The following is a 57,671-nucleotide window of genomic DNA, read 5'->3' as shown; positions in this document are numbered from 1 at the left end:
TCACCACTCGTATCCGGCATCGATCAACGCAGTCGCGCTATCGCTCTTCAGATTGCGTTGCCCGTACACCTGCTCGGTTATCTTCACGTCCGAATGTCGTAAGTTGTCGAATCCTGCGAGACGCCGCACGCCCTTGGAATCGCAACGAATTCTGATGGTTTTCTCATACGCGTATTCTCATACGTGGGGAAACGGATCTGTCAATGATCGTTAATGACAAGCGTAGATGCTCTCTCTTTGGACAACGCCTGTGTAACCTCGTCCTGTCTGCCTGATCTTTCCAACTAGTCCGGCATGGCATGATCATCGGATGGGCGCGTCGTTTGCATATGGTCTGTGCTTGCGCTCTATTCCCGCCATCGTGAACAGAGCGGAATTTCCGAATGAAGGAAAACAAATAAAACAAGTAAAAAGAACGCCGGACCGTGAATGCGCCTGTCGGCGCAAGGGCCGCTCGCAGCGGCAAAAAATGGAGCCCGGGGCAATGCACGACCCGACGCGGCTACCACTGTACGGCATTTTTCCCGGTCCGCCAAACCGATACCACCGACGTGGGCGTGTTCGGCTGCCCCGCACCGCGCGCGTCAAACAAACATCGTACCTGTCACACAAGATGCCCATCCGTCGCCTGTATGCGTCAAACAAGCACCAGAGCTGCCGTGAGGTGCTTCTTGGCCGCGTGTGTGCGTCAAACAAGCACCGGGGGTTGGCCAGGGTGTTTATCTGCCACATGCGTACATCGAATGAGCATTGAGGCTGTCGCCAAGTACTTATCCGTTGCATGGGTGCGTCGGACAAGCACCAGAGCTGTCGCAAGAGGCCCATCCATCACAGACGTGCGTCGAATATGCGCCGGACCGATCTCTCCGCAACGGAATGTCGGTCAGTTGCGGCGCGCCGTCCGCTAACCTCGCGGCTCACCCTCAGCCTCGGCCCAGGCCGATGTTCCCGCTCACAGCAACCCTACTCCAGCCGCCCCTCGCGCCAGAGCCGCGCTCCGGCCTTGAAATCCTTGGACGTGGAGTGCAGCGAGCGCGCGGTCTTCAGCAGATGCGCCGCTCCCGAGCTGGCGATCCGGTTCGGCCCGGCCAGCTCCGCTTCACGCTCCTGGCGTCGGCGTGCCTCGGCCACGAGCCCAGCCGAGATCACGGCGCAGAACGCGCTCGCCCGTTCCATGGCCACGGCGAAATCACCGACAAACGCGCCGGAAAGAATGGAATCCGCCGTGCGCGCGATATCCTCGGCCGTCGGCGCCTGATCCACACCCGCGATCGCCGACGACGCTCCCGCCACCGGCTCGCCGATGCGCCACAGCCGCGAGATCGACTCCCGGTTGCGACGCATCCACGTGCGCAGCATGTACAGTCGCCACAGCACGCCGGGCAGCGAATCCGGGTCGCCGCCGCTCCACAGTTCCGCCACCAGATCCACGCCCTCATGTTCCACGAGCGTGAGCACGCGTGTCACGGTCTGCGGATCCTGCGTGTGATGCACGCGGTCGAGCAGCGAAGCGGCCGTGGTGTGGCTGATTTCACTGAGCTGCTGCGGGTCCACGCCGCCGGAGAGATGCTCCATAAGCGCCGGATCGAGCTGCGCGGGTCGGGTGAACCGCCCGGAAGCCGCGAATCCCGAGCCCGCCGCGCGGATGGAGGAGGAACCGTATGAGGAGGAGCTAGTAGACAATGGGGCTTACCTTCTGAATATCGATGATTGCCGGACCGTTGTCCGTGTTGACGATATTAAAGGCTATCGCATGCCCGGTCGCCATGTACGGCGTTTTCGCAGGTAGCTGTTTGGCCAGCGACTTGCGTTCGCACAGTCCGCGCATGTGTTCGAACACGCCGCCGATCACGGGTCGGTGCATGCACACGGCGGTGATCTGTCCGGTCCGCAGTGTGATCTCCATTTCGTGCCGCAGACATTCCCATGCGGAGTCGGGCTGCGATGCGTAGGCGTCTTCGGTCAGATCGTCGGCCATGTTGACGGGCAATCCGGTCTGCCATGCGAACGTCTGGATGGTGCCGACGCAGCGTCGCCATGGCGAGGTGACGAGTCGGTTCACGCCGAAGCATGCGATTTCGCGGGTGAGCGCGTACGCCGCGGCCGATCCGAGCGGCGTGATCGGTCGATCGGCGTCGGTGCCGCCCCAGAATTTGCGTCCTTCCGCCTTGCCGTGGCGAATGAGCAGAAACATCTTCGACCACAGGATTCCGCTTTTGACCTTGCGCACGAATTCGGCGAGGATGTCAAGATCGAGTACATGGGTGAGCTTATGGCGTGCGTCGGCGGGGGACATCCACTGCACGTTGTCGACTTCGAGCCTGTCGGCGTTGATCGGGCCGAACGCGTATCGACGCTTCATTGCGGTTTCATCATCAATGATCGATGCGATCCAGTAGCGGATATGTTTGCTGGGTTTGCGAGGATCGTTACGTCGTTTGCCGCGTTTCCCCTCGTCTTCGAGAGGGTATTCGATCTCGCCGATGTAGGCGCCGAGCGCGACCGCCAGTCCGGTTTCCTCGCCGATCTCGCGCACCGCGGCGTGCCGATGTGATTCGTTGATGTCGAGTTTGCCTTTCGGCCAGCTCCAGTCGTTGTACTTGGGTCTGTGTACTACGCAGACCTCCAGATTTTCCAGTATCAGATCCGAGTCGTGCTGGGCTGCGCCCAATAGCTCGACTCCATCGCGCCAACGGTACACGATGCCGCCGGCTGCCTCGACGACTGTGCTCATAGTGCTTCCTTTGTGTTCGGAGCTGTTCGTTACGGCTCCATTATCGCGCTATGTGGGGTGGGATGTCGGCGATGGGCTGAATTGCCTGTGGGCGTACGTCCGTCGTTGGGCGTTGCCGGATGGGGTTTTCGTTGGCGGCAGACCGTGTTGGCGGCTATGACTGTTTGTGAACGAATGTGCGTGATTATGGACAAATGATGCAACATCGAAGCAAGTGATGCCGATAGCAGAATGGGCATCCTGTTGCAGGATGCCCATTCCGACTAATGCGAACGTCGATCAATGACCAGTTGATTACCGATCACTGATCAAGCTCAGCCAGATCAGATCAGCTGTTGCGCGGACGACGCGTGTGCTTCTTGATCAGCGCCTCCTGGCAGTCGACGAGCGGGTTGCCTTCGGCGTCGCGGGAGTGACGCACGTAGGTGCCGTCCGGCTGCATGTGCCAGGAGCTGGTGGTGTCGGCCATCTGCAGGTCGACGTACTTGATGAGCGCTTCGATCTGCTCGGGGGCGGTGATGCGGATTAACGCCTCGACACGACGGTCAAGGTTGCGGTGCATCAGATCGGCCGAACCGATCCACACCTCCGGACCGGAGGCGGGGCCTTCGCCGATCTGCGGGCCCTGCGAATTCGCGAAGGCGTAGATGCGGCTGTGCTCCAGGAAGCGACCGAGGATGGAACGCACGCGGATGTTCTCGCTCATGCCGGGGACGCCGGGCTTGAGCGAGCAGATGCCGCGCTCCACGATGTCGATCTTCACGCCGGCCTGCGAGGCGCGGTACAGCGCGTCGATCGTCTTCTCGTCGACGATGGAGTTGACCTTGATCTTGATCCAGGCTTCCTTGCCGGCGCGTGCGGCGTCCTCCTCGCGGCGAATGCGCTCGATCAGACCGGAGCGGATGCCGCGCGGAGCCACCAGCAGACGGTGGAACGTGGACTTGGGCGCGTAGCCGGAGAGCTGGTTGAACAGGCGGGTGAGGTCCTGTCCGACCACCGGGTCGCAGGTGAGCAGACCGAGATCGGTGTAGATGCGGGCGGTCTTCGGGTTGTAGTTACCCGTGCCCACGTGGCAGTAGCGACGAAGGCCGTCGGCCTCCTGACGGACCACAAGCGAAAGCTTGCAGTGCGTCTTCAGTCCGACGATGCCGTACACCACGTGCACGCCGGCACGTTCGAGCTTGCGGGCCCAGGCGATGTTCGCGTCCTCGTCGAAGCGGGCCTTGATCTCCACCAGGGCGAGCACCTGCTTGCCGGCCTGCGCGGCGTCGACCAGAGCGTCGATGATCGGCGAGTTGCTGGACGTACGGTACAGGGTCTGCTTGATGGCCAGCACCTTCGGGTCGGCGGCGGCCTGAGCCAGGAACGCCTGCACGGAGGTGGAGAAGGAGTCGTAGGGGTGGTGCAGCAGGATGTCGCGCTCGCGGATGGCGGCGAAGATGTCCTGCGCACGGCTGGATTCGACCTCGGCGATCTGGCGGTTGGTCGTGGGGATGAACTTGGGGAACTTGAGGTCCGGACGGTCCACGCCGCCAAGCTCGAACAGCACGGTGAAGTCGAGCGGTGCGGGCAGACGGTACACTTCCTCGTCGTTCACGCCCAGCTGGTCGGCCAGCAGGTGCGAGAGGAACGGGGAGGTGGTGTCGGACAGCTCCAGACGGATCGGCGGTCCGAAACGACGGCGGAGAAGCTCCTTCTCCATGGCGTTGAGCAGGTTCTCGGCATCGTCCTCTTCGACGTCGATGTCCTCGTTACGGGTGACGCGGAACGAACGGGCTTCCTTGATGATCATGCCAGGGAACAGCGATTCCAGATGGGCGATGATCAGGTTCTCCATGGTGATGAAGCCGTAGCGCACGTCGCCGGACTCGTCTTCGGTCATGTCGTCGACCGGCACCAGACGGGACAGGTTGTCAGGAATCTTCACACGGGCGAAGTGCGACTTGCCGGACGTCGGGTTCTCGACGATCACGGCGAGGTTCAGCGAGTTGCCGGAGATGTACGGGAACGGGTGGGCGGGATCCACGGCCAGCGGGGTGAGCACGGGGAACACCTGCATGCGGAAGAACTTGCTCAGACGCTCCTGCTCGGCGATGGTCAGCTGGCTCCACTTGAGGAGGACGATGTTCTCCTTGGCCAGATCGGGAAGGATGTGGTCGACCACGTAGTGCGCGTGCTCGTCCTGCAGGCGGTGGGCCTGATCGGCGATGGCGCGTAGGGTCTGACGCGGGCTCAGACCGCTCGCCGACGTGACGGCCAGACCGGTGTCGATACGACGCTTGAGGCCGGCCACGCGGACCATGAAGAACTCGTCGAGGTTCGAGGCGAAGATCGCGGCGAAGTTGGCGCGCTCAATCACCGGGAGGGAGTCGTCCTCGGCCAGTTCCAGCACTCGCTTGTTGAACTTCAGCCAGCTGAGTTCGCGATCGAAGAACCGGTCCTTCGGCAACGGCTCGTAGAGGGAGGCGTTGGGGTTTTCGCGGTTGTCCTTGGGAGTCTCCGCGATATGCTCGGCGATCTGGCTTTTCAGGATCGCCTTTGAGGGTTCATTGAATATCTGGGCCATAGCTACCACTTTATTTCGTTATGCGTGTTTTTGTGGTTCGAAACGGGAGAATTCAACGGCAATTCATATTCCCCCTATCTTTTCGGTGAATCCCGGATGAATTAGGCCGCTTGTTTCATACTGTCGGTGATGCGGCTGCCGTGGGCGATGCCGAAGACATGCCATACTGAAGGCATGCAATCGGAAACCTTGGAAACCACGAAACCCGTTGCCCGAACCGTTCCGGCAGTCCAGCCGGCACCCGTCCAGGTTGCGGACATCAGCCCCGTCGGAGCCCGACGCACGCCGACGATTCCGCGAGGCACGGTAGTGCTCGCCGCCACACCGATCGGCAACACCTTCGACGCGTCCGCCCGTCTGGCGGCGCTCATGGAACAGGCCGACATCGTGGCCGCGGAGGACACCCGCCGGCTCTACGATCTGGCCCGTCGTCTCGGAGTGCACGTCAACGGCCGTGTGGTGGCGTTCCATGATCACAACGAACGTTCCAAGTCCGACGGTCTGCTCGACGAAGTGGAAACCGGCGCATGCGTGCTCGTCGTTTCCGACGCCGGCATGCCCACGATCAACGATCCGGGACTGTCGATCGTGCGCCGCGCCATCGAACGCGGACTGCCCGTCACCTGCGCGCCCGGCCCATCCGCCGTACTCGACGCGCTCGCCCTGTCCGGTCTGCCCACCGACCGTTTCTGCTACGAGGGATTCCTGCCGCGCAAGCACGCCGAACGCGTGCAGCGGCTGCGTTCCCTGCAGTCCGAACGTCGCACGATCGTGTTCTACGAGACCCCTCACCGCATCGCCGATTCGATGGACGACCTGCTGTCCGCATTCGGCCCCGACCGCCCCATGGCGTTGGCGCGCGAACTGACCAAGGATTTCGAGGAGGTCCGTCGCGGTGGCATCGGCGAGATCCGCCAGAGCGTGATCGATGACCCGCCGCGCGGCGAGATCGTGCTGGTGATCGGCGGCGCGTCCGAGGACGAGGCGCTCGAGGCGTCGTCGTCCGTGCTGAGCGTGGACGAACTGGCCGTGCTCGCCATCGATCGCGCGCTCGAGGACGGGCTACGCATCAAGGATGCGATCGCCGAGGTGATCGAGGAGCATCCGCTGCCCGACGGCTCGCTCGCCAACCGCAAGCAGGTCTACGCCGCCGTGCTCAAGATCAAGCAGTAGGCCAACGCCAAGCGGCAGATACGAGACGCCGAGACGCGTTGCAGGCGGCAGATCTCGGAGGCGGATCATCATCCGGTGACTCCATCCTCCATCGCGCCGAACAGTACCTCGAATCCCCGGGCCACGCCCGGTCCGCCGCACTGCGCCACATATTCGAGCAGTTCGGCGCTCGCCGACGGATTGGCGATCAACCACATGCGCAACTCCGGCGCACGCTCGGCGATCGTCCACAGCACATCGTCGGTGGTGGTCGGATCACACGCCACCTGCGCGGTCAGACGGATCGGTGGTTCCGGAGGCTTCGGACCGCGTTCGTTCGGCGAGGCCGTCCGTTTCACGCCGATCCGGCGGAGCGTGTGGAGACGCCGGTCCGCCTTGCGGGACCGTAATCGCCGACCGGACGTCCGTTGGCCGGCCGAACGTTGTGCGCGTCGCCCCGTTCCGCGCCGCGACCGACGGGTGACGGTCGTGCCGTCGTCGTGTTCGTCACTACGCCGATCATGCCCGCTGTGGCGTCCGTCGCGGTTCGTCTTCCCGAACCGGAGCCTGAGCCGGAATCCGAATCCGGCCCCTCGCCCTGTCGCGCGTACGAAACGTCCCATGACTCCCTCCGATTCTTCAACGCCATGAACGTGGTGATGCCAAGACTGTGTCGCGGCCAGCGCTGGTTGCACCACAATGTGTCCAGACACTGATCCGGATCGATCGAATACCGTTGCATCAGTTCGATGATCATCCGGTTCACATCACAACCCTGCCGTTCGGCCGGTGCCATGCATGCCAGATCGCAGGCCGTGCGTATGGGCGACGTGATCTTCAGCTCGGCCAGACGCATCACCTGATTCGTCATCATCCGACGATTGTGCACATGCACGTCGCGGCCATGCACACGTGCGCGATAGTGCGACGTCGACACCAAATCAAAACAGGTGGGGAACCGGCCGCCGACCCACACCCACAGCGCCAGCTTGCCGGCCGCCGTGGCACCATACGGAATCATCGGCTCCACAATCATCGCGCGACCGATCAACGTGTTCGCATAATCGTTGCGATATCCGCAGGTATTGTCCAATCGGGTCAGCACGCCCATACGGATCAGCCGGTTCAGTGCCATGCATCCGGTCACGTCCTTGCTCCGGACCAGCGATGGCCCCTCGCGTGTTGCGATCCCCATGTTCCTATAGCGGTTTTGTCGTGCTGTGTTCGCTCGTCTGCTTTGACGAACGACTGTGTCATATGAAATGTCGTTCATGTCTCCCGACGTTAGGGCGGGATATGCGATCATGTGGGTCCGACGACGAAAAATGTGGAAAAGTGGATAACCCACGCTTAAAACGACACCCCTGTGGACAACTCCGCGGATTATCCACATTTCAACGTACTGAAACGTCAATGCCCGTACGGATAATCGGGATTTATGAGTCATATTCTTGTTAACGTCGCCTGGCCGTATGCGAACGGCCCCCGCCATATCGGCCATGTCGCCGGTTTCGGCGTCCCCTCCGATGTCTACGCGCGATACGAGCGCATGAAGGGCAACGACGTGCTCATGGTCTCCGGCACCGACGAGCACGGCACCCCGATCCTGGTCGAGGCCGAAAAGGAGGGCCTGACCGCCCAGGAGCTCGCCAACCGCTACAACCGAGTGATCGCCAAGGATCTGTGCGATCTCGGCCTGAGCTACGATCTGTTCACCCGCACCACCACCGGCAACCACGAGCATGTGGTGCAGGAGCTGTTCAAGCAGTGCCTGCAGAACGGCTACATCTACAAGGGCACCCAGCAGGTGGCCATCAGCCCGTCCACCGGACGCACCCTTCCCGACCGTTACATCGAAGGCGAATGCCCGATCTGCCACACCGACGGCGCGCGTGGCGATCAGTGCGATGCCTGCGGCAACGAGCTCGATCCGATCGACCTGATCAACCCCGTTTCCAAGATCAACGGAGAAACCCCGCGCTTCGAGGAGACCGAGCACTACTTCCTCGATCTGCCCGCGCTCGCCGAGGCGAACCTCGCATGGCTCAAGACCCGTGAGGACTGGCGTACCAACGTCATCAACTTCTCCATCGGCCTGTTCAAGGAAGTCAAGCCGCGCGCCATTACCCGCGACATCGACTGGGGCATCCCCGTGCCGGTGGACGGCTGGATCGACAACCCGAACAAGAAGCTCTACGTGTGGTTCGACGCTGTGATCGGCTACCTGTCGGCATCCATTGAATGGGCCCGTCGCAAGGGCGACCCCGAGGCGTGGCGCGCATGGTGGAACGATCCGTCCACTCCCGCCTACTACTTCATGGGCAAGGACAACATCACCTTCCATTCGCAGATCTGGCCCTCCGAGATGCTCGCCTACAACGGTCAGGGCTCCAAGGGCGGCGAGACCGGTGAACTCGGACCGCTGAACATGCCCGAGCAGGTGGTGGCCAGCGAGTTCATGACCATGGAGGGCAAGAAGTTCTCCTCGTCCCGCGGCATCGTGATCTACGTCAAGGACATCCTCGCCCGCTACCCCGTGGACGCCGTGCGCTACTACATCTCCGTGGCCGGTCCGGAAAGCTCCGACTCCGACTTCACCTGGGCTGAGTTCGTGCGCCACAACAACGAGGAGCTGGCCGCCGCGTGGGGCAATCTGGTGAACCGCGTGGCCAACCTGATCGCCAAGAACTTCGGTTCCATCCCGGCCATCGACGAGTCCAAGATGACCGATCAGGAGCGTGCGCTGCTCGAGCAGACCAACGCCGCGTTCGACACTGTGGGCAACTTCCTGGAGAAGCACCACCAGAAGGCCGCACTGGCCGAGGCGATGCGCATCGTCGGCGAGATCAACAAGTACATCTCCGCCGTGGAGCCTTGGAAGATCAAGGACGACGAGGCCCGTCTGGGTACCGTGCTGCACGTGGCCGCCCAGGCCGTGTCCGACGCCAACCACCTGCTGGCTCCGTTCCTGCCCCACTCCGCGCAGAAGGTGTGGGAGGCTCTGGGTGGCACGGGCGTGTTCTCGCCGCTGCCGCACATCGAGGAGGTCGAGGATCTCGACAAGCCCGGCTTCTCCTACCCGATCATCACCGGCGACTACAAGCTGGGCGTGAACGTGCACCCGTGGAAGAGCGAGCCGATCGAGGTGGGTGCTTCCGTGCCGAAGCCGAAGCCGATCTTCGCCAAGATCCCGAAGGAGGCCGTGGCCGAGGAGCTCGAGCGCTTCCAGGCCGAGCTCGACGCCCGCCGCGCCAAGGAGGCCGAGCGTCTCGCCGCCGAGAAGGCCAAGCTCGCCTGAGTCTTGCTTGAGTCTTGCTCGAGTTCGGTGGTTTTCTGGCTTGGCTGAGTTGGCTTGGCTGACTCGACTTGGTTGGTCTGAGTTGATGTGTCTTGACTGAGCCGGACTTGACTTGGCCGGGCTGAGCTGAGTTGAACTGAACTGAGTTGGGCTGAACTGAGTTGAGTTGAGTTGAACTGGGCTGGGTTCCCGGAGGATCTCCTTCGGAAACCCAGCCTTTGGATTATAGGGGCTATAGGAGCTTTCATAGTGCTTGTAATCGGTGTCTGGCTGTATGCCGCGGGTTAAGGGTCAGCACGTGGGTCTTATTCGCGTGTGCCGTTGGTGCGCCGCTGGCTAGTGCGAGTGTCCTGCCCAGCCTTTCCTGTGTAAATCTTTTCCACGCTTTTCCGTGAGGGAAGGTGCGGGATCTCTTTGGGGCCGTGGTTCGCAGACGGGCTCTGCGTTGTTGTGACAGGGGGCTGCGTTGTTATGACTGGATTGCGTTGTCGTGACTGGTTTTGCGACGAGAGAGTCGGTGCCGTCTTCTCCCGGTCTGCGGTCCAGTTTCGGGTTATGAGCCAGGAAAACGGTGCTACCGTGAAACCGGCGATATCCGACTAATGTGAGCTCTCACAGAATCCCTCGTACTTTTTCAGGAAAGACTCAGGTTCCCGCATCATCTTTCCAAGGAATCGCTGGTTATATTTGAGTCGTCAGCGGTTGAACCTGCTGATGAGATTCCAATCGAATCTGATAACTGAACCCTTCTTCTCTCTTCTCTCTCTAGCCCGGCGGTCTTCTCTCCCGCCGGGTTTCTTCTTTTCCGTCCTTTCCCGATTCCCGCTCTGGGTATTACCGGACAGGAATTTGGGTATTACCGGACTCTCATTCTGGGTATTGCCGGACGTCTGGGTGTAACCGGGTAGGTTGGCGGTGCAAAAGAGGGTGTTCGTGACATGGTTATACCCAGAGTCGGTGCTCATGACCCGGTTTGACCCAGATCCGTGTCCGGTTGTACCCAGACTTGTGACCGGTTTGGCCCAGACCTGTGTCCTGTTCGACCCAGCCTCGGTCTGGTGTAACCTACGTCCCTGTCTGGTTTGACCCAGAACGGATCGGGGTTTGATGGTGGAGATCATGTCGGTGGCGGGGCGGTCTTGCCGGTGGTGAGAGCGCTCGATGATCGTAAGCGATGCGGAAACCCACGCGAGGCGTAAGCCATCAGGGCCTGCAACTCCAGCGATTTGGCATTCCGCCAAGTTGATACTCCTCTCGGCCACCAGATCACGATGCCTCTCCGCCAGCGGATCGGCATTCGCAGACTGGCACTTCTCGCAGTCCAGAAAGGTCTGGGACCATGGCCTGCACCAGAAATCGCCGACGCGGCACTCCTCGCAGCCCAGACAGGCCGGCATCAAAGGCCAGAGCCCCCCAAAAAAAGATCGGAGCCACTGACCGACCGACAAACCCTCTAGCCAAGCCCACACTTTTAGGTAACTCCAAGGTTATTGCATCGTTGTGTCCAGAAAGCAGGAGTTATATAAGAGATGTCAGCGGATGATACCGCGGATGCGGTTCCACGGATGGCCCGGCGATGTCGAGTCAGTCGGTAAGCGAATCGGATAACTGAACCCTTCTTCTCTCTTCCTTTCTCTGATTACCCGGCGGCCAGTCCCCGCCGGGTTTTTCTTTTCCGCCACATTCTGGCCTATAACCCCACATTCTCCACATTCCCAACATTCCCCACACCGCTTCCCGCCGTCCTTGCCGCCATCGCCGGATCGACTGTGGCCAGACTCATGTGCATACTGGAGCGTATGGCCAAACATCATCGCGACAGAAGCTGGGCTCCGGCACCCAAACCACTTGCCGAGTGGACGATCGACAACCATACGCACGTCAGGTCCGTGGTCCCGTTCTCGCAGGCCATGAGCCACGAGGCCGCCGTCAAGGGCCAGCCTCCCGTGCCCGTGTATTCCGAAGGCGAACTGCTGGACATGGCCGCCGCAGTCGGCATCCGTAAGATCGTCGACGTCGGCTGTGAATACCCGAATCTGTCCCGCGCCGTCAGCCTGGCCGAGGAATTCCCCGATTGTGTACGCGCCGCACTGGCGATCCACCCCAACGAGGCCGTGCTGCACGGTCATCGTGGAGCGCAGGGCCCGGACGGACTTGAAATCAAATACAAGCCGTGGCATGACATCGACTTTGACGACGCCATCGCCGAAGTGCATCGTCTGGCGGTCGCTCATGCGGATCTCGTGGTCGCGATCGGCGAGACCGGACTTGATTTCTTCCGCACTGGTGACGCCGCCCGTGAGCATCAGCGCGAGGCGTTCCGCGCACATATCGCTCTTGCCAAGGAACTGAACCTGCCCATGCAGATCCACGATCGCGACGCACACGCCGACTGCATCGACATCCTGCTCAAGGATGGTTCCCCCGACCGTACCGTATTCCACTCCTACTCGGGCGACGCCGAAATGGGCCGTATCGCGCGCGACAATGGCTGGTATCTGAGCTTCTCCGGCACGGTGAGTTACAAGGGCAACGACGGCATCCGCGAGGCGCTCGCGCTGACGCCGCGCGACCATATCCTCGTGGAGACCGATGCGCCGTATCTGACGTCCATGCCGTACCGCGGTCGTACGAACGCGCCGTACATGATTCCGTACACGCTCGCCGCGATGGCCGACGTGCTTGACCTGACGATCGACGAAACGGCCGCGCTTACGCGTGAGAACACCCGTCGGGTGTACGGAATCTGACGGCTGAAAGACTGTCGACACATCCGACATCTATGGTCTGACATCATAATAATGGCGGTCCAATATGTGACGAGAATCTTGGAAAATCACCGTAGATCATCGTCAAAAAACCGTATCGAAATCGTTAGATGAACGTTAGTTGTATGCTTCCCCACATTCCTTCCAACTGATTTATCAAATGCTTTCGGCGGTGGTATTGTGTGTATCTTGACTTGAAGGTCACGAGATATTCACAAGGTTTTGCGTGTCCTCGGATGCGCGGAATTGTTGGAGGTTCCAGGTGGCGGAAGAGCTCAGGGACACCGGCGCCAAGCCGGCGGACAAGGGAAGGGAACAGGGAGAATCGCGAACGCGAACCCCTAACATATCCGATACATCTACATCCGGTCAGACGATTCGATCCAGTCAGACGCAGACGGCGTCGGCATCCGCCGGTGAAACCGGTTCGACATCGTCGGACGAGTCGACGGAGTCGTCGGATTCCGGTCCCGACAAGCATAAACAGGCGGATCAGGATCGGGTAGAAGCATCCGCAAAGCCGGCGGCATCGTCCGCGAGAACGGTGACGACGTCGGCGGCAAAAACGTCAGCAAAGAGCACGACGAAACCGGCGTTGACAGCGAAGGCCGTGGCAAAAACGCCGTCGGCAAAGGCCGAGACAAAGGCGGCTGCGAAACCAGCAGCGAAATCGGCGGCGAAGGCCGCGGCAAAGACCACGACAAAATCGGCTGCATCGGCACCGGCTGCATCGACGGCAAAGCCCACATCGGCAAAGTCCCCGTCAACGAAATCTTCGACAACGGCTCCCAAGGATCCAATGACCGCCGAGGACAGCGGATCCCTCATTCCGCCGGTCAGCATCACCAAGGCTCCCAAGACTTCGCATCGCATCGTGACGCCCGAGGAGCGCGAAGAGGCCGAGCGCGCCAAGAAGGCCGCCGCCAAGGCCGCCCGTAAGACGTCACGCGAACCGCGAACCCGCATCGGACGCTGGTGGCGCCGCGTGCAGTCCAGCCCGGACCGCGTGAGCTTCGCCATGTGCATCGTGGCGCTCGGCGTGGTCTACGGCGACATCGGTACCTCGCCGCTGTATATGGCCCAGTCGTTCCTCGCCGGACAGGGCGGCATCCAGTACGCCGACCGTGGGTCTGTGCTCGGCATGCTGTCCCTGCTGTTCTGGTCGATCACGCTGATCACCACCATCAAGTACGTGTTCATCGCCATGCGCATCGACAACAAGGGCGAAGGCGGTATCTTCGCGCTCTACAGCATGGTCCGCCGCTACGGCAAGTGGCTCGCGTGGCCGGCCATGATCGGCGGCGCCGCGTTCCTCGCCGATTCCGTGCTTACACCGGCCGTGTCGATCTCGTCCGCAGTCGAAGGTCTGCAGACCATTCCGCAGCTCGCACCCGTATTCGACGCCAACGAGAACCTCACGCTCATGATCACCGTGGTGATCATCCTCGGTCTGTTCAGCATCCAGTCGCGCGGCACCGAACGCATCGGCAAGGTGTTCGGCACGATCGTGATGATCTGGTTCTCGTTCCTCGCCGTGGTGGGCGTGTTCTCGATCGGTACCGACTGGAGCGTGTTCGAGGCGCTCAACCCGGTCATCGGCATCGACTTCCTGCTGTTCGATCCGAACAACAAGGCCGGACTGGCGATCATGGGCACCGTGTTCCTCGCCACCACCGGTGCCGAGGCGCTCTACTCCGACATGGGCCATGTGGGTCGTGGCAACATCTACACCACCTGGCCGTTCATCAAGATCGCGCTCGTGCTCAACTACTTCGGCCAGGGTGCGTGGATTCTGCGCAACCAGAACAACGAGAGCCTGTACGACATCAAGAGCCTCAACCCGTTCTTCCAGATGATGACGCCGAACCTGCGTTCGGTGGCCGTGGTGCTGTCCGTCGCGGCCGGCGTGATCGCCTCGCAGGCGCTGATCACCGGCGCGTTCACCATGGTTTCGGAGGCCACCGGCCTCAACTGGATGCCGCATCTGCAAGTGCGTTATCCGGCCCGAACCCGCGGTCAGCTGTACATTCCGTCGATCAATCTGGTGCTGTGCGTGGCCACGCTGAGCGTGCTTGCCCTGTTCCGTGATTCCGAGCACATCACCGCCGCATACGGTCTGGCGCTCACCATCACCATGATCACCACCACGATCCTGCTCGCCGCCTACATCTGGAACGGCTGGAAGCGCCGCGTGTTCGCGATCGTGTTCGCGATCATCTTCCTTGCCATCCAGACGCTGTTCTTCCTCGCATCCATGTCGAAGTTCCTGCACGGCGGTTGGTTCACCATGCTGCTCACGCTGGCGATCCTCGGCATCATGGTCGTGTGGGATCAGGGCACCAAGGTGGAGCGCTCGCAGCGTCGTCACATGTGGCCCAAGGAGTTTCTGCCCGCGCTCGATGCGCTGCATCGCGACTTCAAGCTGCCGTACTACGCCGACAATCTGGTCTACCTGACGTCCGATCCGGAACTGCGTCGACTCGACACCGACATCTTCTACTCGATCTTCGGCAATCATCCGAAGCGTGCCCGCGCCTGGTGGGCGGTCTCCGTGCAGGTGACCGACGATCCGTTCACGCGCGAGTACTCCGTGGAGAACTTCGGCACGAGCTTCATGTTCCGTGTGCGTATCCGCCTGGGATTCAAGGTGTCGCAGAACGTGGCCACGTACCTGCATCAGATCATGCACGATCTGATCAACGACGGCACGCTGCCCAAGCAGTCGAGCATCTATCCGAAGCTCGACGAGGACCCGCAGATCGGCACGATCCAGTACGTGCTCGTGCACAAGGCGCTGATGCCCGAGTCGAAGATCACCGAACGCGGTTCCACGCTGCTGCGTGTGAAGTACGCGATCCGTCATCTCGCGGGCAGCCCCGCGCAGTGGTTCGGCCTGTCCGCCTACAACCCGGTGGTGGAGGTGCAGCCGCTGTTCCTCTCCACACATAAGGTGCCGGCGCTCAAGCGTGTGGCGTTGCGCAAGTCGAAGCGTCCGATCACGTTGCAGCAGATCCAGGCCGAGCAGCGCGAGGAGGCGGAGAACGCACGCGCCGCAAGGATGGCGGCCGACGATACGCGCCAGTTCGCGGGTGCTCTCGTACCGCCGTCGGCATCGGGTGCGGTGTCGTCCTCGTCTCCGACACCGACACCGTCCGGCGAGAGCAATCCGGATGCCGTAGGATTGCGTCCGGCCGGTCGTGAGGACGATCCCGTGCACGATGTGCACCGGTATCGGTCCAAGCCCAACTTCGATCTGCGGCCGGCATCCAGCGTGTGATCCGGCACGTGAATGACGTGGGCGGTCCAGCCACGGATGTCTCAGGACATCTCGCGGCGGGGCCGCCCACGATCGTTTGGCTGCCGCAATCGTTTGGCTGCCGCAATCGTCCGTCGTCAATTCTGCCGTCGTCGTCGATCGTTCGCCGACGGTTCCCGATCGTTATAGCCATGTTCTATAACACCGTGGGCAAGTTGACACGGGAAGCCGGTATGGTGGAAGACTATGTGCAGACTGTTGGGATACGCTACTTCAGGTGATAATCAGAGCCTTGACGACGTGCTGACGTCTTCGCAGCTGGAAACGTTCCAGCAGATGGCGATCATTCACAACGACGGCTGGGGTGCCGCGCTCATCACCGATCCGTACGAGCCCGCCGGCACCAAGGACGGCGGGGCGCCGTCGCCGTCCGCGAATGTGAGCGTGTACAAATCCACGTCGTCCGCCTACGCCGATCCAGTATTCCGTTCGATCGAGTGTCAGGGCGCTCGCGGCGCGCTCTATCATCTGCGTCTCGCATCGTCCGGTCTGCCGCTGATCATGGAGAATCAGCAGCCGTTCTTCGCCGACGGTGTCTCGTTCATTCACAACGGCGATATCAGCGATCTCAATCAGCGCAACATCGTGCGCGCTCCAAAGAAGCCCGTCTCCGAACTCGACATGCTGCGTACCGGTGGCAAGAGCGACTCTGCCGTGTACTTCGCCCTCGTTCTCGCCTACCATCACAAGGGACTGGCCCTGCATGACGCCGTGCGCGAGACGATCCGCGATCTGCGTGCGCAGTATCCGCGGTCGTCGTACAACTGCATGATTCAGACCGGCGACACCTACATCTGCGTGCACGCGGTCGGCAGTCTCAAGCCGGAGAAGGAGATCGAGGAGCTGTACGCGCGCTACGGTCAGGTGGAGCATGCGGCCGACTATCGTCGCATCCGGTATCGCGAACTGAAGAACGGCGGTGTGGTGGCCGCCAGTTCCGGATTCGAGCAGCGTGAGCGTGACGGTTGGAAGACCCTGCCGAACAATCACATGATCATCGCGTCCAACCAGACGGGCGAATACGCAATCGAGGAGCTGTAATCCACTAATCCCCACCGTTAGTGTGATCACACTAACTGGTGCAAACATCCCCAAGCCCTACTCCCACTTAGACTCCCGACTCTTAGTGTGATCACACTAAGCGTGAAGGACGAAGTCGGGGAGGCCGGGAAGCGGGGGGTGTTGCGCGATCTATCGATTATTCGTATAGCGTCCGGCACATGTCGGGGGAGCGGGTTGCAGTACGCTCGAGGCATGACGATACGAGCCTTCGATTTTGCCCACCAGGGCACCAAGCCGAATCCCAAGCATGTGCAGAGCCTGCTGAAGTTCTTCGAATCCGGCATCAAAAGCCCCGACAACTACGGTTTCGGTGTGGAGATCGAGCATCTGCCCATCCGCAAATCCACCGGCAAGGCGGTGACATACGCCGAACCGCACGGCATCCGCAACGTGCTGCAGGCGCTCGCCTCACATTACGATCCCACGCGCGAATACTATGAGGACGGCCATCTGCTCGGCCTCGGCAAGCCCGGCATCGCCGTGTCCCTCGAACCGGGCGGACAGATCGAATGTTCGCTGGGCGTGCTCCGTCACGCCGACGATCTTGATGCACTGTACGCGCAGTTCCGTCGCGATCTCGACCCGATCCTCGACCGTTTCGACATCCGACTGATCAACTACGGATACCAGCCCGACACCTCCTACAAGGAGATCGAGATCATCCCCAAGCACCGCTACTACGCGATGCAGAAATACTTCGCCCGCATCGCCCGCTACGGCTACTGCATGATGCGCGCGTCCGCATCCACGCAGGTGAGCATCGACTACTTCAGCGAGAAGGATTCGATCGACAAGCTGCGCATCGGCACGGCCATCGGCCCGATCCTCGCGTGGTTCTTCCGCAACACCCCGTTCTTCGAAAAGGAGCCGAATCCGTTCCCGCTGCTGCGTCAGGAGATGTGGGATTGGATCGATCCGCAGCGCACGAACCAGCTGTGGGGTCTGTACGACGACAACTACGATTGGGAGCATTACGCGACCGACGTGCTGACCACGCCCGTGTTCATCGCCGACCTATCGCATACGCCCGAGTACACGGGCGATCGACCGGTGTTCTCCGCGCCGTACGACGATGCGGCCGCGATCTACCCGGATCGTGAGCTCAATCAGGCGGAGATCAACCATCTGATCTCCACGCATTTCAACGATGTGCGACTGAAGAACTTCGTCGAGCTGCGTCACTGGGATTCGCTGCCGGTGGCGCGTGCGCAACGTCTGACGGAGATCGTGTCGAACCTGTTCTACTCGCCGGAGGAGTTCTCGGGACTGCTGTCGTACTTCGACGGTCTGACCTCGCTCGACGTGCGTGAGGCCAAGGCCGATCTGCAGGCGCACGGTGCCGACGCGCATCCGTACGGTCAGAGTCTTGAGTTCTGGCGCGAGTTCCTGCATGCCGAAGGCACGCTTGACACCGAACCGGGCGATCCGCAGCGTCCGGACGTGTTCCAGAGCTGAGGGCTTGCGAGCCGCGTTGACGACTGGTTGAGCGGGTGGATGCAGATTCGACGGAACAAGGTTCCTTCAAACGAGGTTCCTTTTTTCCCACGAATCCGTGTCCACCCGCTTTCGTGTATCCGTGTATCATCCTTCGCCGTCGTTCGCCATGGCTCCTCGCTCGGCGCACAATACGCGGATATGCCCCATCGAAATACTCAACGGGATACAGTGTGGGGTATGACAGACGTGAAACAGGACGTGAAGAACGGTACCGGGCACTCACACGGGCATTCGCACTCGCATGGTGGCGATCCCGGTGATCCGGGGCACGCCCGTCGGCTGATCGCCACGCTCAGTCTCACCGGCACGGTGTTCCTCGCCGAGGTGATCGGCGCGGTCATCACGGGCAGCCTCGCCCTGATGGTCGACGCGGGCCATATGCTCACCGACATCTCGGTGCTGGCCGCGTCCACCATCACCGCCATCCTGATGCGACGCAAACCCAATTCGGAACGCACATGGGGCTGGGCGCGACTCGAGGTGATCACCGCCGCTGGAGGCGCGCTCGCCCTGATGGCCGTTGGTCTGTACGCGCTCATCGAAGCGGTCATGCGATTGTTCGGCAACGGCGAGGAAGTGCAGGACCCGTTCCTGCTGCTCATCTTCGGCATCATCGGTCTGGCGGCGAATCTGGGATCGCTGGTCATTCTGATCGGCGACCGCAAGGCGAACATGAACATGAAGGCCGCGTTCCTGGAGGTGGCCAACGATGCGCTCGGTTCGGTGGCGGTTGTCGTGTCCGCCGTGCTCGTCATGACCACCGGATGGGGGAATTTCGATTCGATCGCCGGTGCGATCATCGCGTTGCTGATGATTCCGCGTGCCGGCAAGCTGCTGCACTCCAGCATGAAGGTGCTGCTTGAGGAGACCCCGGAGGGATTGGATCTGGAAGAGGTACGCACGCATCTGAGCAATGTGGAGCATGTGGTGAACGTGCACGATCTGCACGCCAACACCGTGGCCACCGGCATGCCGACGCTCAGCGCGCATGTGGTGGTAGACGCCGACACGATCGGCGACTACGAGGCGATCCTCACCTCGCTGCAGTGTTGCGTGCGTGATCATTTCCCCGTTTCGGTGGAGCACTCCACGTTCCAGATCGAACCGGAGGGATACACCAACATCCGCGACGGCGTCTTTCATGATTAGATTGCCGCCGGTACCGGTGGTACCGGTTGCGTCTCGTTCTTTTTCTTAGTGTGATCACACTAAGGGCGAGCGAGGTATGGGTGAGGGGGTACAGTTCGGTGAATGAACCATACCCCTCACCCATACATGGTGGAAAGTTCTGTCGTATGGTGGGAAATGGTGAAACCATGGCAAAAGGTTTCCGTCTGTACCAGAGAATTTTTGCTAGAAATTCCTTTCGGCTTTCTGTAGTAAAAACCTCTGATTTCTAGGCGGTGTTTTGATGGAGGATTGCTTTAATTATTTACAACGGGATCCATCTTGTGGCTAGCGGATGCCAGCGAAGGTTGGGATTTTCCTTTACTGCTCGTGCCACATAGGTTTGGAGTGGCTCATTGTGCCTATTTCTGGATTTTTGGCTGATATTAGGGACGAACCTAATTTCGCCAGTTTCTAAGAAAATACGTCCTGCACTTGTGATCATGAGAGCGTGGCTCATCTTCCCACTATTTGACCAATCAACATAAATGAGACTTCCGGTGTCCATGCGTATGTCATCAAAGATGTTATATGCATTTTTCTTCATGTACTGGTAGCTTGCTTCGGCATTGTGCCAAGTATAACCATTGCGAAACATGATGGTTGGCTTCCAATTTAATGAATTATAGGGATCATAATCGTAGAGTTGATATTGTAGTCCCCCTGCATGAACTGCTTGAGAAAGAAAATTTGTACAATCATGTAGTTCCCCATTGTATGGATAATCTGAATTGTAATCTTCTCTCTCATCCCCATCATATGGGGGAGCGGTCCATTTAAGAGCATAGTCAGCGGATAATTGAGGTTCCACCACGGGCTTTGCTCCTGCGTATGGGTGAGGTGGCAAAGACATATCGGTAGAGTTAAGCTGGGTAAGTACTTGCTCTGATGTAAGGCCGGGATCAGAGGAAATATCCAATGGCGCAGAAGATGAAGGTGACGATGCTACGTCGGTTTCTTCCTCGGGAACTAGAGTATCGGACGTGATCGTGTATGTATGGCCCGTTATTTTCTTCAGAATGATATTGTGTATATCGGTACTTGAGGAATAGTCGGTATGTTGTCCGTCCTCTGCACGATATTCATATGTGATTACGGTAGTCATTTCAGTGGCTATTTTCATATCGGATCCGTCGCGCGAAGCTGTGAGAACCTTGGTATCTATTTCAGCATTTTGAATGTGCATGCCTGAATTTATGTAGGTATCTCTCAGATAACCTACTTGATCTTCTGCCAATGAGTTGATGTTAGATTCTCTATCGCTGTTATTGTCAGACTCGTAAACCATTTCGAGCTGTTTTATGTAGTCGGTAAGAGACTTCTGGGCGGCGGTATCACTGTCGAACGCTGTAGTATCAGTACTTTGCGAGTCCAATTGTGACGCATTTGTCGCGGCGATGGTCAATGGAAAACTAAAAAAAATTGCGATGATGAATGACGCTAAGAGCGACATTGTTTTTTGGGTATACCCTCTCATAGGGTCGGTTCCCTTCTATTATAGATAGACAAGAATACTTCAGTTGTGTTGTTTGGAGTTCGCGGAACCCTAGGCCTGTCTATGCGCTGAATTAAGAATCGGGAGAATGCGGATAGTTTATTGGGAGCTAGCGCCCTGTTAAAGTGCTAGTTTTATCGAAAGGAGCGAATACAACTACGTATTCATAAATATATTTACAGTATGACAGGGGACATCGACAAGAAGGTGCCCGTGGGATATGCCGCGTTCTGCGTCCGTTCCTGCATCGGTAATGAGAACTCGTTTTTGACCTGCCGCTGGATATGGGTGAGGGGTGCAGTCCGGTGAATGAACCGCACCCCTCACCCATGCATGGTGGAAGGCTCCTGTCTGTTGTCTGTGACCTCTGCGCGTAATTGCCTACAATTGTTTACAGCGTGTATGTGTAGTCGCAGGACTTGGCGAGATCGCGGTCCTCGGTCACGATCACCACGCAGTGATCATCCTTGCGAGTGAGGGAGCGCAGCAGCTTCAGCACCTCGTCCCGTCCATCGTCGCCCAGCTGACCGGTCGGCTCATCCGTCAGGATCACCGCCGGCTCGCAGGCCAGCGCGCGGGCGATGGCCGCCTTGCGACGGTCCACCTCGAGCAGATCGGTCACGCGAACGTCATTCTTCTCGTCAGGAAAGCCGACGTTTTCGAGCAGTTCCGCGGCGAGGATCGGCTTGGCCTTGAGGAAGTTGCGGCCCGACGCCTCCATAGCCATCACGATGTTCTCCACCGCGCTCAGATACGGCAGCAGCGCGTACTTCTGCGAGACGATGCCCACAAAATGACCGCGGTACTCCTGCGGCATGAGCTCCAGCAGATCCTGACTCTTGAACATCACCTTGCCGTCGGTCGGGCGCATCAGACCGGACAGCAGTCCCATCACGGCCGCGTGTTCGGATTCGGCATCGACCAGCACCGCATGCGTCTTGCGGGCGTAGAACTCCATGCTCACATCATGCAGCACATCGCCGCCCTTGCGGTCCGGCGCGTAGGAGGCGTGCTTGAGCGCCAGCACCGGATACGCCTTGAACTTGAACGCGTCCTTGTGACGGATCTCATGATCGATGTGCTTCGCGGTGGATTCCGCCTCCACCACTTCGACGGATTCGACCGGGAGCGTCTTAACGGCCGACGTGGTTGCTGCGCCGTCTGCCTTATCGGCCTTATCGGTCTTGTCTGCGTCGGAATCGTCGACGTCGGACTCGGCTTCGGTGTTGTCGGCGTCGGATTCGCTAGACGTTTCGGATGCATCGGCATCCGCGTCGACCAAGGATGCCGCCGTATCGTCGCCGTCATCCGTACCGGTCGTACCGGCCGTACCGGAATCGGCATCATCCGCGCCATCCACATCATCGAACACGATGTCGAACTTGGTGATCACATCGTCATTGGCGTTTGTCGCAGTGGTATCCGCAACGTTATCCACCGTCTTGTCAGTCGTCTCGTCGATCTTCTTGTCGTCGCTCATCGGGTCTCCTCCATTCGCGATCCCAGCATCGTCGCCGCCTTGGTCAGATTCGCACGCACCAGGCAGATCACCATCGTCACGGCCAGCGTGCCCAGTCCGATCCACACCATCGTCCAGATGGTACCGGCGTTCACGGCCGCATCCGTACCCGCCGCCAGCGCGTTCGACAGCGGTTTGGCGGCGAAGAATCCGCCGACCGTGCCCGCGATCCAGCCGATCAGGATCGGCAGCAGGTTCTCCAGCGAGAACTGCCATCCAATACGTCCGCGCGTCACGCCGACCATGGTCAGGAAACTCACCTCGCCGGTGCGCGCACGGCCGATGCCCCACACGATCAGCAGCAGCGCGATCACACCGCCGGCCACGAACAGCGCGATCATGCCCATACGCACCTTGCCGGCACCGCTCTTCAACGGATCGATCTTCTCGTTGTACTTGTCGATCGTGGGCGATGAGATCATGTAATCCGTGCTCAGGCCGGCCTTACGCACGGCCGTTTCGAACTTCGAATAATCGGCCGGACTCTGCAACACCATCGCGATGTCAAGCAGATTATTGGTGGCGGTGGTGTCCACGCCGGTCAGGCCCGCGGACATGGTGACCGCCGTGCTTGCGAGCAGCGTATTGTCCTGATCGATGCCGGTCTGCGCCTCGGATGCCGCGGACTTGGTCTTGTAGATGCCCGCGATCTTGACCTCCAGTGGCTGGCTTGCATCAGTCGGATTGGCGAGCTTGATCGTGTCGCCCACCTTCAGATTGTTCTTGGTGGCCAGCGCCTGCGGAACCAGCACGCTGCTGGCTGCGTTCTCGTCGTTGTTGGAATCGTAGCTGAGATCCTTGCCCTGGACCACGGTGTACGAACCGTTGAGGCTGTCGGCCACGGCATCGGCGTCGGAGAAACCGGTGATCGCCAGCTGGGCGCCGTCCTTCGTGGCGGACAGGCCGTCGATGCTCACCTTCGCCGTCTCGCCGGAATGCGCGTTCGCCAGCTGCACGCCGGCGTTCGTCGCCTTCTCCACGTACTCCGAATACTTCTCCCAGGACAGGTTGTACTTCGTCCAATCCACCTTGCTGGCGTCACCGCCCTCCTTGGCGATGATGCGATTGCGATCGACACGGAACACGACCGACGGCGTCAGCGCGTTGTAGGTGGTCGTAGTCGCCGTGTTCGCGGCGTCGAGTATGGACAGACTCACGATCGAGCCGAACGATACGGCCACGGCGGTCAGGACCAGCAGTATGGTTTGCGCCTTGTGGCGCCCCATCGCTGCCCATGTGTTCTTCAGGACGAACATGTACTTCTCCAGTTCCGTTTACAGTGTCGGCCGATCGTTCATGCCGCTGCGCTCGCGATTGTTGCGGATATCCGATGCGGATGCTCGGATGCGCGAATGCGAATGCCAGCGTGCGTCAAGGCAGAATCCGGCCCTTGTTCACTATGGGCACAGTATGTGTGCGTTCACTGTTCCCTTTCTAGGCTACTCCTGTGGAAAAACTGGGAGATTTCTGATGGGGCGGGTGATTGCGGGTGGCCATGGGGTGCATCAGGCCGGTTAGTGTGATCACACTAAGGTGGAAGGTCTTTCTGGGCTTACAGGGACTTCTCCACTCGGTTAGTGTGATCACACTAACAACGCGGGGATGAGCCGGCCGAGACCCGGGCCCTCGGTTGGTTCTAAGATGGGCGATATGATTCCAAACTTTGATGAAATCGATGATCTGCACCGCAAGTACGCGCCCTCGCAGGAAGCCTACGAGCTGGTGTACCGCCACTGCATGATCGTGGCGAACATGGTGCGTGAGATCTGCCGCTTCCGCAACCGTCTGTACGTGCAGGCCGACGTGCTGGGCAAGGACCTGATCCAGCAGTACACGACCAAGGCCCCCACCCGTCTGCTCGACACCGACAAGGCCGTCGTCGGCGCACTGCTGCACGACATCGGCACCTACGAGGTCATCGACAACGACGGTACCAACGGAGAGCCTGTCTCGTTCAACCGCGACCGCTACATCCTGCACGGTCTGGCCGGCTACGACATCCTCAAGGCCGAGGGCGTGGACGAGGAGATCGCCCAGTTCTGCCGCAACCACACCGGCGTGGGCATCACCAAGGAGATGGTGGAGCAGCAGCATCTGCCGCTGCCTGTTGCCGACTACGTGCCGCGCACTACCGAGCAGGAGATCGTGATGTACGCCGACAACTTCAACAGCAAGTCCGCGCCGCCGCGTTTCGTGACCGCCGCCAAGGCGATCCAGCGTTGCGCCAAGTTCGGTAAGGCGAACGAACAGCGCATGCGCGATCTGGTCGGCATCTACGGCGAGCCGAAGGGCCTCAAGGAGATGGCCGAGCAGTATCACATGGTGCTCATCGACGCCAAGTGACCGCAGCGATCGCCGAGTAATCATTGCCGCGGATGATCGTCGGATATCGATAGGCGACAGCGATTCGTCGTTGCCGATGACTGCCGATATCTGCTGTTATCTGGCACCGGATCTGGGCTTTCAGGCCTTTTCGAGGCTCGAGAGCCCAGATTTTTTGCGTTCTGAATACCCATCCCGCCGCGTTGTTGACTATGCTAGTGATTCGGCCAAAACGTATGTGGCGCGGATCGCTATGAATCTACTATGTGGTATCACGCATCGCCTCGTATTATTTGGCGCATATATTTGACGATTTGACATATAGAGAACGACCAGAGAGAACACCATGACAACCAGTCAATCTGGCGAAGCGGCCACCGGCGAATCGACCGCGACCGTTGCGGACGGAACCGGCGAGGAAACCCCGAAGGGCCCGCATACGCACGCCATTCACACCAGTCTTAAGCGCGGCATGGAAGCCCGCCATCTGCAGATGATCTCGCTTGGCGGCGTGATCGGCACAGGTCTGTTCCTGAGCTCCGGATATACGATCCATCAGGCCGGTCCGATCGGCACGATCCTTGCGTATGCGATCGGCGCGGTGATCGTCTATCTGGTCATGCTTACGCTCGGCGAGCTGTCGGTGGCCATGCCGGTCACCGGATCATTCCACGTCTACGCGGACAAGTTCATCGGACCCGCCACGGGCTTCGTGGTCGCGATCCAATACTGGCTTACTTGGACGGTGGCGCTCGGATCGGAGTTCACTGCCGCCGGACTGCTCATGCAGCGATGGTTCCCCGGCACGCCCACGTGGATATGGAGTGCGGCGTGCATTGTGCTGATCTTCGTGTCGAACGCGCTGTCTGTGCGGTTCTTCGCGGAGACCGAGTTCTGGTTCGCGTCGATCAAAGTGGTGGCCATCTGCGCGTTCATCCTGATCGGCGGTCTGGCGATCTTTGGTGCGCTGCCGGTGCATGGCTACGATCATGCGCCGCTGTTCCACAATCTGGTGAAGGACGGCGCGTTCCCGAACGGATTCATGCCGGTGTTCGCCACGATCCTGACGGTGAACTTCGCGTTCTCCGGCACCGAGCTGATCGGCGTGACCGCGGGTGAGACGCGCAACCCTGAGGTGGCCGTGCCCAAGGCGATCCACACTACGCTGTGGCGTCTGGTGCTGTTCTTCATCGGTTCGATCGTGGTCATGTCGGCGCTGATCCCGTGGCAGGATGCCGGCGTGGATGAAAGCCCGTTCGTGCTCGTGTTCAACAGCATTGGTCTGCCGTTCGCCGGCGACATCATGAACTTTGTGGTGCTCACCGCGGTGCTGTCCGCGGCGAACTCCGGTCTGTATGCCACCACGCGCATGGTGTGGTCGCTGGGTCACGAGCGCATGATCCCCGTGTGGTTCGCCAAGACGAACCGTCGAGGCGTGCCGATGCTTGCCCTGTGCGCGTCCATGGCCGGTGGCCTGCTGGCGTTGCTGTCGTCCGTGGTGGCGGCGAGCACGGTGTATCTGGTGCTTGTGGGCATTTCCGGTCTGTCCGCCGTGGTGGTGTGGATCGCGATCGCCTACTGCCAGATCGTGTTCCGCAAGCGTTGGATCGCCGAAGGACACAGCGTGGATGAGCTCAAGTACCGTACGCCCGGTTATCCGTGGACGTCGTGGGGCGCGTTCATCCTGTGCACGGTGTCGTTCTTCCTGGTGTTCTTCGACGTGGAGCAGCGGTTCGCGCTGATCGCCGAGCTGATCTTCCTGGTGGCCTGTTACGGCATCTACTTCCTCAAACAGCGGTTCGCCAAGCCGAGCAAAGTGGTGGATGTGCCCGATGACAAGCCTTGGATGGTCAAGGACTGAATTGTTGTTGATTCGTTGAGGTTGATCGGGTAGCCGGGGTTCCAGAGCTGGGCCTTGGCTGCTTGACCGTGACTGGTTGCCCTCTGTGGGACGTTCCTATGGAATCGTTATGGGTCGTTCCGGCAGAGGGCTTTCTCATGCCTCAATCATGCAGGCCGATACTGCGATGATTCGATGATTCAGGCACCTATCTCCGAGTTCTGTGCGTTTTTCGTTGTTTGCAGACACCTATCGTTGAGTTCTGTGCGTGTTTGGCGGCAGATTCCGAGTATGGGTGTTGCAATTTCAACGGTCATACTTTGCATTCTCGTCTGGGACCGCACAGAACTCGGAGATTGGTGTCTGCAAGACCCCGCAATCCGCACAGAACTCGAGGATTGTCCCTTGCGGACTCCAAATTTCGATGTTGAGCCCATCAAAGGGCCGGGCCAGCCGTTGGCTGAGTTGACTTAGTTACCGCAGGCGAAGCGATAGAGCGCCCAGCCTTTGGCATGGTCGCCGTAGTTGCCGTAGTCGTCGACCTTGATCAGCGTGCCATCGTTCACGTATCGCGCGATCAGATCCTCGTTGTGGAACGGATCATACTGCTGCTTGAACGTGAACAATTGCAGGCTGGCCGCCTGCGGGCCCATCGCCAGGAAATACGCGCCAGCGTCGCCTCCCACCGGGCATACCGTATCCAGCACGCGACGGCTGTCGCTGGATGCGAACGCATCTTCAACCTCGCCGAAAATCGCGCCGTTCTTGGTGTGCTGCGGGTTGTACACGGGGTAGAGCATGTTCGCGTCGAACAGCGTGCTCGCGTACATCGAGCCGTTCATCGGGTCGGAGATCACCACGGCCCGCGTACCGGTCGTCGCCACCATACGGCGCAGCGCATCGTACTTGTCCGCGGTGAGCTGCTCGTACTGATCGGGCTTGTCGTAGCTGGCGTTCCGTGTGATCTCCTCGCTCATCGTGGCGCGAATGGGGTTGCTGTTTTGCGCGAGAACCATGGCTGTGGTCATCGACACGACCAGTACGATCGCAACGACGGCGGAGACGATGGGGGACAGGCTGCTGGGGATGCGCGGGTCATCAGTGCCGTTGCCGCGCACGTGCTGGGCGTTGCGGATATCGGGAATGCTGAGGGCATCGCGCGTTGGTGACGTCTTGACCAGTGCGAATTCGGTCACGGCGCGTTCCACGCAGGACAGGCCGAACGCCAGCAGCGGCAGCAGCACGAACGGGAACATCGTTACTGTGCGGGCGTCCGAGCGGTACCAGGGAGCGGCGAGAATATTCGGAATCGCGCCGGTGAGCGACGCGCTGCACACATACACAATGATCACGAACGCGTAGCCCAACGTCAGGGCGATACCATCGCGCAGACGATTGCCGGCGAATCCGAGCGCGGCGATAACGGCGGCGATCAGGGCAAGGAACATGAACGCGCCGGCCATGGGATTGCCGCCGATCGTGCCGCCGGACAGGGATGACAGGTGGTCGCTGAACGCGGTCCACAAGGCCTCCGGCACGGTTTTGGTGGGGGCGAATGTGTGGAACCATGCGCCGGGATCCGCATACCGGTTCGACGGGTAGAAGTTGATCATGAACGCGAGGAACGCACCAGCGCCGACGATCATCAGCACGAACACGGCCAGAATGAACTTCCACGGCAGGCGGGTGAGGATGAACGGCAGAATGAGCAGCGCATAGGTGAAGACAACGCGGGGGTGAGCCGCCACGCACAGCAGCCCGGTTGCCGCGGTGCTCAGCGCGGTCAGGAACAGTGGGCGAAGGGTTATTGCGCTGAGGTGGTGGCCGCGTGGCGCGTGGATCAGCGTGGTGAGGGCGTCGAGGAAGCGCAGGGAGCAGTAGAGGAGGAATGGGAGCAGCGTGCTTGCCAGACCGAACGCGATCAGCGGGCCGGAGTAGAGCATGTGGAACGGGTGCGAGGCCGAGGCCACGGCCAGTAGGGGGATTAACAGGTTCGCGCCCATGCGAGTGATCGGGGTGGCGGTGCGCAGGAAGTATGAGCAAAGCAGCAGCATGCCCGCCGGCCACAGCAGACCGGAGGAGGCGATCCACACCACGTCGAGCGCGGTGAACACGCTGAGATGTACGCCGAACAGGGCGGTCAGCTTGACTGTGGCGGCCGCGAGCAGATGGAACAGTGGGGGATAGTAGCCGCCGTTCGGCAGTAGTGACAGCGCCTTGGCCGGCCCCTGTTCCAGTAGCTCCCGGATGAAGTAGTAATGGGCTGGGGCGTCGATGCCTTGGATCGGACTGTTCCAAATGCCGCGGGGGAACCATGCCAGCACGATGAGAAACGCGAGCGCAACGCCTACGATCCCCGCGATGCGGGCGGCAAGGGTGATCTTGGGCGCGAGCGTGTCTGAGGCAGGGGTTTGGGGTTGCGTGGTTGCGCGGCCATCGCGGGGCCTGGGCGCGGTTTCGGGAGCAGCCTCGGTTGGGGTGGGGGTGGTGGCTTCTTCCGGGACGGGGGCGATGCTCTTCGAGGTGTTGGGGTTGGTGCCGGCTGCGGTGACAGCCTTCGGTGCGGTGGTCGGTGCCGCGTTCGGAGCATCCGAGGGTTCAGGGGTTTTGGGGGCCTGCGTCGAAGTCATACGCCCACCCTATCGTGCCCGCCGAATCGGGGTTGCTGTGTCTGGGGTCGTGCCGGTTTTCACTGTAGCTTTGGTTCCGGCGGTTCATTGCCGAGGCCTGCATCCGTTGGTTTCGGGAGGTGAGATATCTTGTCTGCGGCAATGCGCCATGCCTGCCGGTATGCTTGTGCTGTTCGAGTTGAGGGTTGGTGAAAACGCCGAAACGGAGACACGGGAGAACGATGGCACGGGACTTCAGAACGCGCAAGGAAACCGAGTACACCGGTCCGCTGTTCGCATGGGACAGGCAACCCGTTGTCGAAGCCGAAGAAGCACTCGATGCCGGTATGGGAGTCGGTGCCGGTGCCGGTGTTGGCACCGGGACGTCCGCCACTCGCTCAGCGCCTGTGTCGCGTGCCGAAGGCGTTCACGACAGCATTCATGCCGCGGAAACCGAGGTCATTGATCTCGCCGCCGAATTCATCGATCTTGACTCGTTCTCGGTCACCAATCAGGCAGGTCGTGCCAATCAGGCAGGTCGTGCCAATCAGGCAGGTCGTGCCAGCAAGACCGACTCTTCCGTGTCTAAGGCCGGCACATCCGCCCGCCGGTCTCGCCGGTCGTCGTTTTCGTCGTCCTCCGAGTCCGCCCAGTCACCCGCACGAAAGCCGTCCCGTCGCCCCCGTACCGCAAAGCAGCGTCGTGGCAAGCGAGTCGCTGTCGTCGTCACCCTCATCGTGATCCTCGCGCTGGCGCTTGCCGCAGTCGGATCGCTGTCCGGCTACCGGTATTATCGCCTCGCCATCGCCGACTGCCAGCACTATCAGTACGCCTACCAACAGAATCGCGCGCATCTGGAGGCGGTCGCCGCCGAAGTCGACAACGCAGGCGATATCACCGTGAGCGAGCCGTCCGGCATATACGACGACGCGGCCTGTGACGCCAAACAACTGCCCACCGCGCTCGCGGGCAAGGCACACAAGTTCAAGACCGCATGGCAGCAGGTGGAAACCGAGGTCGCCGATCTGCGCAAGAAAGCGGCCACAAACGCGGCCACAAACGCGACCGCATCCGCACTCCTGCCCATGGACCGCGACCTCTCCGGCAGCACCACGGCCTTCGCCAACGCGATCGCCAATGCCCAATGGGTGCTCGACAACTCCAAGGATGCGGTGGCCGACTCGTCCACCCGTATCAAACTCCTCCGGGCCATCGAATCCGCGCTCGCCGACACTACGGCTCTGCAGGGAATGACGGGAACGGGAACGCAGGGTGCAGCGCTGTCCGTCGACACCGATCTGGCAACACAAGCCGCCGCTGCCGATGCCACGAATCCTGCGTTCGACGCGCAAACCGCGTCCAAATCCGCCGACACCGCGGCCGACGCCCTGCACATGCAATCTGATGTCGATGCCGCGCAGGCCCGCGCCGGTCACGTGCACGCGCTGAACGCGGCAGTGAACGCTGTGGTCAAATCGCAGAACCGCAAGACCGGCATCGATTGCAGCGTGCAGAAATGCGTGGCGCTTACGTTCGACGACGGTCCGAATGCCGTGAGCCCGCAGGTGGTGCAGACGTTGGAAAATGAGGGCGTGCAGGCCACGTTCTTCGCCGTGGGACAGACCGTCGGCGCGGTGGATGCGGAAGGTGCCGAAGGTGCCTCCGCCGGTGCCAGTTCGACGGGGTCGGAGGCGTCGATCTCCCCGCTTGTCAGAGCGCTGTCGTCCGGCAGTGTGATCGGCGACCATACGTGGAGCCATACGGATCTGCCGTCGATGAAGTCCGCCGATCGTGCACAGCAGCTGGTCGACACGAACCGTGCCGTGCAGTCCGTCACCGGTCAGCCGGTACGTCTGTTGCGACCGCCGCATGGGGCGTACGACGAGGCGTCACGTCGTACGGCCGTGGCGCTGAACCTCGGCTTGGTCGATTACGACGTGGACTCGTACGACTGGAAGAGTCTCAACGCGTTGAAGACGAGGGAGAAGATTCTGGCGCAGGTGCGGCCCGGCTCGATCGTGCTTATGCATGACATCCACCAGAGAACGGCCGACGCGCTGCCCGATGTGATCCACGATCTGCGTCGCTTGGGGTTCACGCTTGTCACCGTTCCGCAGCTGCTCGACGGCTACCCCGCCCCCGGCGAAGTGGTCTATTCCCGCGACATGCGCGCCCAGTGGTAGTGGTTGGCGGCACCCGGCGGTAGTGTGTGCCGGTGCCGGCCAGGCGGGCGCTGATGCCGGCCAGGCGGGCGTGCCGGTCCAGTGGGCACCGCGCATGTGACTACGTGCCGTATGTGTGCGCATGGGGTTAAGGTTATAGGCCAGAATGCGTGCGCATACGCCTGCGGCAATAACAAAAAAGGGATTCCGGCGAACCGAAATCCCTGATGGCGGAGAATACGAGATTCGAACTCGTGAGGGCTATTCACCCAACACGCTTTCCAAGCGTGCGCCATAGACCACTAGGCGAATTCTCCAACGTCACCATCCTGAGCTCGTGAGATTTGCTCAGTCAGGCAACTTGAAAAGAATAACACGGTTTTTGAGGAATGCAAAAAATGGCGTCATTGCAAGGCGTTATCGGCGTGTCGCGAGCGTGAGAGGTGGCGTGTGGCGTGTGGGGCTTGGGGCGGCAAGCTGCACTCCACGTGCACGCGCACTGTACCGTTGCGTGTGCTGCACCGTTGCGTGTACTGCGTGTGCACGCGGAGTGTCATGTGCCGGCGCATCCGGTGCGCGACAGTGCGCAACAGTACGAGGCCGGCACGCATCAGTTAATGACAGTACGGATACGCGAACAGTCCGTCGGCCAGAACCAAACAAATCAGGCTAGTGTCCGTCTGGTGTCGATACGAATACCCGTTCCGCGGCTCCTCGTATTTGCCGCACTTATCGCGCTTGCGTCCAAGCTTCGCATCTGTCACATTTCGTTACCCGCGTTCCGCTCGCCGTCTGCGCGCGCCTACCCGCGCTCCGCCTCCATCCGCTCGGCGATCAGCATCTTCGCCTCCGAAAGCGTGGGGCAGCTCGGTTCGCCGGTAACCGAATCGGCCCGAGACACCGCGATCGACGAAGCCGCATTGGCCACTTCCACTGCGTCCTCGAGATCGGCTCCGCGTGCCAGCATCGCACACAGCACGCCGGTGTGGCATCCGCCGGCCGACTGCGTGTGCGTGGCCTTGGTGACGTAGGCGGGCACGTGCGTGATCATGCCTTCGGAGCTGCCGATTTCATCCGGCTCCCACAGCCACGCGCCGCTGGCTCCGGTGCGGATGATCACCGGCGATTTCAGCACTTCGCCCAGCCCCTCGATCAGCTCCGGCATGGTCGCTTCGGTGCTGCCGTTGACCATCACTGGCTCTGGATCCGTGATCGGAATGCCAAGTCGGAGCGCCACCGCGCGGGCCTCGCGTTTGTTACAGGTCCAGATCGGACGATCGAGCACCAGCGTTTCGATAAGCTGCTCGTTCACATGCCCGATCACCGCGCCCGACGGGTTGATCACGATCTGATATCGATGCCCGTGCGGATTCCCGTTCTCGTCAAAACCGCCGTAGTCGCTCCAATGCTCGTCCTCGCGTCGCATGAACGCGAACACTGCGCTTGCGGTGCGGTTGGTGAGCGTGTTGCCGCTGATGTGCAGTACGTCGTTGCTTTCCGGGCGGATCTCGTCAAACGAGTCGAACGAGCCATGCGCCTCGGCGCCGAATTTGGCGATGAGCGTCTTGCGCGGGCTGCCGTCGCTGAGCAGTACGCGCAGACCGGAGTCCTCGTCCAGACGATCCTGGCCCGTGTGCGCGATGCCCTCCGCGTCGAACGCCTGACGGATCATGGTCGCCCACGGTCCGTTGCCGATGATGCCGGCATGTTCGGTTCGCGCCCCCATGCGCGCCGCGGCCTGCAGCGTGGCAAAGCTGCCGCCGATGCTGGTGCCGGCGTTCTCCGAGTATGCGAATCCGCCGGGCAGTGGAATGGTGTTGACACCCATGGTCAGATTGACCGCCACTTCGCCCAGTGAGATGACCTTGCCGTGTGCGTTTTGTGCGCCATCCGAAGGCGTTGCTGAGCTGGGTGCTGTGGGGTTGGTCGTTCCCGACTCGACGTTTTCGTTTTCGTTTTCATTACTGTGCGCAGACATTGGCGGACCTCCTTAAAAACATGGTGCCCCTGTCCCTTAAGGCGTCAGCATCATCGCTGATCTGTTTTCATTCTAACTGCGGGGGTATTCGGGGACAATCAACATTGCGAACGATTGTGGCGTGTTTTGCGTGACGTGGATGCGCTGCTGTATGTCTGCATAACTACGCGATAGGTGCGATGCTCGGGCTGGTGCTCGGGCTATGTGGATACGATCGCGGGCCGGTCGCGACGACGTTCGGGATTCGGGGCGGAAATTACGGGCTGAAAAAGACGATTCCTGCGATTCGTAGTAGTGTGCGGACGTTTCAAGGCCCGGAAACGTCCGTAAAGCACTACGAATTGCGAAAACCGTCTTTTTCAGCCCGTATTGTTGTCGACTGCCGCCCGGACTCTTCGTTGCCAGGGGTGACGTAGGCTGACTCGGGATCTGGTGAACGCCGTCGCTTTGGATTTCGGACTGCGGTGCACGTCGCACTGTTGGTCGTGGGGTCCGTGGGCTCTTGCCGCTGGGCATCGGATTGCGATGCGTCGGGTTGTGTTGCTGTATTCCGCCAAGTTGGTGTTTTGATTCTGTCGCTGATTATTCGGGCTTCGACTGTAGTCGTCTCGTTCGTATCTATTCTGGGTATTACCGGACGTCTGGGCATAACCGGGTAAATTTGAGGACGATAAGGGGATGCTCGTGACGTGGCTTTACCCAGAGCCGGCCGTCGTGCAGTAGGGCAATGGTGTTGCGCATCGCGCGGGAACGCTGTCTTCCTGTACTGGCTGATCGCAGCGTAAGAAGAGGTGTCGTACTTGCCGATGTCTTGGTAACCATATCGTAAGTGTGATCACACTTTCTTCAAACCGTTGTAATTTCAAGGAAAGATGAGTGCTTCGTGCGACACGCCGACAAAACGGCACAATACCAACCACTTGGTAGGTTTCTTTGCGCCAGCGCTTGCGCAAATTGCGCAGGTGCTCTATCGTTATTCATGTCAGCCAAACAGGGCGGACGGAAATAGAAAAGGAACAGCAATGAACATCAAGAACAGCATGATGCGCGGTCTGGCTATGTACGGCGCCTCCGTGATGGCCGGTTCCTGCAGCAAGATGAACCGGACGGTCATCGACCTGGCTCGCGAGGCAGAGGCCCGCTGAGCACACAAACCCTGATCGACCGCGGATAGCCGCAGATCACAGGGCGTTCAAGACTTACAACTGAATAAACAATCACATACTTCAACAACAAGGAGAACATCATGAACATCAAGAAGAGCATTCTGCGCGGTATGGCCCTCTACGGCGCTTCCACTCTGGCTGCCAACCCGGTCGCCGGCAAGGCCATCGCCGACACCCTGCGTGACCTGCAGGACGACGCTCGCTGAATCAACTAGCGGCGCGGCGATAACTCGTAACCCATAACTCATAACTGAACTTCGAACTGGGATCCCGTTTCTTTCGCGATACGGAAACGGAATCTCGGCGACGGCCAAGGCCGCTGAATCACCGCGAGTGGATCGTTTCGATCGTTTCGACGGTGCCCAGTCAAGTCCGGCCCCATAGTTTCACCTGAAAATCCCCCACGGCTCAGCCGCTGGGGGATTTTCGTTTTTCCGCCGATCGTTATCTGCTGAGCGCCGTTGCTGCGTCGGACAATGCTGCCCGAACCGGATTGGTGGTATATGCCGAGGTGTCGGGGTGTCGGAAGCGTTATGCGGCGAAGCGGATATAAGTTCGATCGTCGAACGATCGTAATTCCGGCGTGAATCCCTTGGTCGTGCGGAATTCATTGACCAGATGCGGATCCGCGCGGCGCAATCGTTCCAGTTCCTGTTCCGACTCCGCCAGTGTGGGGCGCATGATCGGATATCCGTCGCTCGCGAGAACCACGTCGTCGCCCGGCCGTACCGAAACCACGCCGATTGCCCCGGACGTTGATGACTGTGCCGACAGCCATATCGAAGACTGCGATGGCTGTGGAGACGATTCCGACGACTGCAGCAACGTCGCCGATGAATCCGCCTTCGCTCTCGTCGCCTGTTCCGTTGATCCCGTCGTTGATCCTGCTGGCGATCTTGGTGATTCCTTTAACGTCCAATCCAACGATCGAGTCGGCGGTTCAGATTCTCCGCGAGCGACGTTGATAACCTGAATCGGATACTCCGGGTCTGTAAAGCCATCGAATACGAAGTATCCGTATTCGCCGCGCCGATTCGCGAACTGGGATTGCAATCGCAGGAACGGCATGATCATGTCTCGTGCCTGATCGTGCGAATCGCAAGAGCCCTGCCAGTCGTCCGATAGACTTTGCCGATCCTGTGGGCCCTGCAACCGCATCGCGTGCCATGCAAAGCTGCGCAGCTCGCCGAGCAGTACATCCACGCGTTTGGTGGTGGGGATCGCGTGTCCGTTGACCATCGCCTGACAATCCCCGAACAGCCAGATCTCATGCCGCGCCGCCGAATAGATCACGGCATTGGCCTGAAGCCGATCGTTGGGATGATTGCGCACGTGGTCGAGCAGAGACCCGCCTGTGCACGTGCCGTTTTCGTTGTTTCCTTCCACACACGTGTCGGTCCCGCACGCGTTGATACCCGCAGCCGCCATATCAGAGCGGTACTTCTCCCGCAGAGCACCGTCGATCAGCCGTTGCATGCCGCGCAGATCGGTCTCGGGGTGAGCCCTCCGCAATGCGGCGAGAATCGTATCCTTCGCCACGACCCCGGGTGTCGGATTCCAGATGTTCGCGGTGCTTTTACTGGTCACCCCATCCACCACGGCGATGAATCCGTTGCCGCAGTCGTTGGCGTAGATGCCGTCCTCGTTGAGTCGTGCATTCTCGCGCTTGCCCAAGGTCTGTTGTTCCGCAATATCGATCCGCATATCCGCTCCCGCCGAAAACCCACGCCCATTGTATGTATGCGGCCTCGGAAGATAGCGTGGCGCCCGCGGGGCTGGGCTCGGTGGCTATCTGTGCTTCGCTAGGCAGATTCCAGGGTCTGTATAGGTCTATGTACGCTTCGCTAGGTTGTTGGATTTTACTAGTCCTCAACAGAATGATGGGGAATTGAGCTCTCTGGGGGCTGCTGCCGGTTGGTCTATTTTGCGAAAGACCTAGCGAACGGTGGTTATATCTTGGGGATTTGCCGCATCTGCCTAGTGAACGGGGGATAGGTCAGAGGTGAGCGGTTGCAGATTCCACACGGGCATCAAATGCGGCTTCGTGGATAGGCCGGGAGCAGACAGCTTTCACGACGGTTTCCATTAGGTATTAGGCCACTGCTTGGCGGATGGATGGTCGGTCATGGCGACGATGTTGGAGCAGGTGCACTGGTGTTAGTCGTGGCGATGTCAAAGCGGTTGCCTGATGAACAGGGTGCGATGACGCCGGAAGCCGCCGGACGGATCGGGTAGGTAGGGTCGGGTAGGTTGGAGCATACGTGTGTTGTCCGAGAAGGAAGCGAGCGGATATGAGTGCATGGACTCGTGTGATGAAGGCCGTGGTCGGGGGAGTGGCTGCAGCGGCGATGCTGATGCCGATGGGCGCTGCCGTGGCTGCCCCGTCCACATCCGGTTCGGATACGAATGTTGCCCCGACTGGTGTTTCCAACGTGACTTCTTCGGCGGCTTCAACATCGACAGCACCCTCGACGTCCTCGACGGTGGCGGACGCCTCGGCGGACGGCCCGACCAAGGTGGAGAAGACGCATACGCCGAAGACCGCTGAAGAGTCGTTTATGTCCGCGTCGGACGTGTCCACGTACGGGTTGGATGCCCAGAATGACGACGGCGAGAGTGGCTCCGACGGTTTGACCGACGGCACCGCGCATGGCACGCTTGTTGCCGCGGCTGACCTCGATGGCCTGGCCACGGTGGGCGTGACGTGGAAGCAGCAGGATATGACCGACATGGCCAAGGCACCGAAGCTCGAACTCCGGTATTTCAAGGACAACGCGTGGAGCGAATGGCAGACGCTTCCGTCCGTTGACGATGATCTTGGCGAGATGGGCTCCAGTCCTGCCTATTACGTGGGTCTTGCCACCGAGGCCGAGGCGCGCCTGACCCCAGTGGATGGCCAGACGATTACCGAGGCGAAGTTCATCACCGTCGATCCGGGCTATTCCGCCGTCGGCAATGCGAAGACCAGCGCAGACGTTACGGCTCGTTCCGATACGAGTGACGTGCAGTCTGCCGCGGCGGCGCAGTCCGATACGTCCCACTCCGACGCGCAGGCCACGAATACGGATGCTGCAGATGTGGATAACGCGAACAAGTCAGTGGATTCCGGCGTAGCCGCTTCGACTGCCGTGAATACCGTGGATAACCGGGAAAACTCTGTGGATTCCGTATCTGCGACCGCGTCCGCAACCTCCACCCCATCCATCCGTACCGCCGCCGACGCCATCACCTCCGCCGGCCGCATCCACACCCGCGAGGAATGGTGGAAGTCCGGCAACCCGGCCCGCGCCTGGAAGCCCGACAACAGCGGCCACTGGCAGGGTGCCGTGGTCCACCACACCTACCAGCCGGCCAACAACTACACGCAGGCCGAAGTCCCCGCACTCATCAATGGCATCTACGTGTATCACAACACGTCCAACGGCTGGGGCGACATCGGCTACAACCTGCTCGTCGACAAGTACGGCGGCATCTGGGAGGGCCGCGACGAAGGCGTGGACAATCAGGTCGTGCCCGCAAGCAACGCCGTCGGCGCTCACGCCCGTGGCTTCAACACCGCCACGTTCGGCGTGGTCGTGCTCGGCGACTTCACCAGCCAGGCCCCATCCGAGGCCGCGATCAACTCGGTCTCCGCCGCCATCGCCTGGGAATTCAACGCCCTCGGCATCACCAACGCCAAGGACACGTTCGAATACAAGGGCACCCAGCCGCGCATCACCGGCCACGGCGACAAGGCCCACTGGGTCGACAGCGCGAACAACACCGCCTGCCCCGGTCAGAAGATGTGGGACCGCATGGACGACATCCGCACCAAGGTGCAGTCGCTGCTTGATCCTGCTGGTCAGAGTCTGGACAGTCTCGGTAAGAAGACGTCGGTGAAAGATGGCGAGTATTACATTCTGTCCGCTTATTCCGGGAAGACTCTTGATATTGCTGAGGCAAGTAAGGAAGACAATGCCGCTGTAGAGATTTGGGATTACAACGGAAACTCCAATCAAATTTTCCAGATTAAGCAAGTTGCTGATGGCAAATACACTATTGCCGCTTCGCACTCTGACAAAGTATTGGACGCGGCGGGCCCGTCTTCGAAGAGTGGCACCAAGATTATTCAGTATTCATCGAACGGTGGCGCGAACCAGGAGTGGGAATTTTATAAGAATTCACAGGGATACACGTTTATTAAATCTGTATATGCAGCTGATAAGAATCGTGTATTGGATGTGACCGGTGCCGTAAATGCTAACGGATCGCTGATTGAGCTGTGGAATGCGAACGGTGGTATGAACCAGCAGTTCCGACTGGTGAAGAAGGGAGATTATAAGCCTGGAGTCACTGGTTGGGTGACGATCGACGGTGAAAAGTACTGGTACAACGACGGCATAAGGGCTGCTTCACAGGAAGTCATGGATCCAGAAACCGGAAAATGGTATTGGATGGATGGCGCGGGGAAAATGGCTGCCGGCTGGGTGGATCTTCCGGATGATCGTCACGTATATTATGATCCAACTTCATATGCCATGGCTCATGGAGAGCGGTCTATTGACGGATACTGGTATTACTTTGATACCAGTGGCAACATGGCACATGACGAGGATGTGTGGCTCGAATCTGGGCGGAAGTGGGTCCGATATGATTCGCGCGGACATATGTTGTACGGTGAGGACTACCGTTATAGTGGTTGGTACTATTTTGACCCTCAGACTGGTGCCATGGCCAAGGGGTGGAAGTATTTGTCTTCAGGAGGCAAATGGGTTTATTACGATATGGTCACCGGTCAGATGCTTCATGGGGAAGCTTATGTGGGTGGTAACTGGTATTACTTTGATGATGCTACCGGTGCTACCACGTATGGTTGGAAACGTCTCAACGATGGTCGGCAAGTCTATTATGACATGCCTAATGGCTGGATGCTGAAGGGCTGGCATTCGGTTGATGGTCGTATGCGTCATTTTGATGAAGTAACCGGTGCCGTGACGAATTGAGCAGGAATCGGAGTGGTGCCTTCGATAACTCAATTGGAATTAATCATTGGAAACTTGTGTGCTTCATATAATATGTTGAACGGGTGAGTGTGTCTTGTCTCTGTTTTTTGCTATTCTTTTACAGAAGCTTTGAGGATTTTGGAGGATGGTATGGCTGAGCCTGTCGTTTTTTTCGTTATTCCTTGTTATAACGAAGAAGAAGCGTTGCCGGAAACTTCAAGAAGGCTAAAACAAAAAATTACGGATCTTTATCAACGAAATGCGATCTCTTCAGAGAGTCGGGTATTGTTTGTTGATGATGGGTCAAAGGATCACACTTGGGATGTGATCGAGTCCTTGCATCAGGAAGCGGCATACTTTGGTGGCGTAAAGCTCGCACATAATCGTGGTCATCAAAATGCGCTTTATGCCGGTCTAATGGAAGCGCTGAAGGCGGGTTGTGATGCGGCAATTTCGATGGACGCTGACTTGCAGGATGACATTAATGCTATTGACCAATTCATAGAAAAATATAAGCAGGGTGCTCAAGTAGTTTACGGCGTGCGGGATAATCGTGATACTGACTCTGCGTTTAAGCGCGGTACTGCCGAGATGTTTTATAAGCTAATGAATGCTTTGGGAGCGGAAACGGTTGCCGATCATGCTGACTACAGATTGATGGGGCGTATCGCTTTAGAGGCATTGAGCGAATATACTGAAGTTAATCTCTTCTTGCGAGGGATCGTTCCTTCTATTGGGTTTAAGACGGATGTCGTTTATTATAAGCGAGGTGTTCGCGTAGCAGGTGAATCGAAGTATCCTCTCAGTAAGATGATTTCTTTTGCTGTCGAAGGCATTACGTCGTTTTCGGTCAAGCCCCTGCAGATGATTACTGGTTTTGGTGTTGCTTCTGTTTTTGTGAGTATTGTTTGCTTTGTTTACACGCTGGTGTCAGTGTTTACTGGGCATGCGGTTGCTGGTTGGGGAAGCATCATGATTTCGTTGTGGCTTATTGGGGGTATTATAATTATTTCACTTGGCGTGGTTGGTGAATATATTGGTAAAATATACATGGAATCGAAGCATCGTCCTCGTTATTTCGTTGAAAAAATGATTTAGCGTAGTTTTATTATAATTTAAGACTGACGAAGTACCTATGTGTGAAGTATCAATGTGGATACCCATGCAGATTAATGGTGCTGTGGTTACTTTTGTATGTGATTGCAGCACCCCCTGTCGTATATAGAGAAAGATATGTGCACAATATTTGATATTATTAATGATTGTATGTCTGGTAGAGTAATTGATGTTCCTATATGTTCATGTTTTTAGCCTTGAAAAGGGTGGAAATATTCTGATTAATAGTGAAATTGTGATAAATTGATATTTACTCCAAAAGTATGCTTCTCAATAGGTGTTTCTAACTGTTTTCGTTACGTCTTTTATGAGTGTATTACAATGTAATATTGTCGTGATTACTGGATGATCTAACGTAGATAGTTTGCTCTGTCTAAAGTCGTAAAACTATGGAGCTAACGAAATGGTGCATTTTATGATTTGATATAGGATATATGTATCATTTGTTTTATAATATTCTTCTCTCAGCAACTTTTGCTCTGATGGTACACGGATGCTTCTCTATTCTCTCTTTGAAGCAGGGGGCGCTAGATTTTCCTAATGATTATATGAATATATAAACCGATAAATTATATGTCAGTAGCTCAGTTTATTGAAGGTCAGGCAAAAAGGCAATGGTCTCAGTATTTAGCTTTTCGGATCTCTCTAATTATTGTGAGTGCTATCTTTTATTGGCGATGGCGTAGAGGACTTTTGGGCATAGTGCGAAGGATTTGTGGACGATTGCAGCATTTGGACTGCTGTTCTTTTATTCCAAGGATGTTTACCTATTTATGATGGAAAAGTTTGGCTATAAGTATTTTTCGCATAGGTTGATGTATTGCTTTTCAATATTTCTGACCGGTATGACCGTATTGATTATCACGTTTTTGTCGATCTGTTGTGTTGACTTTTCTCAATATGTTCCGCAATTGAGACCTTAATTAATGACTTGTGGTCGACGCTTCTTGCGGCGATAGTTATTGCTTTGTTTATCAGGATCAGCAATATGAATGGTAAGGCAGCTTCTGAATCCACTGGTGAAAGGAATGAGGAATATATAAAACAGCGAATTGATGTGATAGAAGATCTTTTCCTGGATGAAATTAAATCCGCAGCTTGTGCATGTGATCTCCCGGATGGTTTATTAACTTCGATATTGGTCTTTGAGGATTTGAATAGGCCGAAGATGGTACGTCGGATAGAGAATATTTTAGTCTGTATCCCCGGGGTGTCTCTTACTGTAGGAGTCGCGCAGATTCGTTCCTCGAAACCCCTTTCCGATAGGGAGAGCATTGCTCAGATGGGGAAATATTTGTCTAGCTTTGGAATGAGTGGGCGCTCCAATTTAGGTCGTCTGAGATCTGTAATTATGTTTTATAATCCTTCCCTAGACTACGTAAATAATGTATTGGAAATCATTAGAATTGGTGAGAAGACTAATAAATGGAATGAATTACAGAAAGACCATCGATTCGACGGGAACTCGTAAATGAAGCGATCTATTTTATCGTTTCTGTTGAGAGATCGGTTATTTCCTTCGTTGCCAATACTTCTTGTCCGGAGCCTGTTTGGTGCCGGTATCTCTAGGATATGTACAGATGCTTTGAATTCTGTGAAGTGGTCTGGTTTTTGTTCCGTCTCTACTGTGGGACGGCTTGTGCCGCTTGTTGTCTATAGTACTCGTTCTCTGCCTGTTCCGGGCTCCTGTAGCCCAGGGATGCGTGCAGCCGCTTCGAGTTGTACCACGCCACCCATCGCATCGTCGCGTACTCCAGTTCGCCGACCGTCCGGTACGGCCTGTTGGCCCAGATCAGCTCGCGCTTGTAGGTGTTGTTCGTGCGCTCGGCCAGCGCGTTGTCGTACGAGTCGCCGACCGTGCCGGTCGACGGGAGCATGCCCGCGTCCGCCACGTGCGTGGAATACACCAGGCTGATGTACTGCGACCCGTGGTCGGAGTGGTGCACGCACCCGTCCGCGCCGCCATGGCGACGCGCCCACATGACGGCCTGGTCCAACGCCTGCAGGGGCAGCTCCTCGGCGCGCATCGTCGAGGCCACCGCCCAGCCCACGATCCTGCGCGCGTACGCGTCGGTGACGAACGCGACGTACGCGAACGAGCCGTCCGCCAGACGCACGTACGTGATGTCGGCCACGTGCAGACGGTTCGGCGCCGAGGCCTCGAACTTGCGTTCCACCAGATCAGGCCTGCCGCCCCCGCCCCTGGAGGGGATCGTGGTGACCGGCTTCCTGCCGCCGCCGACCCCCCGTATGCCTGTGTTTTGTCAAGTTGGGGTGGGCCGTTTCGGCGTTTCTTTTGGTCCGCACCCCCGATTGTCTAAGGTACTGCTGGTTGGATCGGAGCATCCGTTGGAGACGTCGATGTTTTCGGTTGTATATCCATCGTGGCCGGAGATTCTATTCTAGGTAGGTCGTATCTTCTTGTTCTAGATGGTACTATAATTTTTTGGTCTGTTCTTGTTTGGTCCAAGGAAAAGGTTGAGTGCGTCATGTAAGAACAGAATGCTAACGAATAGCTGTGATTATAGAATCAGTTAAATTAATTATGAGAGGAGTCTAATATGTTTTCAAAGAGGGTTCCAGCTCTTTTAAGTCGATGTTTATATGATGTTGTGCTGGTTTTGCAATCTGTTATTTTGCTGTTCCTCTTTTCTCTGTCATTGTTCGTGACGGTTGAATTTATCCGCAGTGAAGACCGGAGTGATGTGTTTACTGAATATATTAGGTTCAGAAATGCTTCCCTGCTTTTCCCTGCTGCAATTCTTATTATTTTTGCGCTGTTGGTATTTAGTGCGATTACACTTTCGAAGATCCAGAGAAGAAAATTAGTACATTCTGTTTTTTGGATATCCTTCTTCATTCAACTTGCTTGGATCGCATCGCTATCTTTGACGAACTATTGGTATGCTGATTCAGTAATGCTAATGCATGGTAGCAATGCTATACTACAAGGGGATTTCTCTCAGTTCACAATTGATTATTGTGGCCCAACGGATGGTAATTCTTATGTATCATGTTTGAATACACCAGATATTAGCAAAGGAAACTTATATCGATATTTTGCCTGGTATCCCTATCAAGCTGGACCTTTGCTGTGGTTTTTATTCGTTTTTTCAATTTTTGGATCATATAATATACTGGCATTTCAGATCATTAATGCTCTCTTCATTTCTGGACTGATCTGCTTATTGCTGAGCGCTTCTGAATTATTTGGCCTTAAGAATATTGGTTTGAGTGCTCTGGCTGTGCTATACTTATCTTGTATTCCTCTATTGATGTATTCAGCCTTTGTTTATACCAATGTCGTGGGTCTCTTCTTTTGTGTTCTGTCCTTGGTGATATCTGCAAAGGCCTTGGAGTCTCCTTCATCTCTACGGAGCGTTGCATTGTTAGCGTTGGCCTATTTCGTTGGTGCAATTGGTGTCATTATCAAAAGTACGTTCATTATTTTTATGATTGCGATCACCGTTGTTTGCCTCCTGAACTTGCTGACACGCTTTCGTAAAGGAATAATGCTATTGAGCTTTCCTTTTTTTGTCGTCGCATACTCAATATCTAAAATCCCTCCTATGATTTTGGAGAAAATTGTCGGTCAGAAATTTGGCGACGGCATGCCCATGGTCTCTTGGGTTGCAATGGGCTTGCAGGAAATCAAGCCTACCGGTCCTGGTTGGTGGCAGGATGATATTTTGAAGCAATATGTGGCTAGCGGCGGGAATCCTGATGTTCAGTCGAGGAGTGCTTGGGATGTCATTAGCCATTTTTTTGGATCTTTTGATTCTACTTCGTTTTCTTTCTTGTTTCGAAAACTTGCTTCGGAATGGGCTGAGCCAACTTTCCAAACGGCTCTTTACTCTTCTCAAGGTGATAGAAATATGCAGACTAAAGGGTTGGAAAACTTTTTGTTGGCCGGGCATGGGTATCAACTTATGGTGGGTTTTGATAATGTGATGCAGAGCCTGATTTACGGTTTATCGGTTGGTGCAGTTATCATTCTCCTAATTAGAAGTATCCGTAAAAAAGAACCTTGCGCGGCACTCGTGCAACTTTTTACGGTGACATTTATAGGTGGTTTCCTGTGCTACATTCTTTGGGAAGCAAAAAGTGTGTATGCATTTCCATTTTATTTTTTGCTGTTCCCATTAGCTGCTCTAGGTATTCAATTCCTTGTAGAAAAGGTTAAGCCTGTAATAGGCAAGTTGTTTCATTTTGATCGTATAACGATTGGGTGAATCTGTGTATTGATGTCGCGTTCTAAGCGCGACATCAATAAGTAGTTTCAAAAGTTTCTTTCTGTGCAAGGTTTACTTATCTCATGACCTTTTCACCTACTACCAAATGAGAAGTAAAGTTAGAGTATAATATTGGATACTGATGGAATGTGGAATTGATCCAGATAGATTATCGTAGCTCTTGTATTCGCTTTAAATGACACATTCCATGTTTTGTGACATTGCTCTCATATCTCTGTGTGATCGATAATTAATACATGATTTATATAGGCGTTATACTTTTGTGTTCAGTCATGAAATGTTCTAAGTGGAATGAGGGCAAATAATGATACAACAAATTGTTCATTACGTAGGTAGTGCTATTGATCCCGCAGCCTTCGCCTTTTCGATCATTGGTAGTTTATTCGGGTTTTCTGGATATGTAGCACACTCCACTATGGCATTTGAGAAGCCTGTAACTCCAAATATCATTCAAGATGGATTGCTATCTTGTCTACTTCTTTTCTTTATTTTATATCTTGTTTCCCGAATTGTTTATATGTTAGCCGACCGATCTCATATTAGAGATTGTACTGTTAAAAATGATGTAGTGCCTAACGATAATGAGGCGTTTCACAGTCGTAGGGAATTGCGTCTAGCCTTCCTGATGCAGAGAACAAGTGCCATCTCTTTTAAATATTCTATCAGGAAATACTTTCTGTTCTTCTGGTTTATTATTTTACTTTGTTGGATTCCATGGGTCATTATTTACTGGCCTGGTGCTTTACGCGATGATACCATCCCTCAGATGTTTCAAAGTTTGGGCTTGCATCGATACTACACCCAACATCCGATTTTTGATACATTGATTTTTGGAATCTTCTGGCATTGTGGGGAGATGCTCGGTAGTCTTCGATATGGGCTAGCTATATATACAGTTTGTCAAACAGTGGCTTTATCATTTGTATCGGCTTTGAGTCTGTGCTATTTAAGAAAAATCGGCGTTCCTAGGCTATTTGCTGGTCTTTTGTTAGCGTTCATTTCCACGAGTTATGTTGTGGCGGGCGCTGTGCCGACAATGAGTAAAGACTCGCTTCATGCACTATTTATGGTTCCTTTCTCTATATTATTTGTGGAAATATGCCGAACTCGTGGTTCGGTATTGCGAAGGCCTCTAATTATAGGAGCTTTCATTGTGTTGTCTTGCTTCGTTATGATGACAAAACGTACCGGATTGGAGGTTGTTGTTTGTGCTTCTATTTTTTTGTTTTTTGCGATGTATGAGAATAGGAAGAAGTTTGTTGTAGGGCTTCTGATCGCTATTGCTTTAGTTCAACTTGCCTGGCTTCCTCTTTCTCAGAAGATGACCGATGCGGAAGAGAGTCCGAATAAGGAGATATATGGTCTAATAATACAGCCATTGGCGAGAGTTCAAGCAAAAGATCCTGATAAAATCTCTGTCTCACAACATCAAGCAATATCTAATTTCGCTGATCTTGATAGAGCTGGAAAGATCTATAATCCAACTCGTACAGACGAAGCTACTTGGACCTATAATCCAGATGCTACTATTTCGGATAAGCTTAAAGCAGTCAAAGTATGGTTTTCTGTAGGTACGAACAACATTGTTGAGTATGCCAAAGCCTATGTGGGTTTCACTTATGGATGGAGCTACTTATGGCAATCTTTCTCATATCCCACGGACTCTTTGTATTTATTCAATAATGATTATATGAAGCTTTGGGGTTCTTTCTTGTCTGATCCTGAAGATGCTGAATCGATTCTGGGGCCTCTAATGGAGATTCCCGACAAGCCAGACTTTGTTACGTCTGCAGCTTATTCGTTAAATCAAGTTGGGAAAAAAGATGTCGGTAATCCCTTATGCTCGATGGGCTTGTACGTTACCTATCTTCCACTGATGATTATTTCTTATCTTGTTTTCAGAAAACAATGGATCAAGGCCGTGGCGTGGACTTTTCTGGGATTCTTTGTCTTAGCTCTTTATCTCTCGCCGATGGCATTGTTCTGGTATCCTATTTCGGTTTACTTTATGCTGCCGATTTTTGGGGAGTTGATGTTTTGCCGTTTTGACAAGTGAGATTTGCTTGCTGTACACAATCTGTAAGTAATATCCCACCCGGAAAACATAGGGGCGGTGCCGAGATTATTCTCGGCACCGCCCCTAGCGTGTTTTGTGCGATCTCGTATTGGATTACTCCATACCGAGGTACTGCTTCCAGAACGGAATGGAGGTAAGCGTCTTGCGAGCAGCTTTGTATTCCTGCTGCAAGCGGGACCGGTGCTTCTTGAAGTAGGCCAGATCGCGCTTGTAACGCTTCATGACTTCCTTGTAACGATCCACATTCTTGGTGCGGATGATGCCCTTCTTGTTGAACCAATCTACAGCCACGATGATCTTTTCATCATGAATCATGCCGGCCGGGTAGATCCAGCCCGCACTGGGGATCACCACGTAGTCCTTGTTCTTGGGCTTGGTCACCAGCACGCGGTGGCCATTGCACGTTACGTAGTCGAAGGCGCGCTCGGTCCAAGTACGCGGCTTATCGTAGTCGATCACCTGACGGGTGAGCGTGGAAAGATCCAGATCTTCCAGTCCCATGGAGTCGGCCTGCTTCTGCAGTTCTTCGAAGGAAACCAGCTTCTCCTTTTCTCGGTTTGCCTTCATGAAGCATTCCTGAGCCACAGGCTTCTTGATGAAATCGGGGCCCTTAAGGAAGTCCTCGAATCCAGCAAGCGCCAGTTCGGCATCCGTGTAGTTGAACTTCTTCAACTCCAGGTTCACCTGATCGCGTAGCTCGCGCAGGAAAGTGTCGATGCTGGGAGCAAGCTCGGTAGTCATCTGAGCGATCATGCCGTTGCGGATGCTCTGGTAGCGTTCCACGGCGGCGTTGTAGCGAATTTCAAACTTGGAATGCCAGATTCCCAGACCATTCATGGTCATGAACGTCGGCTTGCATCGAATACCGTATTCCACGTCATCGTAACGCACAAAAATCGGCATGGGCATGCCGTTGCGCTTGATTACGCTCATCGGAATGCAGCAATACCACCATGCCGCATAGCGATTGGCCTTCTTGACGGACATGGTCTCGTCGTAGCACTCGTTGTACACGATATCGACGAATTTCGTTACCTGCAGCGGGGGCTTGGCCGGCACGCAGACACCGATATTCGGCTCGATGAAACCGGTGTCTTCCCTCATGTCCTGAACGTCCTCGTAATTCAGCATGGCGCCACTCACAAAGGCTTCGGAATACTGAGGCTTGACGATGCGCAGCAGGTTATAGGTGCGCATGATGCTTTCGGGGGAAACCTCAACGTCATCATCCATGAGCAGCACATGCGTTGCCGGGACGTCCTGTTCCATGGATTCGATCATGCCGCGGGCAAAGCCGCCGGCACCGCCCACGTTTTCGTTCGGGGAAACGGTGACCTTGTCGTCGCTGAGTTCCTTATAGGGCAGAGTCTGACCATTGTCGATCACGTGCATACGGAAATGCTTGGCAATGTCATTGTCTGAATCGAGAATCTTTTTTTTCACCAGATTGATGTTCTTGGTGATGTATGACTCTTTCTTGAACGTCGTTGTTGAGAGAGAAAGCTCCACATCGGCCAGATCGCCATCAATGTCCAGTGTGTAGTATGCGTTGCGGCAAGTGACTTTGCCGGTTGTTTTGATCTGGAAGCCGGCGAGCACCATTTCATCATCTACATTGAGCGTGAGATCGACCGATTCCCAAGCATTTCCGCCCTTGGTGACTGCAGATACCTTGGGCTCGAGCTCTGGTTCTGGGGAAAGGCGGTACGCCTTGGTTTGAGTGACTGTGCACCGTGCGCCCTTGATCTCAAGATGCAGGTGGAAGCCGGTAGCACGCGTGTACTTGCGCAGTTTCAGCACGGAGAGAGCGTTGAAATATGTGGTGAAGTCGGTAGTGCCGGTTCCGCCGAGCGTCCATTCGCGGGTCTCGGGATCCACGGACACAGACTGATCAGTGTGGTAGTACATCGTGGGATAGCTGAGTGCACGTGGGGTTGTTTCCATGAGCACGTTTGCGAAACGCATTGATGGCATATGCCTTATACCTCGCTTACGAAGGATATTCGTTCAAACACTGCAATACTATCGAATCCCGTGTGACTTTTTCGGGTTCATGCTTTCTTCACCACTCTGCCAGAGATGTGGTGAAGAAAGCATGAACCCCTATGCCGCTACAGTCTTGGTTAGTTCTGCAACCAGTCACAGCTTACCGGCGATGAAGTCATTCATGCTCTTACGAGTGGTTGCATTGATTCGCTTTTCCACATCGAAGTGTGTGCGGTGCAGATCAGCACCTGATGGCAGGAACGGCCACCCCGGATACAGCATGTCCGAATATGACTTGGGATCGGCGGGAGCCTGTATGTCAAATCCTTCAAGAGTGACCGTTCTTGTCGGATAAATGTCACATACCGGATAGTTCCATGGGCAGGTCGTCATCCAACCTCCGGCATCACTCATGCCATCCATGGTGTAGCACAGCGATTGCGCGGCGTCTTCGTCACAGAGTGTTCCTGCCTCGTATGCTTTATCGCGGTATTCCTTAAAGATGGTCTCTATGGCCAGACACGTTTCTTCCGTCTTGTCAATATCCTGTGTATCCGGGTCTCCCTCATCGGTGACTTGCGCCACGGCTCCGCTACCGGGCGCGTACAGGTACTTCCGCTCGGCCCAGTAGGATAACGGGCCGTCATCGGTGCCAAGGCTTCGGAGCTTCCCCATCATCTCGCCACGAAGCTGTCGCATGGTCGCATCATTGGACTCCGTGGCTCCAGTGGACCAATCGAATGCGGCGATATCGATAAACGACGGAACGGCACCATCTCGTCGGCTGAAGCGAATCTGTTTGCATAAGACGTACCAGTCGTAGCAGATCGTTACCTGATATGCGGGGTGATCTTTGACTGCGGTGATGAGCTTGTCAACATCCGCCCGAGGCATGGCAATGTCGATATCGTCATCCCAAGGGAAGAATCCATTGCGGCACAAGGAACTGATGAGCGTACCCCATGAAAGCCAGTATCGGATTCCATTTTCGCGGCAGATCTGGTCCAGCTCCGACATCAGTCGAGCGCAGCACAGCTGGACGAGTCGAGCATCCCCCTGTGCAGGTTCCACAGAAGCGATGAGGCGGCGTCTGGTTTCGCGTGCCTCTTCTCCATCGCGGGCATACAAGGCATGGAAACGAATGGTGTTATGTGCGGCATTCGTATCAATGCGGTCCCAAGTATTGTTGAACTCCGTGGTAAGCCGTTCGTTGATTCCGCAATCGGTTTGTACAACACGGTTGTAGGTGGATTCAAGACGCTTCAGCAGCAGGGCATTCTGTTCCTGAAGTGTGTCGATGCGTTGACGTAATTCGCTAATATCGGCACGGGTGGCGACTACATCGTCGCGAGTGTTCCGGACCGAACGCCGTGTGGCAGGGAAAAGGTCATCAAGAGACATATTTCCAATAGATCCTTCAATTTTGGGTACTACTTTTAAGTTTTCATGTTACGACATAGGTAACAGCGGAACACGCCTGATACCGCTCGTGGCAGATCCGCAAAGCCGAGCCGCATGCCAATGGCCCCAAGTGATAGATTGAAACGTGAAAGGAGGTAGGCCATGTCAACGAATGATTTTAGATTAAAGTTGGATTGTGCGCAGGATGCCGTGACGCCGAGGGCCCTGGTACAATCCGTGACGGTCTTCGCCAAGATGCTGGCAGAAGCTGAGGCCTCTGACTGGCGTATCTCTGACATGGAGCTGCATAGTGTGGAACTGGCGGCAACTCCTACAACGATGAACGAAGCGGCGGAGCGTTCGTTTGCCACGTTAGACGCCATTGTCCGTCTGTCTGTTCGCGACGGTGTGTCACGGGATGAAGTTCCACGTTTTTCCAGCATTTTGTCGTCGCTCAACGACTTGTCGCAGGAGACCGGTGCAGACGTAATCGTTTCATCTCGTAATGTGAAGGGGACATTCACGCCCGAGGGATTGTCCGACGATATAAAGAAGCTGCTGATCCGTGGCGCGCGTCGATCTTTTGGACATGTGCGAGGCAAAGTGGATAAGGTGATACTCCAGCCGAGGCACCGTGCCATTGGACTTATCGATCGAGTTACGCAAAGCCGTGTCGATGTGAAGTTCAGTTCGGAATTGGACAATATGATTTCTCGAATCCACGTCGGTATGGAGATTGATGTCAGAGGGTTCATACGGACCAATAACAGTGCTCTGCTTTCCATGGATGCGGAGGCATTGGACATCATAGAGACTGGCCATCATTCCCCGGTTACCGCCGAAGATCTGAAAGGAATTCTTGATTCCGGGTTCACTGGAGGATTGAGCTCCGTCGATTTCGCCTCAGCCTTGCGCGACGCTGCTGAAAGCGACGGTATGACGACGGGAGAGAATGATGAGTAGTGATAATCGTTACCCGAAGCGTGCCGTAGTCGACACGAATGTCATCGTCAATGTGGCGCTCGGATCGGAGGACTCGACTGATTCTTCATACCTGCCTCGTTCCATGCGGCTATTGAACGATGGCATCGCGGGAGAGCTTGAACTGTTGTTGCCGTCGATGGTGATGATTGAGCTGTCGAGTGACTTCATCGTGCGGTCGGGAAAAGTCGGGCAGACTCGGAATCAGGAACGTCGGCATAAGCACATGTTGCTGGATTGGTGCCGGAATTCCGAACTGATGATGGTGGATCTCACCGCTGATGCGGCGGCATGGTTTTGTGACACTCCCGCGGTCCAAGGTCTCAGACCGGGAGATGCGGCGGTTCTGGCCAGCGCGCAATATGCTCATGCTTCGCATATCTATACATGGGATAATAAATTCATCACCCTTGTTGCCAAGGCACGTGAAGAGGGAGCACTTAACATCATTGCCTGTAATCCGCCGGAGCTTCCTCCCTCGCAAGGGGAGCTGGAACTCAGCGACTGATCGTGACCGAACTCAGGTGTCAGGTGCTTGCCCTGTAAAGATGCCATAGGGGGTTGGCTGTCACATTCCTGACCGCTGATACGATAGTGTGCCGTGAAGAATATGGTGGATAGTGTCAAGTCGCGGTATGAGTACGCGTGGGTTGTATTGCGCGGCTTGGTGAAAACGGACTTTAAGCTCCGTTACCAGGGATCGTTCCTCGGCATCGCATGGTCTGTGCTGAAGCCGTTAATGATGTTCTGTGTCATGTATGTGGTGTTCGCACAGTTCCTGCGGATGTCTGACGGTACACCCACATACCCGGTGGTGCTGTTGCTGGGCATTAGCTCTTGGCAGTTTGTTACCGAATCCACGACCGTCGGCCTTCGTTCGGTGGTCGACCGTGGTGATCTACTTAGGAAGATCCACTTTCCGAACTATATCGTTGTGGTTTCTGCAACCATGGGCGCGTTCATCAGCTACATGATCAACTTGGCTGTGGTGCTGCTGTTCGCTTTTGCCCTGAAGGTGCAATTCACATGGCGCGTGCTGTTACTACCTTTGAACATCATCGAGCTGTATGCCATAACCTTGGGTGTTACCTTGCTGATGGCTACGCTGTATGTGTATTACCGTGATATCTCCCATATCTGGGATGTGTTGCAGCAGCTGATCTTCTACGGCATGCCAATTATCTATCCATTGACGTACGTCACCAGTCGAGGCGGCGTTCTGGCCGATATGGCACGACTCGAATTGCTGAATCCGTTTGCGCAGACAATTCAGGACATTCGACACAATCTGATTGCTCCGGAAACACAACCAACCGTGTGGACTGAGTTCCATAGCGTGCTGGTGCAGTGCTTTCCCGTGATATTGACCGTTGTTCTCCTTTGGCTGGGCATTCATCTGTTCCGTAAGCACAGTCGTAAATTTGCCGAGGTGATGTGATGAGTGAAGAGATCCAGACAGCTCCGAATTATATGGACGCGCCGGTCGTGCTTTCGGCGTCACACGTGTCGAAGCACTTCAAACTTCCGACGGAACAGGCTTCGGGCCTGAAGCAGGCGTTTATCAACTGGACCAAAGGCATTAAAGGCTATAAGAAGCAGGAAGTACTCAAGGACATATCCTTTGAGGTCCATCAGGGTGAGTTCTTCGGTATTGTCGGCCGTAACGGTGGTGGTAAGTCCACGCTGTTGAAGATCATCTCGCAGATCTACTATCCCAATCAAGGCAGCGTGGACGTCAAGGGGAAGCTGGTCCCGTTCATCGAGCTCGGCGTCGGTTTCAATCCCGAACTGACCGGTCGAGAGAATGTGTATCTGAACGGCAGCCTTCTCGGATTCACAACCGAAGAAGTTGACGCGATGTACGACGATATCGTGGATTTCGCAGAACTCGGCGAATTCATGGATCAGAAGCTCAAGAACTACTCCAGCGGTATGCAGGTGCGACTCGCGTTCTCAGTGGCAATCAAAGCGCAGGGAGATATCCTCGTTCTTGATGAGGTGCTCGCTGTGGGCGATGAAGCGTTCCAACGGAAGTGTAGCGACTTCTTTACTCAGATCAAGAAGGACTCTTCAAAGACGGTCATCCTGGTCACTCATGATATGGATTCCGTACGTAAATACTGCTCTCGAGCGATGATGATCGCAGATGGAGTAGTCGAGGCTATTGGTGATCCGGAGACCGTGTCCCAGCAGTACACATTGGCTAATCTGAAGGCTGAGCAGGCTCTCGAAACGCAGCGTCGGAAGGCCCGTGGTGGGTATCCGAATGGGCTGAACGAACGATGCCCGATCCTGCGCACCTATGCTGTATCTTCTCAGATTTGTAAGTCTTCCGATACCTTCAAGTTTGCCGTCGAATATCAATACGATGAGCCGGGAAATTTCTATCTGGCGATCGCATTGCATGATATCCGTCGTGGGGGTATCACATACGATACCGGGGCCACGACAATCAAAATGAGCAAGCACGGTCATCAGACCGTACATTTTGAAATGCCACTGAACCTGTTCAATAATGGAGAATTCCGTCTCATCACGTCGCTGCGCACTCCGATCCCCGGCAACAAGCTGGAAAGCGATGCAGTCGGCGTTGCCGTGGACGATAATGCATGCAATTTTGTAATTCGCGATGATTCCAATCGCGAGTATGCATTGCTGAGCGATCGCGCAATGGTGATCACCCAGACTGATTGAGCATCAAAGGAGATCTGACACAGAATGGTTGATACCAAGAGTACGGAACCGCTTTGGGAAACAGTGTCCCGAGTCGTTTATCCGCTGAAGGACGCCGATCAGATATTGCCGTTGTATGCTTTGGACTGGACTCAGCCGCGTCTTTCCGATGCCATGCTTGACCCGCGCGTCGACATGAAAAGGCTTGACTTTGCGGGCATGAACCAGTCTGGATATCAGCGATTGGTTCGACGCGGACTGTCGGGTGGCATGAGCGCTGGCGCCACATGCAACACGTTCACTGTTCTGGGACGGTCCGCAATACAGATCAAGGTGGGAACGAGGACTTCGCTGTGCTCGTTCTTCAATGCGTTCCCGGCTGGATACTGGCGTCGTTGGACGTCTGTAGATACGGTTCGTTTCGTGGCGCAGGCTCGGGGCGAAGGCCGCGTGGTGGCATATGCGTCCAATGGACGTGGTCTGTTCTCTCCCGTCGGAGAAACGATGGTGAAAGCCAACCGGGGTAAAGCACAGTCAATCGTCATGGACATCCCCATGACGGGCCTTATGGATGGTGGATATTTCTGGTTCGATGCTGAAGCATCTGCCGATAAACCGCTGACCGTGTCCGACGCGGTATGGCAGGTCCCGAAGGAACATCACACGTCCGAGGATCCGACCACGTTGTCGATCGCGATCGCCACGTTCAACCGTCCGTCGTACTGCCTCAACCAGCTTAAGGCCATCAGCGAGGCATCGGAATTACGCATGCGGTTGGACACTGTATACTGCACGGATCAGGGTTCCGATCTAGTTAAGAATCAGGTCGGTTATGCGGCTGTTGCTGAAGAGCTCGGCACACAGCTTACCTATATCCGTCAACGTAACCTTGGTGGTTCTGGCGGATTCTCACGCGGCATGTACGAGACAGTACAAACGGGTTCCAGCGATTACTGTTTGCTGCTGGACGACGATGCGATCAGCGAACCCGAGTCGATTTTGCGCGCAGTACAGTTTGCCGACTACACCATCAAGCCTGTGTTGGTGGGTGGCGGCATGCTGCATCTCGACAATCGGACCATGCTGTATACACAAGGCGAACGGATCAACTGGCGACGTATGTGGATGCAACCGTCCCAGGATATGGGATATAACCATGATTTCGCTGCTGAGCCATTGCGTGATTCCCCAGACCGTCATCAACGTATTGATGAAGATTTCAACGGTTGGTGGATGTGCTTGATTCCGGTAACTGTGCTGAAAACCATTGGATTGTCGTTACCGGTATTCATCAAATTCGATGATATCGAATACGGCCTGCGTGCCAAGCGTGCTGGATTCCCGACCGTGTGCCTGCCTGGCGTGGCCGTGTGGCATCAGGCGTGGCACGGCAAGGATCCTGCCCGCACATGGGAGGAATACTTCACTGAACGCAATCGGTGGATTGCCGCGTTGCTGTTCCAGCCGAATGCTCCGCAATCGCGCGTACTAGTTGAAAGTCTGTACGGAGATGCCAGCTTGGGACTGCGATTCACGTATTCTGCCATGGCGATTCGGCATCAGGCACTGCGCGATATTCTGCGCGGACCGCAGTATATTGTTGATTCCTTCCCCGCGAAGTTGGGCGAGATTCGCGAGCTGCGCTCTCGATTTGCCGATGCGCAGACTTCCCCCAGTTTTGAGGACTTCCCGGAACCTGACCATGAGAATGTGTCGCCTCGGCATCGTCCTGGAACCATGCGGGAACGCTACAAGGGTGCGGCAAAGACCATCATCAAAAGCGTGCTTTCAAACAAGAGCTACGCCAATGCGGAACGACCTGACGTGGCGATCCCTGCACAGGACGCTTCTTGGACGTGGCTCGCGTTCGACGGTGTAAATTCCGCGTTGGTGACGTCCCCTGACGGGAATTCCGTAGCTTGGCTTAAGCGCGACAACGTCCGCTTCCGCAAGAGCATGTGGGAGGGGTATCGTCTGGCGAGCCAGCTCGTGCGCGACTGGAAGCGGCTGTCCGCCGAGTACCGTGCGTATGATCTGCCGTCCCTGAAAACATGGGGTCGTATCTTCGCGGTGGATAAGGCGTCTGAATCCAAGGGTTCCAAGGCCGAGTAGCGGCCGCTTGGCACCGTCGCAAGTACTATGGTCCGTAGCGGAAAACCAAACATAGAAAGGTTGCACATGGCTGAGAACACCTACCCGGATCTGGTGATCGTCGGCGCCGGACTGTTCGGTCTGACGATCGCGCAGCAGGCGGTGGAACACCTGGGCGTGAAGGTGGAGATCATCGACGTCCGCGATCACATCGGCGGCAACGCCTACTCGTACATGGACGAGGAGACCGGCGCCGAAATCCACAAGTACGGCGCGCACCTCTTCCACACGTCGAACAAGCGCGTGTGGGATTACGTCAACCGCTTCACCGAGTTCACCGACTACGTGCACCGCGTGTACGCCACGCACGATGGCGAGGTGTTCCCGCTGCCGATCAACCTCGGCACGATCAACCAGTTCTTCCACGCGCACTACACGCCGGCCGAGGCCAAGGCGCTCATCGAGGAGCAGGCGGGCGAGCTCGCCGGCACCGATCCGCAGAACCTCAACGACAAGGGCATCCAGCTGATCGGCCGCCCGCTGTACGAGGCGTTCATCAAGAACTACACCGGCAAGCAGTGGCAGACCGACCCGAGCGAGCTGCCGGCCGCCATCATCAAGCGACTGCCCGTGCGCTTCAACTACGACAACCGCTACTTCAAGGACACGTGGGAGGGCCTGCCCAAGGACGGCTACACCAAGTGGATGGAGCGCATGATCGACGATCCGCGCATCCATGTGACCCTCGGTGTGGACTTCTTCGACGAGTCGCAGCCGTTCAACAAGAAGGCGCTGCTCGCCGCGGGCGTGCCGATCGTGTACACGGGTCCGGTGGACCGCTACTTCGACTACGAGCTCGGCGACCTCAAGTGGCGCACCGTGGACTTCAAGGAGGTTCGCTACGATGAGGACGACCACTTCGGATGCCCGGTGATGAATTTCTCCGACGCCGACGTGCCGTACACCCGCGCCATCGAGTTCAAGAACTTCAACCCGGAGCGTGCCGACCAGCAGAACCACGAGAAGACCGTGGTGTGGGAGGAGTACTCCCGCTTCGCTGAGCGCGGTGATGAGCCGTACTACCCGGTGAACACCGACGCCGACAAGGAGCTCTACGCCCGCTATGCGGAGAAGGCCGCGGCCGAGCCGAAGGTCGTGTTCGGCGGTCGTCTGGGCACGTACAAGTACTACGACATGCACAATGTGATCGACACCGCGCTCACTGCGTATGAGGAGCAGGTGGAGCCGCTGCTGAAGTAGCGGGTGCGGGGCTGCGCTGTGTGAGGCGCGGGCTTTGCTTTGTGATTGCTCTGTGATTGCTCTGTGGCGGTCGAACCGGGTGACCGGATTCCCCTGGGGTCCGGCGCTCGTTTCGGCCGCCACATTTGTATGTGTATGGGATGTTTTGTTGATTTTGGGAGGCCTCGGTTTGGGGGTCGGGTGCGGGGGAAGACGCCCCC

37 protein-coding genes, 1 tRNA gene and 1 pseudogene are annotated in these 57,671 nt (G+C 56.8%); 23 read left to right on the top strand and 16 right to left on the bottom strand.

Annotation, left to right across the window (positions count from 1 at the left end):
- Window positions 1-963 precede the first annotated feature (963 nt).
- The 3 genes from EP30_RS08585 to EP30_RS08575 form a co-directional block, all read right to left on the bottom strand.
- A complete protein-coding gene (locus EP30_RS08585; RefSeq protein WP_375137751.1) occupies window positions 964-1,575 on the bottom strand; it encodes a hypothetical protein in 612 nt (203 codons plus the stop codon).
- A 97-nt stretch (window positions 1,576-1,672) separates the two neighbouring features.
- Entirely contained in the window at window positions 1,673-2,734 is a 1,062-nt protein-coding gene (locus EP30_RS08580; RefSeq protein ID WP_140557869.1) for an NUDIX hydrolase, read from the bottom strand.
- A 328-nt stretch (window positions 2,735-3,062) separates the two neighbouring features.
- Window positions 3,063-5,300 (bottom strand): RNA degradosome polyphosphate kinase, encoded by a 2,238-nt coding sequence (locus tag EP30_RS08575; protein ID WP_094663994.1) that lies wholly within the window; start codon window positions 5,298-5,300, stop codon window positions 3,063-3,065.
- 174 nt (window positions 5,301-5,474) lie between these two features.
- On the opposite strand from EP30_RS08575, the gene rsmI reads away from it, so the two are divergent.
- On the top strand, window positions 5,475-6,473 hold the full coding sequence (gene rsmI / locus EP30_RS08570) for a 16S rRNA (cytidine(1402)-2'-O)-methyltransferase (RefSeq protein ID WP_140557867.1): 999 nt from the start codon (window positions 5,475-5,477) through the stop codon (window positions 6,471-6,473).
- A 68-nt stretch (window positions 6,474-6,541) separates the two neighbouring features.
- Here the strand turns inward: rsmI and EP30_RS08565 are convergent, their stop codons facing one another.
- Both EP30_RS08565 and EP30_RS08560 read right to left on the bottom strand, forming a co-directional pair.
- Window positions 6,542-6,811: a hypothetical protein gene (locus EP30_RS08565; RefSeq protein WP_140557865.1), complete on the bottom strand. Its 270-nt coding sequence runs from the start codon at window positions 6,809-6,811 to the stop codon at window positions 6,542-6,544.
- Entirely contained in the window at window positions 6,808-7,647 is an 840-nt protein-coding gene (locus tag EP30_RS08560; RefSeq protein ID WP_140557863.1) for a hypothetical protein, read from the bottom strand. Before EP30_RS08560 ends, EP30_RS08565 begins: the two co-directional genes overlap by 4 nt.
- Window positions 7,648-7,890: 243 nt before the next feature.
- On the opposite strand from EP30_RS08560, the gene metG reads away from it, so the two are divergent.
- Complete coding sequence (gene metG / locus EP30_RS08555; protein ID WP_140557860.1) at window positions 7,891-9,750, top strand: methionine--tRNA ligase; 1,860 nt, start codon at window positions 7,891-7,893, stop codon at window positions 9,748-9,750.
- Between the two features lie 1,799 nt (window positions 9,751-11,549).
- Complete coding sequence (locus tag EP30_RS08550) at window positions 11,550-12,500, top strand: TatD family hydrolase (protein WP_140557857.1); 951 nt, start codon at window positions 11,550-11,552, stop codon at window positions 12,498-12,500.
- A gap of 510 nt (window positions 12,501-13,010) precedes the next feature.
- Here EP30_RS08550 and EP30_RS08545 read toward each other — a convergent pair.
- Window positions 13,011-13,361 carry a hypothetical protein gene (locus EP30_RS08545; protein ID WP_140557855.1) on the bottom strand — a complete coding sequence of 117 codons (351 nt, stop codon included), beginning with the start codon at window positions 13,359-13,361 and terminating at the stop codon, window positions 13,011-13,013.
- On the opposite strand from EP30_RS08545, the gene EP30_RS08540 reads away from it, so the two are divergent.
- From EP30_RS08540 to EP30_RS08525, 4 genes are all read left to right on the top strand, one after another.
- Window positions 13,318-15,795 carry a KUP/HAK/KT family potassium transporter gene (locus EP30_RS08540; RefSeq protein WP_140557852.1) on the top strand — a complete coding sequence of 826 codons (2,478 nt, stop codon included), beginning with the start codon at window positions 13,318-13,320 and terminating at the stop codon, window positions 15,793-15,795. The two genes, EP30_RS08545 and EP30_RS08540, sit on opposite strands and share 44 nt — an antisense overlap.
- A gap of 225 nt (window positions 15,796-16,020) precedes the next feature.
- Window positions 16,021-16,875 carry a class II glutamine amidotransferase gene (locus EP30_RS08535; RefSeq protein ID WP_094663980.1) on the top strand — a complete coding sequence of 285 codons (855 nt, stop codon included), beginning with the start codon at window positions 16,021-16,023 and terminating at the stop codon, window positions 16,873-16,875.
- 213 nt (window positions 16,876-17,088) lie between these two features.
- The gene (locus EP30_RS08530) at window positions 17,089-18,351 is read left to right on the top strand and encodes a glutamate-cysteine ligase family protein (protein WP_140557850.1); all 1,263 of its coding nucleotides are present in this window, start codon (window positions 17,089-17,091) and stop codon (window positions 18,349-18,351) included.
- Between the two features lie 219 nt (window positions 18,352-18,570).
- The gene (locus tag EP30_RS08525) at window positions 18,571-19,542 is read left to right on the top strand and encodes a cation diffusion facilitator family transporter (protein ID WP_140557848.1); all 972 of its coding nucleotides are present in this window, start codon (window positions 18,571-18,573) and stop codon (window positions 19,540-19,542) included.
- A gap of 283 nt (window positions 19,543-19,825) precedes the next feature.
- Here EP30_RS08525 and EP30_RS08520 read toward each other — a convergent pair whose 3' ends face one another.
- From EP30_RS08520 to EP30_RS08510, 3 genes are all read right to left on the bottom strand, one after another.
- Entirely contained in the window at window positions 19,826-21,037 is a 1,212-nt protein-coding gene (locus tag EP30_RS08520) for an amidase domain-containing protein (RefSeq protein WP_140557845.1), read from the bottom strand.
- A 409-nt stretch (window positions 21,038-21,446) separates the two neighbouring features.
- Window positions 21,447-22,535, bottom strand: coding sequence for an ATP-binding cassette domain-containing protein (locus tag EP30_RS08515; RefSeq protein WP_140557842.1), 1,089 nt, complete (start codon window positions 22,533-22,535; stop codon window positions 21,447-21,449).
- Complete coding sequence (locus tag EP30_RS08510; RefSeq protein ID WP_140557840.1) at window positions 22,532-23,830, bottom strand: ABC transporter permease; 1,299 nt, start codon at window positions 23,828-23,830, stop codon at window positions 22,532-22,534. Before EP30_RS08510 ends, EP30_RS08515 begins: the two co-directional genes overlap by 4 nt.
- 385 nt (window positions 23,831-24,215) lie before the next feature.
- On the opposite strand from EP30_RS08510, the gene EP30_RS08505 reads away from it, so the two are divergent.
- Both EP30_RS08505 and EP30_RS08500 read left to right on the top strand, forming a co-directional pair.
- Window positions 24,216-24,917: an HD domain-containing protein gene (locus tag EP30_RS08505; RefSeq protein WP_094663968.1), complete on the top strand. Its 702-nt coding sequence runs from the start codon at window positions 24,216-24,218 to the stop codon at window positions 24,915-24,917.
- 325 nt (window positions 24,918-25,242) lie between these two features.
- A complete protein-coding gene (locus EP30_RS08500) occupies window positions 25,243-26,757 on the top strand; it encodes an amino acid permease (protein ID WP_140557838.1) in 1,515 nt (504 codons plus the stop codon).
- 449 nt (window positions 26,758-27,206) lie between these two features.
- Here the strand turns inward: EP30_RS08500 and EP30_RS08495 are convergent, their stop codons facing one another.
- Entirely contained in the window at window positions 27,207-29,366 is a 2,160-nt protein-coding gene (locus EP30_RS08495; protein ID WP_140557836.1) for a DUF6541 family protein, read from the bottom strand.
- Between the two features lie 221 nt (window positions 29,367-29,587).
- On the opposite strand from EP30_RS08495, the gene EP30_RS08490 reads away from it, so the two are divergent.
- Complete coding sequence (locus tag EP30_RS08490; RefSeq protein ID WP_140557834.1) at window positions 29,588-31,528, top strand: polysaccharide deacetylase family protein; 1,941 nt, start codon at window positions 29,588-29,590, stop codon at window positions 31,526-31,528.
- Window positions 31,529-31,735: 207 nt separating this feature from the next.
- On the opposite strand, the gene EP30_RS08485 is transcribed toward EP30_RS08490, so the two are convergent.
- Both EP30_RS08485 and EP30_RS08480 read right to left on the bottom strand, forming a co-directional pair.
- Window positions 31,736-31,824, bottom strand: a tRNA-Ser gene (locus tag EP30_RS08485).
- Between the two features lie 485 nt (window positions 31,825-32,309).
- Window positions 32,310-33,485, bottom strand: coding sequence for a PfkB family carbohydrate kinase (locus EP30_RS08480; protein ID WP_140557832.1), 1,176 nt, complete (start codon window positions 33,483-33,485; stop codon window positions 32,310-32,312).
- A gap of 1,022 nt (window positions 33,486-34,507) precedes the next feature.
- On the opposite strand from EP30_RS08480, the gene EP30_RS11170 reads away from it, so the two are divergent.
- Window positions 34,508-34,630, top strand: coding sequence for a hypothetical protein (locus EP30_RS11170; RefSeq protein WP_258185440.1), 123 nt, complete (start codon window positions 34,508-34,510; stop codon window positions 34,628-34,630).
- Between the two features lie 101 nt (window positions 34,631-34,731).
- Window positions 34,732-34,857: a hypothetical protein gene (locus tag EP30_RS11165; RefSeq protein WP_258185439.1), complete on the top strand. Its 126-nt coding sequence runs from the start codon at window positions 34,732-34,734 to the stop codon at window positions 34,855-34,857.
- Between the two features lie 325 nt (window positions 34,858-35,182).
- Here EP30_RS11165 and EP30_RS08475 read toward each other — a convergent pair whose 3' ends face one another.
- Complete coding sequence (locus tag EP30_RS08475; RefSeq protein ID WP_140557830.1) at window positions 35,183-36,355, bottom strand: hypothetical protein; 1,173 nt, start codon at window positions 36,353-36,355, stop codon at window positions 35,183-35,185.
- Between the two features lie 608 nt (window positions 36,356-36,963).
- Here EP30_RS08475 and EP30_RS08470 point away from each other — a divergent pair.
- From EP30_RS08470 to EP30_RS08460, 3 genes are all read left to right on the top strand, one after another.
- On the top strand, window positions 36,964-39,633 hold the full coding sequence (locus tag EP30_RS08470; protein ID WP_181160851.1) for an RICIN domain-containing protein: 2,670 nt from the start codon (window positions 36,964-36,966) through the stop codon (window positions 39,631-39,633).
- Between the two features lie 150 nt (window positions 39,634-39,783).
- A complete protein-coding gene (locus tag EP30_RS08465) occupies window positions 39,784-40,731 on the top strand; it encodes a glycosyltransferase family 2 protein (protein WP_140557826.1) in 948 nt (315 codons plus the stop codon).
- A gap of 1,006 nt (window positions 40,732-41,737) precedes the next feature.
- Window positions 41,738-42,220, top strand: coding sequence for a lytic transglycosylase domain-containing protein (locus EP30_RS08460; RefSeq protein ID WP_140557824.1), 483 nt, complete (start codon window positions 41,738-41,740; stop codon window positions 42,218-42,220).
- Window positions 42,221-42,402: 182 nt separating this feature from the next.
- On the opposite strand, the pseudogene EP30_RS08455 reads toward EP30_RS08460, so the two are convergent.
- Window positions 42,403-43,013: pseudogene (locus EP30_RS08455) on the bottom strand (transposase); the annotation flags it as partial.
- A 297-nt stretch (window positions 43,014-43,310) separates the two neighbouring features.
- Between EP30_RS08455 and EP30_RS08450 the strand changes: the two are divergent.
- Together EP30_RS08450 and EP30_RS08445 are read left to right on the top strand one after the other, a co-directional pair.
- The gene (locus tag EP30_RS08450) at window positions 43,311-44,981 is read left to right on the top strand and encodes a glycosyltransferase family 39 protein (protein ID WP_140557819.1); all 1,671 of its coding nucleotides are present in this window, start codon (window positions 43,311-43,313) and stop codon (window positions 44,979-44,981) included.
- Between the two features lie 325 nt (window positions 44,982-45,306).
- Window positions 45,307-47,058, top strand: a complete 1,752-nt coding sequence (locus EP30_RS08445) for a DUF6020 family protein (protein ID WP_140557817.1) — start codon at window positions 45,307-45,309, stop codon at window positions 47,056-47,058.
- Between the two features lie 114 nt (window positions 47,059-47,172).
- Here the strand turns inward: EP30_RS08445 and EP30_RS08440 are convergent, their stop codons facing one another.
- On the bottom strand, window positions 47,173-49,053 hold the full coding sequence (locus tag EP30_RS08440) for a glycosyltransferase (RefSeq protein ID WP_140557814.1): 1,881 nt from the start codon (window positions 49,051-49,053) through the stop codon (window positions 47,173-47,175).
- Window positions 49,054-49,218: 165 nt separating this feature from the next.
- Window positions 49,219-50,466, bottom strand: a complete 1,248-nt coding sequence (locus tag EP30_RS08435; RefSeq protein ID WP_140557812.1) for a LicD family protein — start codon at window positions 50,464-50,466, stop codon at window positions 49,219-49,221.
- A 162-nt stretch (window positions 50,467-50,628) separates the two neighbouring features.
- Here EP30_RS08435 and EP30_RS08430 point away from each other — a divergent pair, with 162 nt between their 5' ends.
- The 6 genes from EP30_RS08430 (at window position 50,629) to glf (ending at window position 57,471) form a co-directional block, all read left to right on the top strand.
- A complete protein-coding gene (locus EP30_RS08430; protein ID WP_140557809.1) occupies window positions 50,629-51,429 on the top strand; it encodes a hypothetical protein in 801 nt (266 codons plus the stop codon).
- Window positions 51,419-51,955, top strand: a complete 537-nt coding sequence (locus EP30_RS08425) for a PIN domain-containing protein (RefSeq protein ID WP_140557806.1) — start codon at window positions 51,419-51,421, stop codon at window positions 51,953-51,955. The genes EP30_RS08430 and EP30_RS08425 overlap by 11 nt, the downstream gene beginning before the upstream one ends.
- A gap of 102 nt (window positions 51,956-52,057) precedes the next feature.
- The gene (locus EP30_RS08420) at window positions 52,058-52,885 is read left to right on the top strand and encodes an ABC transporter permease (protein WP_375137750.1); all 828 of its coding nucleotides are present in this window, start codon (window positions 52,058-52,060) and stop codon (window positions 52,883-52,885) included.
- A complete protein-coding gene (locus EP30_RS08415) occupies window positions 52,885-54,141 on the top strand; it encodes an ABC transporter ATP-binding protein (RefSeq protein ID WP_140557803.1) in 1,257 nt (418 codons plus the stop codon). Before EP30_RS08420 ends, EP30_RS08415 begins: the two co-directional genes overlap by 1 nt.
- 24 nt (window positions 54,142-54,165) lie before the next feature.
- On the top strand, window positions 54,166-56,232 hold the full coding sequence (locus EP30_RS08410) for a glycosyltransferase (RefSeq protein ID WP_140557801.1): 2,067 nt from the start codon (window positions 54,166-54,168) through the stop codon (window positions 56,230-56,232).
- 66 nt (window positions 56,233-56,298) lie between these two features.
- Window positions 56,299-57,471 (top strand): UDP-galactopyranose mutase, encoded by a 1,173-nt coding sequence (gene glf, locus EP30_RS08405; protein WP_094663930.1) that lies wholly within the window; start codon window positions 56,299-56,301, stop codon window positions 57,469-57,471.
- Window positions 57,472-57,671 lie beyond the last annotated feature (200 nt).

It is taken from the genome of Bifidobacterium sp. UTCIF-39 (assembly GCF_006408715.1).
In the GTDB taxonomy this organism is placed as follows: domain Bacteria; phylum Actinomycetota; class Actinomycetes; order Actinomycetales; family Bifidobacteriaceae; genus Galliscardovia; species Galliscardovia tissieri.
Note: the sequence above shows the minus strand (reverse complement) of the source record. Positions and strands in the feature narration are given on the sequence as shown.

Coding starts and splice junctions, on each gene's coding strand:
- EP30_RS08585 (WP_375137751.1), bottom strand. CDS start 1,575: ATGGAGCATCTCTCCGGCGGCGTGGACCCGCAGCAGCTCAGTGAAATC.
- EP30_RS08580 (WP_140557869.1), bottom strand. CDS start 2,734: ATGAGCACAGTCGTCGAGGCAGCCGGCGGCATCGTGTACCGTTGGCGC.
- EP30_RS08575 (WP_094663994.1), bottom strand. CDS start 5,300: ATGGCCCAGATATTCAATGAACCCTCAAAGGCGATCCTGAAAAGCCAG.
- rsmI (WP_140557867.1), top strand. CDS start 5,475: ATGCAATCGGAAACCTTGGAAACCACGAAACCCGTTGCCCGAACCGTT.
- EP30_RS08560 (WP_140557863.1), bottom strand. CDS start 7,647: ATGGGGATCGCAACACGCGAGGGGCCATCGCTGGTCCGGAGCAAGGAC.
- metG (WP_140557860.1), top strand. CDS start 7,891: ATGAGTCATATTCTTGTTAACGTCGCCTGGCCGTATGCGAACGGCCCC.
- EP30_RS08550 (WP_140557857.1), top strand. CDS start 11,550: ATGGCCAAACATCATCGCGACAGAAGCTGGGCTCCGGCACCCAAACCA.
- EP30_RS08540 (WP_140557852.1), top strand. CDS start 13,318: ATGACCGCCGAGGACAGCGGATCCCTCATTCCGCCGGTCAGCATCACC.
- EP30_RS08545 (WP_140557855.1), bottom strand. CDS start 13,361: ATGCTGACCGGCGGAATGAGGGATCCGCTGTCCTCGGCGGTCATTGGA.
- EP30_RS08535 (WP_094663980.1), top strand. CDS start 16,021: ATGTGCAGACTGTTGGGATACGCTACTTCAGGTGATAATCAGAGCCTT.
- EP30_RS08530 (WP_140557850.1), top strand. CDS start 17,089: ATGACGATACGAGCCTTCGATTTTGCCCACCAGGGCACCAAGCCGAAT.
- EP30_RS08525 (WP_140557848.1), top strand. CDS start 18,571: ATGACAGACGTGAAACAGGACGTGAAGAACGGTACCGGGCACTCACAC.
- EP30_RS08520 (WP_140557845.1), bottom strand. CDS start 21,037: ATGAGAGGGTATACCCAAAAAACAATGTCGCTCTTAGCGTCATTCATC.
- EP30_RS08515 (WP_140557842.1), bottom strand. CDS start 22,535: ATGAGCGACGACAAGAAGATCGACGAGACGACTGACAAGACGGTGGAT.
- EP30_RS08510 (WP_140557840.1), bottom strand. CDS start 23,830: ATGTTCGTCCTGAAGAACACATGGGCAGCGATGGGGCGCCACAAGGCG.
- EP30_RS08505 (WP_094663968.1), top strand. CDS start 24,216: ATGGGCGATATGATTCCAAACTTTGATGAAATCGATGATCTGCACCGC.
- EP30_RS08500 (WP_140557838.1), top strand. CDS start 25,243: ATGACAACCAGTCAATCTGGCGAAGCGGCCACCGGCGAATCGACCGCG.
- EP30_RS08495 (WP_140557836.1), bottom strand. CDS start 29,366: ATGACTTCGACGCAGGCCCCCAAAACCCCTGAACCCTCGGATGCTCCG.
- EP30_RS08490 (WP_140557834.1), top strand. CDS start 29,588: ATGGCACGGGACTTCAGAACGCGCAAGGAAACCGAGTACACCGGTCCG.
- EP30_RS08480 (WP_140557832.1), bottom strand. CDS start 33,485: ATGTCTGCGCACAGTAATGAAAACGAAAACGAAAACGTCGAGTCGGGA.
- EP30_RS11170 (WP_258185440.1), top strand. CDS start 34,508: ATGAACATCAAGAACAGCATGATGCGCGGTCTGGCTATGTACGGCGCC.
- EP30_RS11165 (WP_258185439.1), top strand. CDS start 34,732: ATGAACATCAAGAAGAGCATTCTGCGCGGTATGGCCCTCTACGGCGCT.
- EP30_RS08475 (WP_140557830.1), bottom strand. CDS start 36,355: ATGCGGATCGATATTGCGGAACAACAGACCTTGGGCAAGCGCGAGAAT.
- EP30_RS08470 (WP_181160851.1), top strand. CDS start 36,964: ATGAAGGCCGTGGTCGGGGGAGTGGCTGCAGCGGCGATGCTGATGCCG.
- EP30_RS08465 (WP_140557826.1), top strand. CDS start 39,784: ATGGCTGAGCCTGTCGTTTTTTTCGTTATTCCTTGTTATAACGAAGAA.
- EP30_RS08460 (WP_140557824.1), top strand. CDS start 41,738: ATGAATGGTAAGGCAGCTTCTGAATCCACTGGTGAAAGGAATGAGGAA.
- EP30_RS08450 (WP_140557819.1), top strand. CDS start 43,311: ATGTTTTCAAAGAGGGTTCCAGCTCTTTTAAGTCGATGTTTATATGAT.
- EP30_RS08445 (WP_140557817.1), top strand. CDS start 45,307: ATGATACAACAAATTGTTCATTACGTAGGTAGTGCTATTGATCCCGCA.
- EP30_RS08440 (WP_140557814.1), bottom strand. CDS start 49,053: ATGCCATCAATGCGTTTCGCAAACGTGCTCATGGAAACAACCCCACGT.
- EP30_RS08435 (WP_140557812.1), bottom strand. CDS start 50,466: ATGTCTCTTGATGACCTTTTCCCTGCCACACGGCGTTCGGTCCGGAAC.
- EP30_RS08430 (WP_140557809.1), top strand. CDS start 50,629: ATGTCAACGAATGATTTTAGATTAAAGTTGGATTGTGCGCAGGATGCC.
- EP30_RS08425 (WP_140557806.1), top strand. CDS start 51,419: ATGATGAGTAGTGATAATCGTTACCCGAAGCGTGCCGTAGTCGACACG.
- EP30_RS08420 (WP_375137750.1), top strand. CDS start 52,058: ATGGTGGATAGTGTCAAGTCGCGGTATGAGTACGCGTGGGTTGTATTG.
- EP30_RS08415 (WP_140557803.1), top strand. CDS start 52,885: ATGAGTGAAGAGATCCAGACAGCTCCGAATTATATGGACGCGCCGGTC.
- EP30_RS08410 (WP_140557801.1), top strand. CDS start 54,166: ATGGTTGATACCAAGAGTACGGAACCGCTTTGGGAAACAGTGTCCCGA.
- glf (WP_094663930.1), top strand. CDS start 56,299: ATGGCTGAGAACACCTACCCGGATCTGGTGATCGTCGGCGCCGGACTG.